This window comes from Formivibrio citricus, from assembly GCF_900115065.1.
In the GTDB taxonomy this organism is placed as follows: Bacteria; Pseudomonadota; Gammaproteobacteria; order Burkholderiales; family Chitinibacteraceae; genus Formivibrio; species Formivibrio citricus.
Genome location: NZ_FOVE01000008.1, coordinates 56,560 through 113,471, shown reverse-complemented (window position 1 = coordinate 113,471; position 56,912 = coordinate 56,560). Strand labels below are relative to the sequence as shown.

48 protein-coding genes and 1 riboswitch (2 of these 49 only partly in view) are annotated in these 56,912 nt (G+C 60.1%); of the genes, 20 read left to right on the top strand and 28 right to left on the bottom strand.

Going from position 1 to position 56,912, the window contains the following annotated elements; genetic code table 11:
• From BMZ36_RS07035 to BMZ36_RS07020, 4 genes are all read right to left on the bottom strand, one after another.
• A protein-coding gene (locus BMZ36_RS07035; protein WP_143085995.1) for a substrate-binding periplasmic protein crosses the window boundary here: on the bottom strand, nt 1-432 show its 5' portion. Its footprint begins 426 nt before the window's first position; only the first 432 of its 858 coding nucleotides appear in the window; it begins with the start codon at nt 430-432; the stop codon falls past the left edge of the window.
• 54 nt (nt 433-486) lie between these two features.
• A complete protein-coding gene (locus BMZ36_RS07030; RefSeq protein WP_091193516.1) occupies nt 487-1,995 on the bottom strand; it encodes a fumarate hydratase in 1,509 nt (502 codons plus the stop codon).
• A 153-nt stretch (nt 1,996-2,148) separates the two neighbouring features.
• On the bottom strand, nt 2,149-3,231 hold the full coding sequence (locus tag BMZ36_RS07025; RefSeq protein ID WP_091193439.1) for a type II asparaginase: 1,083 nt from the start codon (nt 3,229-3,231) through the stop codon (nt 2,149-2,151).
• Nucleotides 3,232-3,360: 129 nt separating this feature from the next.
• Nucleotides 3,361-4,320 (bottom strand): LysR family transcriptional regulator, encoded by a 960-nt coding sequence (locus BMZ36_RS07020; protein WP_091193435.1) that lies wholly within the window; start codon nt 4,318-4,320, stop codon nt 3,361-3,363.
• 449 nt (nt 4,321-4,769) lie between these two features.
• On the opposite strand from BMZ36_RS07020, the gene aspA reads away from it, so the two are divergent.
• Complete coding sequence (gene aspA / locus BMZ36_RS07015) at nt 4,770-6,206, top strand: aspartate ammonia-lyase (RefSeq protein WP_091193432.1); 1,437 nt, start codon at nt 4,770-4,772, stop codon at nt 6,204-6,206.
• 113 nt (nt 6,207-6,319) lie between these two features.
• Nucleotides 6,320-7,591 carry a dicarboxylate/amino acid:cation symporter gene (locus tag BMZ36_RS07010; RefSeq protein WP_091193428.1) on the top strand — a complete coding sequence of 424 codons (1,272 nt, stop codon included), beginning with the start codon at nt 6,320-6,322 and terminating at the stop codon, nt 7,589-7,591.
• Nucleotides 7,592-7,775: 184 nt separating this feature from the next.
• Here BMZ36_RS07010 and BMZ36_RS07005 read toward each other — a convergent pair whose 3' ends face one another.
• Together BMZ36_RS07005 and cuyB are read right to left on the bottom strand one after the other, a co-directional pair.
• Nucleotides 7,776-7,940 carry an HP1242/YdcH family protein gene (locus tag BMZ36_RS07005; RefSeq protein WP_308417364.1) on the bottom strand — a complete coding sequence of 55 codons (165 nt, stop codon included), beginning with the start codon at nt 7,938-7,940 and terminating at the stop codon, nt 7,776-7,778.
• A gap of 207 nt (nt 7,941-8,147) precedes the next feature.
• Nucleotides 8,148-9,608: a cysteate racemase gene (gene cuyB / locus BMZ36_RS07000; RefSeq protein ID WP_091193420.1), complete on the bottom strand. Its 1,461-nt coding sequence runs from the start codon at nt 9,606-9,608 to the stop codon at nt 8,148-8,150.
• 204 nt (nt 9,609-9,812) lie between these two features.
• Here cuyB and BMZ36_RS06995 point away from each other — a divergent pair, with 204 nt between their 5' ends.
• Nucleotides 9,813-10,724, top strand: coding sequence for a LysR substrate-binding domain-containing protein (locus BMZ36_RS06995; protein ID WP_091193417.1), 912 nt, complete (start codon nt 9,813-9,815; stop codon nt 10,722-10,724).
• A 645-nt stretch (nt 10,725-11,369) separates the two neighbouring features.
• Here BMZ36_RS06995 and BMZ36_RS06990 read toward each other — a convergent pair.
• Complete coding sequence (locus BMZ36_RS06990) at nt 11,370-12,266, bottom strand: LysR family transcriptional regulator ArgP (RefSeq protein WP_091193412.1); 897 nt, start codon at nt 12,264-12,266, stop codon at nt 11,370-11,372.
• A gap of 100 nt (nt 12,267-12,366) precedes the next feature.
• Between BMZ36_RS06990 and BMZ36_RS06985 the strand changes: the two genes are divergently transcribed.
• Entirely contained in the window at nt 12,367-12,990 is a 624-nt protein-coding gene (locus BMZ36_RS06985; RefSeq protein ID WP_218142653.1) for a LysE/ArgO family amino acid transporter, read from the top strand.
• Between the two features lie 424 nt (nt 12,991-13,414).
• Here the strand turns inward: BMZ36_RS06985 and corA are convergent, their stop codons facing one another.
• From corA to BMZ36_RS06955, 6 genes are all read right to left on the bottom strand, one after another.
• A complete protein-coding gene (corA, locus tag BMZ36_RS06980) occupies nt 13,415-14,524 on the bottom strand; it encodes a magnesium/cobalt transporter CorA (protein WP_091193512.1) in 1,110 nt (369 codons plus the stop codon).
• Nucleotides 14,473-15,969, bottom strand: a complete 1,497-nt coding sequence (gene ppx / locus BMZ36_RS06975; protein WP_091193405.1) for an exopolyphosphatase — start codon at nt 15,967-15,969, stop codon at nt 14,473-14,475. Before ppx ends, corA begins: the two co-directional genes overlap by 52 nt.
• Before the next feature lie 301 nt (nt 15,970-16,270).
• The gene (gene rpiA, locus BMZ36_RS06970; RefSeq protein WP_091193398.1) at nt 16,271-16,927 is read right to left on the bottom strand and encodes a ribose-5-phosphate isomerase RpiA; all 657 of its coding nucleotides are present in this window, start codon (nt 16,925-16,927) and stop codon (nt 16,271-16,273) included.
• A 73-nt stretch (nt 16,928-17,000) separates the two neighbouring features.
• A complete protein-coding gene (gene pabC, locus BMZ36_RS06965) occupies nt 17,001-17,837 on the bottom strand; it encodes an aminodeoxychorismate lyase (RefSeq protein WP_091193394.1) in 837 nt (278 codons plus the stop codon).
• Nucleotides 17,834-19,129, bottom strand: coding sequence for an aminodeoxychorismate synthase component I (locus BMZ36_RS06960; protein WP_177187814.1), 1,296 nt, complete (start codon nt 19,127-19,129; stop codon nt 17,834-17,836). The genes pabC and BMZ36_RS06960 overlap by 4 nt, the downstream gene beginning before the upstream one ends.
• A gap of 165 nt (nt 19,130-19,294) precedes the next feature.
• Nucleotides 19,295-21,184 (bottom strand): potassium transporter Kup, encoded by a 1,890-nt coding sequence (locus tag BMZ36_RS06955; protein WP_091193389.1) that lies wholly within the window; start codon nt 21,182-21,184, stop codon nt 19,295-19,297.
• Nucleotides 21,185-21,356: 172 nt separating this feature from the next.
• Here BMZ36_RS06955 and hisC point away from each other — a divergent pair, with 172 nt between their 5' ends.
• Nucleotides 21,357-22,418: a histidinol-phosphate transaminase gene (gene hisC, locus BMZ36_RS06950; protein WP_091193504.1), complete on the top strand. Its 1,062-nt coding sequence runs from the start codon at nt 21,357-21,359 to the stop codon at nt 22,416-22,418.
• Nucleotides 22,419-22,428: 10 nt separating this feature from the next.
• Here the strand turns inward: hisC and BMZ36_RS06945 are convergent, their stop codons facing one another.
• On the bottom strand, nt 22,429-23,526 hold the full coding sequence (locus BMZ36_RS06945; protein WP_091193384.1) for a 3-deoxy-7-phosphoheptulonate synthase: 1,098 nt from the start codon (nt 23,524-23,526) through the stop codon (nt 22,429-22,431).
• Between the two features lie 374 nt (nt 23,527-23,900).
• On the opposite strand from BMZ36_RS06945, the gene BMZ36_RS06940 reads away from it, so the two are divergent.
• Nucleotides 23,901-25,883, top strand: a complete 1,983-nt coding sequence (locus BMZ36_RS06940) for a methyl-accepting chemotaxis protein (RefSeq protein ID WP_177187813.1) — start codon at nt 23,901-23,903, stop codon at nt 25,881-25,883.
• A 142-nt stretch (nt 25,884-26,025) separates the two neighbouring features.
• The gene (locus BMZ36_RS06935; protein ID WP_091193377.1) at nt 26,026-26,895 is read left to right on the top strand and encodes a DMT family transporter; all 870 of its coding nucleotides are present in this window, start codon (nt 26,026-26,028) and stop codon (nt 26,893-26,895) included.
• Between the two features lie 106 nt (nt 26,896-27,001).
• Here the strand turns inward: BMZ36_RS06935 and waaA are convergent, their stop codons facing one another.
• On the bottom strand, nt 27,002-28,273 hold the full coding sequence (gene waaA / locus BMZ36_RS06930; RefSeq protein WP_091193374.1) for a lipid IV(A) 3-deoxy-D-manno-octulosonic acid transferase: 1,272 nt from the start codon (nt 28,271-28,273) through the stop codon (nt 27,002-27,004).
• Complete coding sequence (gene waaC / locus BMZ36_RS06925; protein WP_091193369.1) at nt 28,270-29,229, bottom strand: lipopolysaccharide heptosyltransferase I; 960 nt, start codon at nt 29,227-29,229, stop codon at nt 28,270-28,272. Before waaC ends, waaA begins: the two co-directional genes overlap by 4 nt.
• Before the next feature lie 124 nt (nt 29,230-29,353).
• Here waaC and BMZ36_RS06920 point away from each other — a divergent pair, with 124 nt between their 5' ends.
• The gene (locus tag BMZ36_RS06920; protein ID WP_177187812.1) at nt 29,354-29,986 is read left to right on the top strand and encodes a GGDEF domain-containing protein; all 633 of its coding nucleotides are present in this window, start codon (nt 29,354-29,356) and stop codon (nt 29,984-29,986) included.
• A 72-nt stretch (nt 29,987-30,058) separates the two neighbouring features.
• On the opposite strand, the gene recQ is transcribed toward BMZ36_RS06920, so the two are convergent.
• Entirely contained in the window at nt 30,059-31,852 is a 1,794-nt protein-coding gene (gene recQ / locus BMZ36_RS06915; protein WP_091193361.1) for a DNA helicase RecQ, read from the bottom strand.
• A 153-nt stretch (nt 31,853-32,005) separates the two neighbouring features.
• Between recQ and BMZ36_RS06910 the strand changes: the two genes are divergently transcribed.
• Together BMZ36_RS06910 and BMZ36_RS14520 are read left to right on the top strand one after the other, a co-directional pair.
• Nucleotides 32,006-33,361, top strand: coding sequence for a TrpB-like pyridoxal phosphate-dependent enzyme (locus BMZ36_RS06910; protein WP_091193357.1), 1,356 nt, complete (start codon nt 32,006-32,008; stop codon nt 33,359-33,361).
• Nucleotides 33,362-33,541: 180 nt separating this feature from the next.
• Nucleotides 33,542-33,967: a NifB/NifX family molybdenum-iron cluster-binding protein gene (locus BMZ36_RS14520; protein WP_091193500.1), complete on the top strand. Its 426-nt coding sequence runs from the start codon at nt 33,542-33,544 to the stop codon at nt 33,965-33,967.
• 63 nt (nt 33,968-34,030) lie between these two features.
• Here BMZ36_RS14520 and purD read toward each other — a convergent pair whose 3' ends face one another.
• The 4 genes from purD to dusB form a co-directional block, all read right to left on the bottom strand.
• Nucleotides 34,031-35,305: a phosphoribosylamine--glycine ligase gene (gene purD, locus BMZ36_RS06900; RefSeq protein ID WP_091193353.1), complete on the bottom strand. Its 1,275-nt coding sequence runs from the start codon at nt 35,303-35,305 to the stop codon at nt 34,031-34,033.
• A 135-nt stretch (nt 35,306-35,440) separates the two neighbouring features.
• Nucleotides 35,441-37,003: a bifunctional phosphoribosylaminoimidazolecarboxamide formyltransferase/IMP cyclohydrolase gene (gene purH, locus BMZ36_RS06895; protein ID WP_091193349.1), complete on the bottom strand. Its 1,563-nt coding sequence runs from the start codon at nt 37,001-37,003 to the stop codon at nt 35,441-35,443.
• 32 nt (nt 37,004-37,035) lie between these two features.
• Nucleotides 37,036-37,275, bottom strand: a complete 240-nt coding sequence (locus BMZ36_RS06890) for a helix-turn-helix domain-containing protein (protein WP_091193346.1) — start codon at nt 37,273-37,275, stop codon at nt 37,036-37,038.
• 76 nt (nt 37,276-37,351) lie between these two features.
• A complete protein-coding gene (dusB, locus tag BMZ36_RS06885; RefSeq protein WP_091193343.1) occupies nt 37,352-38,323 on the bottom strand; it encodes a tRNA dihydrouridine synthase DusB in 972 nt (323 codons plus the stop codon).
• Between the two features lie 171 nt (nt 38,324-38,494).
• Nucleotides 38,495-38,591: riboswitch (TPP riboswitch) on the top strand.
• Nucleotides 38,592-38,623: 32 nt separating this feature from the next.
• On the opposite strand from dusB, the gene thiC reads away from it, so the two are divergent.
• Complete coding sequence (gene thiC, locus BMZ36_RS06880) at nt 38,624-40,537, top strand: phosphomethylpyrimidine synthase ThiC (protein ID WP_091193338.1); 1,914 nt, start codon at nt 38,624-38,626, stop codon at nt 40,535-40,537.
• 306 nt (nt 40,538-40,843) lie between these two features.
• Here thiC and BMZ36_RS06875 read toward each other — a convergent pair whose 3' ends face one another.
• Nucleotides 40,844-41,620 carry a sulfite exporter TauE/SafE family protein gene (locus BMZ36_RS06875; protein WP_091193332.1) on the bottom strand — a complete coding sequence of 259 codons (777 nt, stop codon included), beginning with the start codon at nt 41,618-41,620 and terminating at the stop codon, nt 40,844-40,846.
• Between the two features lie 106 nt (nt 41,621-41,726).
• Between BMZ36_RS06875 and cysB the strand changes: the two genes are divergently transcribed.
• The 3 genes from cysB to miaA are packed head-to-tail and all read left to right on the top strand — an operon-like array spanning nt 41,727 to nt 45,431.
• The gene (cysB, locus tag BMZ36_RS06870) at nt 41,727-42,662 is read left to right on the top strand and encodes an HTH-type transcriptional regulator CysB (protein WP_091193327.1); all 936 of its coding nucleotides are present in this window, start codon (nt 41,727-41,729) and stop codon (nt 42,660-42,662) included.
• Nucleotides 42,663-42,669: 7 nt separating this feature from the next.
• Nucleotides 42,670-44,490: a DNA mismatch repair endonuclease MutL gene (gene mutL / locus BMZ36_RS06865; protein WP_091193320.1), complete on the top strand. Its 1,821-nt coding sequence runs from the start codon at nt 42,670-42,672 to the stop codon at nt 44,488-44,490.
• The gene (miaA, locus tag BMZ36_RS06860; protein WP_091193314.1) at nt 44,490-45,431 is read left to right on the top strand and encodes a tRNA (adenosine(37)-N6)-dimethylallyltransferase MiaA; all 942 of its coding nucleotides are present in this window, start codon (nt 44,490-44,492) and stop codon (nt 45,429-45,431) included. Before mutL ends, miaA begins: the two co-directional genes overlap by 1 nt.
• A gap of 143 nt (nt 45,432-45,574) precedes the next feature.
• On the opposite strand, the gene BMZ36_RS06855 is transcribed toward miaA, so the two are convergent.
• Nucleotides 45,575-46,495 (bottom strand): LysR family transcriptional regulator, encoded by a 921-nt coding sequence (locus BMZ36_RS06855; RefSeq protein ID WP_091193310.1) that lies wholly within the window; start codon nt 46,493-46,495, stop codon nt 45,575-45,577.
• Between the two features lie 97 nt (nt 46,496-46,592).
• Between BMZ36_RS06855 and metE the strand changes: the two genes are divergently transcribed.
• On the top strand, nt 46,593-48,872 hold the full coding sequence (metE, locus tag BMZ36_RS06850) for a 5-methyltetrahydropteroyltriglutamate--homocysteine S-methyltransferase (RefSeq protein WP_091193306.1): 2,280 nt from the start codon (nt 46,593-46,595) through the stop codon (nt 48,870-48,872).
• A 460-nt stretch (nt 48,873-49,332) separates the two neighbouring features.
• On the opposite strand, the gene BMZ36_RS06845 is transcribed toward metE, so the two are convergent.
• Nucleotides 49,333-50,100, bottom strand: a complete 768-nt coding sequence (locus BMZ36_RS06845; protein ID WP_218142652.1) for a YebB family permuted papain-like enzyme — start codon at nt 50,098-50,100, stop codon at nt 49,333-49,335.
• 137 nt (nt 50,101-50,237) lie between these two features.
• On the opposite strand from BMZ36_RS06845, the gene BMZ36_RS06840 reads away from it, so the two are divergent.
• Nucleotides 50,238-50,993: a helix-turn-helix domain-containing protein gene (locus BMZ36_RS06840; RefSeq protein WP_091193297.1), complete on the top strand. Its 756-nt coding sequence runs from the start codon at nt 50,238-50,240 to the stop codon at nt 50,991-50,993.
• Here the strand turns inward: BMZ36_RS06840 and BMZ36_RS06835 are convergent.
• Genes BMZ36_RS06835 through BMZ36_RS06825 form a run of 3 tightly spaced genes read right to left on the bottom strand, consistent with a single transcriptional unit; the run spans nt 50,950 to nt 52,853 of the window.
• A complete protein-coding gene (locus BMZ36_RS06835) occupies nt 50,950-51,714 on the bottom strand; it encodes a UDP-2,3-diacylglucosamine diphosphatase (RefSeq protein ID WP_091193294.1) in 765 nt (254 codons plus the stop codon). The genes BMZ36_RS06840 and BMZ36_RS06835 overlap by 44 nt on opposite strands.
• Nucleotides 51,715-51,755: 41 nt before the next feature.
• Complete coding sequence (locus tag BMZ36_RS06830) at nt 51,756-52,253, bottom strand: peptidylprolyl isomerase (RefSeq protein ID WP_091193290.1); 498 nt, start codon at nt 52,251-52,253, stop codon at nt 51,756-51,758.
• A gap of 33 nt (nt 52,254-52,286) precedes the next feature.
• The gene (locus tag BMZ36_RS06825) at nt 52,287-52,853 is read right to left on the bottom strand and encodes a peptidylprolyl isomerase (protein ID WP_091193286.1); all 567 of its coding nucleotides are present in this window, start codon (nt 52,851-52,853) and stop codon (nt 52,287-52,289) included.
• 69 nt (nt 52,854-52,922) lie between these two features.
• Here BMZ36_RS06825 and coq7 point away from each other — a divergent pair, with 69 nt between their 5' ends.
• The 3 genes from coq7 to BMZ36_RS06810 all read left to right on the top strand — a co-directional run bounded on the left by coq7 (nt 52,923) and on the right by BMZ36_RS06810 (nt 56,061).
• Complete coding sequence (gene coq7 / locus BMZ36_RS06820; protein WP_091193279.1) at nt 52,923-53,558, top strand: 2-polyprenyl-3-methyl-6-methoxy-1,4-benzoquinone monooxygenase; 636 nt, start codon at nt 52,923-52,925, stop codon at nt 53,556-53,558.
• A 227-nt stretch (nt 53,559-53,785) separates the two neighbouring features.
• Complete coding sequence (locus tag BMZ36_RS06815) at nt 53,786-55,099, top strand: L-lactate MFS transporter (protein ID WP_091193274.1); 1,314 nt, start codon at nt 53,786-53,788, stop codon at nt 55,097-55,099.
• Nucleotides 55,100-55,233: 134 nt separating this feature from the next.
• On the top strand, nt 55,234-56,061 hold the full coding sequence (locus BMZ36_RS06810; RefSeq protein ID WP_091193270.1) for a formate/nitrite transporter family protein: 828 nt from the start codon (nt 55,234-55,236) through the stop codon (nt 56,059-56,061).
• Nucleotides 56,062-56,125: 64 nt separating this feature from the next.
• On the opposite strand, the gene BMZ36_RS06805 is transcribed toward BMZ36_RS06810, so the two are convergent.
• Complete coding sequence (locus BMZ36_RS06805) at nt 56,126-56,545, bottom strand: OsmC family protein (RefSeq protein WP_091193266.1); 420 nt, start codon at nt 56,543-56,545, stop codon at nt 56,126-56,128.
• 327 nt (nt 56,546-56,872) lie between these two features.
• On the opposite strand from BMZ36_RS06805, the gene rplM reads away from it, so the two are divergent.
• A protein-coding gene (rplM, locus tag BMZ36_RS06800) for a 50S ribosomal protein L13 (RefSeq protein ID WP_091193261.1) crosses the window boundary here: on the top strand, nt 56,873-56,912 show its 5' portion. The gene runs 389 nt beyond the window's last position; only the first 40 of its 429 coding nucleotides appear in the window; its start codon is at nt 56,873-56,875; the stop codon falls past the right edge of the window.

Sequence of the window (56,912 nt, the reverse complement as noted above, 5' to 3'; positions counted from 1 at the left end):
GAATCTGGTCGAATCAAGAGCGAAAAACGAATAGGCTGTCTCCAAAATGGGATCGGACAGAAAAAATGACTTTTCTCGTTCAGGTGTTTTTGCAACGCCAAACAAGCCGCTCGCTTGACCTTCTTCGGCCATATACAAAGCGCGCCGCCAAGGCATGATTTCCATCGTGCATTCGACTTTGAGCCTGTCACATGCTGCCTGGACTATTTCTGCAAAAGGCCCGGCGACTTTGCTGTTTTCTTTGTAGCTGTATGGATGGAATGGCTCGGTGACCCACAACATGGGCTCAGCCACCGCGCTCGCGTAAAAAAGCAGGCCAAACAACAAACCCGTCAGATATTGTGTTTTCACAAGGCAAATACCTATCAAAATCCAGCGGTTGTTGTATGGATCGAACGATCCTGAAAACTTCAGATGAAAACGAATAATCAATTCCGTTCAAAACCCGGTAGAGGGTGATGAACGGAATCGACTTTCGGTTTTGTCTCAGCGTGCCATCTGCACGATCTTTGCCTGCCATTCCCTGGGGCCGGTTTCATGCACCGAGGTGCCCTGCGAATCGACAGCGACGGTCACCGGCATGTCCTTGACCTCGAACTCGTAGACGGCTTCCATGCCGAGATCGGCGAAGGCGACGACGCGGGCCTGGCGGATGGCTTTCGAGACGAGATAAGCCGCACCGCCCACGGCCATGAGGTAAACGGCCTGGTGCCGCTTGATGGCCTCGATGGCGACCGGGCCGCGCTCGGCCTTGCCGATCATGCCGAAGAGCCCCGCTTGGGAGAGCATCTGTTCGGTGAACTTGTCCATGCGCGTCGAGGTGGTGGGGCCGGCCGGGCCGACGACTTCGTCGCGGACCGGATCGACCGGGCCGACGTAGTAGATGAACTTGCCGGCCAGATCGACCGGCAGGGGCTCGCCCTTGTTGAGCATGTCGGTGATGCGCTTGTGCGCCGCATCGCGCCCGGTGAGGATCTTGCCGTTGATCAACAGGGTTTCGCCGGGCTTCCAGGTGGCGATTTCTTCCTTGGTGATCTGGTCGAGATTGACCCGTTTGCCGGACGAGGCATCGTAGGTCAGTTTCGGCCAGTGTTCGAGCGAAGGCGGCTCAAGGTAAGCCGGGCCGGAACCGTCGAGCACGAAATGCCCGTGGCGCGTGGCTGCGCAGTTGGGGATCAGGGCGACCGGCAGGCCCACGGCATGGGTCGGATAATCGAGAATCTTGACGTCGAGCACCGTGGTCAGCCCGCCCAATCCTTGGGCGCCGATGCCGAGCGCATTGATCTTTTCGTACAGTTCGAGGCGCAATTCCTCCAGGCGGTTTTGCGGGCCGCGCGCGATCAGCTCGTGGATATCGACCGGCTCCATCAGCGCTTCCTTGGCCAGGACCATGGCCTTGTCCGCCGTGCCGCCGATGCCCAGGCCGATGATGCCGGGCGGGCACCAGCCTGCGCCCAGCGTGGGAACCGTCTTCAGCACCCAGTCGACAATCGAATCGGACGGGTTGAGCATGGCGAGGCGGGATTTGGCTTCGGAGCCCCCGCCCTTGGCCGCGACGGTGACTTCGACCGTGTCGCCCGGCACGATGCGCGTGTAGATCACGGCTGGCGAGTTGTCGCGCGTGTTCTTGCGTTCGCCGGCCGGGTCGCGCAATACCGAGGCGCGCAGCGGGTTGTCCGGATGGGTGTAGGCACGGCGCACGCCTTCGTTGACCGCATCTTCCAGCGAGCCGGTAAAGCCTTCCCAGCGCACGTTCATCCCGACGTCGAGGAAGACGGTGACGATGCCGGTGTCCTGGCACAAGGGGCGCCGGCCTTCCGCGCACATACGGGAATTGATCAGGATCTGCGCAATGGCATCGCGCGCGCCCGGGCTCTGCTCGCGTTCGTAGGCTTGGGTCAGCCCCTGTATGAAGTCGACCGGATGGTAGTAGCTGATGTACTGAAGCGCGGCGGCCACGCTTTCTGTCAGATCTTCCTGGCGGATAACGCTCATGATTTTTCCTTGCTGGGACAACGTAGTTTCTGTGTTTTTATATCGATGCAATCTGATGCACCGGCGTGGCAGCAGGGCTTGCGCCACGCCGGTTTCGTGCAATTCCTGTCCGGCAGGTGTCAACCACTTGCCGGAACAGGTTCCTGGAGGTTCTTAGTAGGTGTAGAACATGCGCTGAATCTGCTTCGTATCCTTGGTCTTGGTCAGCGCCAGTTGCAGCAGGATACGGGCCTTCTGCGGATTCAGGTTGTCGGCGACCACGAAGTCCAGCTTGTCGTCGTCAGCCTCGCCGTTGCGCGCCACCGGGCCGTTGCCGGCGTGGCTGGAGCGAACGATGTAGGTGCCTTGCTTGCGCAGTTCGGCCATGCCCGGATTCACGATCTTGGACATGCTGCCGTCGCCCGGGCCTGCATACACGATGCCCTTGACGCCGGACTTCACGAGCGCGTTGGCGGCCATCATGTTGGCGTTGGCGCTACCGTAAACCACTTCGACGCTGGGCAGCTTGTCCAGGTTGGAAACGTCAAACTCGGTATCGGCGGTGTGCTTGCGGGTCGATGCGTTGTAGAAGAAAACGTTGCCGCCGGCGATCAGTCCCAGGTAGCCCTGATCGAAAGACTTGAAGGTATCGAGCGAAACGGTGTTGGTCTTGGTGACCGAGCGTGCGCCGCCGATCTGGTCGTTCAGCGAAATCAGCACGCCCTTGCCGTGGGCATCCTTGCTGCTGGCAACGGTAACAGCGTTGTAGATGTTCATCGGGCCGTCCGCGCTCATCGCGGTCGAGGGACGCATCGCGCCGGTCAGAACCACCGGCTTCTTGCTCTTGACGACGAGGTTGAGGAAGTAGGCGGTTTCTTCCATGGTGTCGGTGCCGTGGGTGATCACGATGCCGTCCACGTCATCCTTGGCCAGCAGGGCGTTCACGCGCTTGGCAAGCTTCAGCCAGTGATCGTCGGTAATGCTTTCGCTGGCAACCTGGAAGATTTGCTCGCCCTTTACGTTGGCGATCTTCTTGAGTTCCGGCACGGCCTCGATCAGGCGATCCACGCCGACCTTGGCTGCGGTATAGCCGACTGTCTGGGTGGCGCTCGCAGCAGTGCCAGCAATGGTGCCGCCCGTGGCGACGATCACGATGTTGGCCTTGCCGCCTTCACCGGCGAAAGCCGCGCCGCTGAGAGCGAGCGAGAGGGTGACACCGAGTGCAGCCAACGGCTTGATGCAGTTTTTGACTTCCATGGTACAAACTCCTCCATTCTAATAAAAGATGACACTTCGATGAGAGGGGGATGGCATGCCCCCTTATTGCCTGGAACCTGCTCGCTTGCGGCAAGACCGATGTTCTTGCGCCTGATCGCGAACAGGCTCTTACTGCAATTCTTTTTTCTGCAGACCGCCGGTTGTTGCCGGGCGCGATGCAGTGTCGGTGGATTGCTTCGAGAAGTAATCCCATATCTTGTTGACCATCGGGCTGTCGCTGTCTGCTGCGCGGTAGAGGCGAATCTCGACTTCCGTTGTCCAGCTGGCGTCGCCGGCTATGGCCAGCCGTCCTGATGTCAGCTCGCGGCGAGCGCAGTTTTCCGGTAGCCAGCCGATGCCGTGCCCCTCGACGACCATGGCCTTCAGCGCTTCCGACATGTGGGTTTCAGAAGTGCGTTCCAGGAAACATGGCTTTCCGGCCCCCAATAAAATACGTTCCACGACCAGCGCGAGGTAAGCCCCGGAACCGTAGGCCATGAAGGGGAGCGGCTTCTCGAAGCTTCCGGGCAATTTGAAAATCGGGCTGCCGTCGGGTTTGACCCCGGAGCACGGGACGACCCTGTCTTTTCCAAGCGTCAGGTATGGAAAGCTGAGCGAGGTCTTCATCACGGGCAGTTGCGGGTGGTGATAAACCATCACGAAATCGGTTTTGCCATCCATGAGCGCGGTCGCGGCCTCATGTACGTTGACTGCAGTAACGTGGGCCTGCAGCAAGGGGAAAGTTTCTTTCAGCTTCTTGAGCCAGGCGGGGAAGCTCGTGATCGACAGCGTGTGTGCGACCGAGAAGCGCACCTGTTCGGCATGGGTGGGGCCGTGCCCTTTCAGGACGGCGCGCATTTCGTTGATCTTGTGCAGGATTTCTACGGAGAACGCATGGAATATCCGCCCGTCAGAAGTCAGGCGGACGCCCTGAGCGCTGCGGTCGATCAGCTCGGTTCCCAGCCACTCCTCCAGCGCCTGAATCCTGCGGCTGAATGTGGGCTGCGATACACCGCGCCGCTGCGCGGCCTGGGAGAAGCCTCGAGCCTCTACCAGGCATACGAAATCTTCAAACCAACTGATGTCCATGTTGTGTTGTCCCCGTTTTTTTATGAAGGGCGCCATTATCCAAGAATGGCGTTTGTAGTTTTTGATTATGGACTACATGTGCTTAAGGAGGCTCTGGTTCATTCCCCTGATCGTTCAGCCATGACACCGAGCGGTCAAGTGTTCAGGTTGATCCCGTTTCGGATCGAGGAGTTATCCTGTTGCCTGTTAAGCGATTGTTCCCAAAAGCCTTTTGCCGTAGATGGTGCAGTCATCCAGGGCAAGGGCAACCTGGAATCAACCTGTCCAGAGCCTCCGCAGCGAGGCCAGAATAGGGCGGTTTATTTTCAGGAGCAACGCGTTGTCTTTATTTGCATAACCCTATGCATTTCTCGTATGACGGTACGAAACGGGGAGAAACCCGCTCTAAAGTGGCGCCATCTGCAAAAGGAAGTAGTCGCAGGTCTTGAAACTACACATTGGAGCGAGTCATGAAAAAAAACGAACGTCTTGAGCACGATCTTCTCGGAGATCGCATGGTGCCGGCGGATGCCTACTATGGCGTACATACCCTGCGTGCGCTGGAAAACTTCCCCATTACCGGCACGCCGATTTCGATTTATCCGGAGCAAGTGCGCGCGCTGGCCGAGATCAAGATGGCCGCAGCGCGTGCCAATAACGAACTCGGCTTTCTGGACCAGAACAAAGCCGATGCCATCGTCAAGGCTTGTGAAGAAGTGATTGCCGGCAAGCTGCACGACCAGTTCGTGATCGACGTGATCCAGGGCGGAGCGGGCACCTCGACCAACATGAACGCCAACGAAGTGATTGCCAACCGCGCGCTGGAAATCATGGGCTTTGAGAAGGGCGAGTACAGCAAGCTGCACCCGAACGAAGACGTCAACATGAGCCAGTCGACCAACGACGTCTACCCGACCGCACTGCGTCTCTCGACCTACGTCAGCCTGATGGGCCTGATCGAATCGATGGATTACCTGCGCGAAGCTTTCGAAGCCAAGGCCGAAGATTTCAAGCATGTCCTGAAGATGGGCCGCACCCAGTTGCAGGATGCCGTGCCGATGACGCTGGGCCAGGAGTTTTCCACCTACGCCGTCATGCTCGGAGAAGACATCGAACGCGTGCGCGAAGCCTCCCGCCTGCTGTGCGAGATCAACCTTGGCGCGACCGCCATCGGCACCGGCATCACCACGCATCCGCAGTATGCCGAGCGCGTACGCCACCACCTCGCCAGAATCAGCAGCATTCCTCTGATCACCGCCCCCAACCTGATCGAAGCCACGCAGGATTGCGGCAGCTTCGTGCAGCTCTCCGGCGTGTTGAAGCGCGTCGCGGTCAAGCTCTCCAAGGTCTGCAACGATTTGCGCCTGCTCTCCAGCGGTCCGCGTGCCGGCTTGGGCGAAATCAACCTGCCGGCCCGCCAGGCTGGTTCCAGCATCATGCCGGGCAAGGTCAACCCGGTGATTCCGGAAGTGGTGAACCAAATTGCCTTCGAAGTGATTGGCAACGACATGACCGTGACCATGGCCGCCGAAGCCGGCCAGCTCCAGCTCAACGCCTTCGAGCCGATCATCGCGCACAGCCTGGGCAAGAGCATCACTCACCTCTCTCGCGGTTGCCGTGTGCTGGCCGATCTCTGCGTCTCCGGCATCACCGCCAACGAAGAACGGCTGCGCAAGAGCGTGGCGGATTCGATTGGCGTGGTCACCGCGCTGAATCCGTACATCGGCTACGCCCATGCGACCGAAGTGGCGCAGGAAGCGCTGATCTCGGGCCGCGGCGTATCCGAGCTGGTGCTGGAGAAAGGGCTGCTGAGCGCTGAGGATCTCGCCGAAATTCTGCGGCCTGAAGTGCTGACGCGGCCGTGTGTTCCGCTGGCGAAACAAAAGGTCGCCAATACCGCTCGTTAAGTCCTGCGACCCGGAGCCGAGGGCAATCCGGAACCGGATTGCCTCGGTTCGCACGGGGGCAGGCTTGTATGAGAAACAATAAATTTAATACCGAGGATTGAAGGAGAGTTGAAGTGAATGCAAACAAACTTACCATCAGGATCATGATCGGCATGGTCCTGGGCATCATCGCCGGCTGGGCCGTCAACACCATGGCCCCCAGCCCCGCTGCGCTCAAGGAAATCGCCAGCTATTTCACCCTGTTGAGCGACATCTTCCTGCGCCTGATCAAGATGATCATCGCCCCGCTGGTGTTCAGCACCGTTGTCGCCGGCATCGCCAACATGGGCGACAGCAAGTCCGTGGGCCGCGTCGGCGGCAAGGCCTTGCTGTGGTTCATCACCGCTTCGATCGTGTCCTTGCTGCTGGGTTGCCTCATGGCTAACCTGCTGCAACCGGGCTCCGGTCTGGGCATGCCGTTGCCGGCCGCCAATGCTGCCACCAATCTTGCCACGGCCAACCTCACCTTCAACAAGTTCCTGTTGAACGTGTTCCCGACCAGCGTGTTCTCGGCATTTGCCACCAACCAGATCCTGCAGATCCTCGTATTCTCGATCTTCTTCGGTCTGGCCATCGCTTCGCTGCCCAAGGGTCATGCCTCCACCATCACCAAGTACACCGATGAACTGGTGCACGTCATGATCAAGGTGACCGACTTCGTGATGAGCTTTGCTCCGATTGGCGTGTTCGCCGCCATGGCCGCCGCGATCGCCACGCAAGGTCTGGGCGTCCTGGCCACCTACGGCAAGCTGATCGGTTCCTTCTACATCGCGCTGGTACTGTTGTTCGTGTTCCTGATCTTCGCTGGCTGGCTGTTCCTCGGTCGCCGCGTCATGACCTTGATGCAGATGATGCGCAGCGTGTTCCTGCTGGCCTTCTCCACCGCCAGCAGCGAAGCGGCCTACCCGAAGACCATGGAGCAACTGGAAAAGTTCGGCGCCAGCAACCGCGTGACCAGCTTCGTGCTGCCGCTCGGTTACTCGTTCAACCTCGATGGCTCGATGCTGTACCAGTCCTTCGCCATCCTGTTCATCGCCCAAGCCTACGGCATCGACATGCCGATCTCGCAACAGCTGATGATGCTGGGCGTGCTGATGGTCTCCAGCAAGGGCATGGCCGGCGTGGCGCGTGCTTCGCTGGTGGTCGTGGCTGCCGTACTGCCGATGTTCAACCTGCCGGAATCCGGTCTGTTGCTGATCATGGCCATCGACCAGTTCCTCGACATGGGCCGTACCGCGATCAATGTGGTGGGCAACAGCATCGCCTGCGCCGTTGTCGCCAAGTGGGAAGGGCAGCTCGGCGAAACCATTCCGGAAGACAAGGATCTGGAAGAAAAGGTGTGCTGAAAGCAGCCTAGCTGAAGGTGTTTTCCTCTCAGTAAACAAACAAGGCCGCGAATTTCGCGGCCTTGTTTGCTTTGTCGGCAGAATTATTCGTTTCTGCCGGTTCTTGGCCTCTTGTTTCTCCGCAACAAAAAACCCGGCGAGTGCCGGGCCGGGAAATGGCTTTAAACCAACAAACTGCAAAAAGTCATGCTTGCGCCTCGGCATTTTTCAGAATGCCGTAGATCTGATCTTTAAGTGCCAGCTTCATCTTTTTGAGCGTTTCAATCTCTTCATGAGTCGCTATTTCAATCCGGGCTTCCATGTTTTTGATCTTTTGATCCAGTTGGTTGTGCTGATCGAAAAGGCTCATGAAATGCCGGTCTGCGTTGCGAAGTTGGGCGATCAGGTCGCGGTGCTCATGAAACATAATCTCTCCTTACAAGGGTTGCTCACATTTTCACCGTAGACCGACATGCCGCAGCCATGCAAATCACAGTCTGACAAACGGCGCTATTTGCAAACCACCAAACCGGGCAAGTACGTCTATGTTCATAAGTTGACGAATGAAAAAGCCGGTTCATGGCCTCGGCCGAGAAATCTGCTCCGTGCCATTGGCCAGCCGCACGCATTTTTGCGCTAGAACTTCTGTAGGGTCGATCAACGCCACGACCTTGTCGCCAACGGGGAAACGATTCGTTTGCTGCAACAGCAATGGCAGCTCTGTACATCCCAAAATCATGATTTCTGCGCTGGATTCGGCGAGGTGCGCGATGGCTTCGACCAGCTCCGTCTTGCATTGGCCATCGGTAAAACCGGCCTTCACGCCGTGTTCGCTGTAAATCGCATCCATCACTTTCTGCTGGAATTCCGGTGCGGGCGCGATGAGGTGGACCCCTGCCGCTTCGGCTACTGCATGGTATACCTTGCTGGCGATGGTGCCGCTGGTTGCCAGCAAGCCGACGGTTTTGCCCTGGCCATGCTGATCCACGATATAAGCGATGGTTTCGTGCAGCATGTTGATGATCGGAATTTCAAGCGATGGCTGGATTGCGCCGACAAAAGCGTGTGCGGTATTGCAGGGGATCGCAATGGCTTGCGCGCCCGCGGCTTCGAGTCGCCGGCAGGCGGCCAGCAGCGCAACGGTTGGATCGGTTTTGTGATGGACAAGACAGGCTGTCCGGTCAGGAATCTGGGGGTTCTGTTCCACCACGATCTTGATATGGTCCTGATCGCAACCTGCGGGCGTGTTGCGAATGATCTTGTTCATGAAATCCACCGTAGCAGCCGGGCCTACGCCGCCCACGATCCCGAGCCTGAACGGGGCCGGCATGGCTGAAGCGGAAAAATGCTGCGCGAATTCGGCGTAAATCTCGTTGCAGTTCGGCAGGTCGATGCCCTGCTGCTGCAGGCCGGAAGCCAGTAGCGAGAGCTCGGTAAAGCCCGGTACCAGCAGGTCGGCGCCCTGTTCCAGTAGATGCCGGCATACCTGCCTGGCCTGGTCCATTGCCCGGCCTTCGGTTTGGCCGGACTGAACGCCTTGATCGCCATAGATGCAATCCATGAGGACCGCCTGCTGTTCGGGGGCGGGGTAGACCAGCGAATACCGTGCGCCGAAATACTTTTCGAACAGACCGGATTGGCGAACGCAATCCGAAGTCAGGATTCCCAGCGTGCTTCCGGGCATGACCCGTTTGGCAATATGGCGTTCCAGCGCTTCCATCATGTCGAGCAATGGCACCTCAAGCTCCGTCTGGATTTCATCCCGGAAGGTGTGGCTGGCAAAACAAGGCAGAAGGATCGCGTCGACATGGCGCTCGGCAAACGATTGGCAAACCTGGAACACATACAGCTTGCGCGAGGTCAGGGAGCAGTCGTTTCTTAGCGCCGAACCGGCGTTGCGGAACGGGTGTTGTTCAAGCAGAAAGTCCTGAAACCCCGACGCAGCAACGTGCGGGCGCGATTTCAGCAGCCTGGTGAAAATGTCGGCGGCAGCCAAATCGCCCAGCCCGCCGATAATGCCCAAAGTTCTGGTGTGCATGATGAGTGTCCTGGATACGCTGGAGGTATCGAAAATGAAAAGGAGAAATCAAATTCTAGAGGCGTATCGTTGGCGGGTTGATGAGGATGGCTCATGTGCATATGCGATAATGGAATAGTTTCCATGTGCTTTTAACCACATGATTTTTATATAATTGTTTTACGTGTTCCTGCAGCGGTTTGCAAAATTCAGGGAAGAATGCATATGAATTTGATATGGATCGGCGATTTGTTGGCTCTGGCGGATACGCGAAGCTTTTCCCGCGCGGCGGAATTGCGCCATATCACCCAGTCGGCTTTGTCGCGGCGCATCCGTTCGCTGGAAGACTGGGTCGGTGCCGAGCTGGTCCATCGCGGCACCTACCCGCTGGAGCTGACGCAAGCCGGGCTGTTTTTTTGCGAAGAAGGGCGCGAGGCCTTGAAAACCCTGCTGGATGCCCGTGCCGATATTCGCCAGGAAACCCGCATGCCGGGCAGGGCAATCCAGATACGGGCCGGGCATTCGCTATCGATGACCTTTCTGCCGAAGTGGATGAAACAGTTCCAGCAATGGCACGGGCATTTCAACGCGCGCGTGGTCGCCGAAAACGTGCTGGACGCCGTCATGGCCCTGACCGAAGGCAGTTGCGACCTGATGTTCTGTTACCACCACCCCAGCGCACCCATTCTGCTTGACCGGGACAAGTTCGATTGCCTGATCCTGGGGCGCGAGGCGTTCATACCGGTTTCTGCGCCCTTGGCCTCCGGCATGCCGGCATTCGATCTCACCGGGCGGAAAAAACAGCCCGTACCTTATCTGGCCTACACCGCAACCTCTTTCCTCGGGCGCGTGGTCGAATTCATCCACAAGCAATCTTCCCGGCAGGTGGCGCTTGAGCGCTGCTACGAAGCGGATATGGCCATGCTGCTGATGAACATGGCCAAGGAGGGCTACGGTGTGGCATGGCTGCCGGAAAGCGTTGCGGCAGATGCCTTGCGGTCAGGCCTCTTGGCCAAGGTCGGGGGAGAGGAGTGGCAGACCCAACTGGAGATTCGCGCCTATCGCGCCAAGCACAATGCCAATCCCACCTTGCAGGAGCTTTGGAGTTCGCTTGTGGGTGATGGTAGCCGCGGCTAACCATACTCAGTTATGGGGGTAATGCCGTTCACTTAAGAAAAGTGAGCGGCATTTTTCTTGAACAGCGCTGCATGCAGCACGCTCCGCCCTGGAAGGCGCCGAGAAGCACAGCAAGGCGCGGGAATTCGGCGAGCACTGTTTGAGGCCGCAGGCCGAGTTGCGCAGCCGCCGCGTCTTGCGAGCATCGCAGGGAACCCCGCAGGGGCGCCGGAGTGGGCTTGCCTAGGCTCTGTTGACGTTGGTTGCAAATCTGCGCTGGGCCGGAAAATGGCCAGTCACAAGGCATGCGACGCAGACAATAACCGGTTATTTTCAAGGCGCATAACGCAGTGAATGGCGTTTTTCCGGCCCAGCCCTTCGGGTTTGGGATATTTCGAGCGGCTTTCTGCGTTGCAAACCGCTTGCAATACCCGTATTGCGGCGCGCTTTGCGCCTTGAAATCCATCTCGAACTACCCCAAACGCAGATTTGTAACCAACGTCAACAGAGCCTAGGGGTGAAGGGGATTGTGCGAGACAAATCCCTTTCCCGTATGCCGGGCGGAACCGGCTGTAAACCCTGCGCCGCAGGCGCATAAAAATCCTTAAGTGAACAACATTGCAGTTATGAGGGGATTTACGTCGAACCTGATGCCGCAATCTTGAGTCAGCACGCGATCAGCGCGGAATGTGCGGCGGCCAGAATCTGGCGGGTCAGGCCGTCGAGCAGGGCCGATGCGGCCCGCGCGTGCTGCCAGTACAACGGCACGTCCAGCGGGGTGCCCGGAACCAGTTCAACGAGCGAGCCGTCCTCAAGGTGCGGGGCAATCAACGCTTCGGGGTGCATCCCCCAACCCATGCCGGCCAGTGTTGCGGTCACGAACGCTTGCGACGACGGCAGCGAGTGGCGGGGCAATTCCACATGCCGATGACACAAGCGATGCGCCCAGCGCGTCTGCAACTCGTCCTTGGTGTTGAAGAGCAGGCTGGGTGCGCGAGTCAGGTTGCCGGCGCCGACCCCGTTTCCGAAGTAACGCGTCATGAAGGCCGGGCTGGCGGCGGCCATGTAACGCATCGCGCCCAGGGGCTGGCTGTTGCAGCCGGCGGTCGGGCGGGCCGAGGCGGTCACGGCGGCCAGCACTTTGCCGCTGCGCAACCATTCCGAAGTATGGTCCTGGTCGTCCACGGCGACCTCCATCAGCACGGGGGCTTCGGCGGCGAATCCGGCCAGCGCGGGCGCGAACCAGGTGGCGAGGCTGTCGGCGTTCACCGCAACGGGCAAGGTCACCCTGACGAGCCCCTCCGGCGCGAGCGTCGGCAGCGCTTCTTGCAGTTCCTGTTCGAGCAGGCGCACACGGTCGACATGCTGGCACAGGCGTCGCCCCATTTCCGTGGCGCGGCAAGGCTGTTCGCGCACCACCAGCGCGCATCCGACGCGTTCCTCCAGCAGCCGAATGCGCTGTGAAATGGCCGATGGCGTCACGTTGAGTGCGCGGGCCGCGCGCTCGAAGCTGCCTTCACGGATGACGGCAGCCATTGCGAAAAGGGATGCATAGTCCAGCATTGGTTCAGTTTTTCTAAAGTTGATTTAGTAACGATAGTTTGTCTTCATTTGAGAGGGCAGGCAATCTTGGCGTTCCCTTCGTTTCCTGGAGCGCATGTCAATGTATTTCCCTGTTTTTGTTCAGGGTCTGGTTCTGAGCTTCAGCCTTATCATTGCGATTGGCGCGCAGAATGCGTTCGTGCTGCGCCAGGGGCTGCGCCGCGAGCATGTGGGGAGCATCGTGCTGTTCTGTGCCATGACTGATGCCGTGCTGATCATGGCTGGGGTCATGGGCATGGCGCAGGCGCTGGGAAATAACCCCGGCCTGGCGCGCGTATTGGCGCTGGCCGGTGCCGCGTTCCTGGCTTTCTACGGGTTGCAGGCGCTACGCCGGGCGCGATATTCTCAGCAATTGCAGGCCGCCAAAGGCGAGGCAGGCCTTAGCCGTGGCGCGGCGATGGCCCAAGCAGTGGCCTTTACGCTGCTCAATCCGCATGTTTACCTGGATACCGTGCTTTTGATCGGCAGCATCGGTGCCCAACAGCCCGCACAACTGCGCGGATGGTTCGTGCTGGGGGGCAGCACGGCCAGCCTGTGCTGGTTCGGGATTCTTGGATTTGGCGCGCGCTGGCTGGCACCTTTCTTTGCCAAACCCAAGGCCTGGCAGATTCTGGACGGGCTGATCGGCCTGACCATGTGGGTATTGGCAGCTGTGCTGGTGCGCCATGTCGTCAATGGTTTTTAAGCCAAGCAAACGGCATTTTCTTGATCAGCGCTGTTTGCAGCACGTCCTGCCCTGGAAGGCGCTGAGAAGCACAGCAAGGCGCGGGAATTCGGCGAGCACTGTCTGAGGCCGCAGGCCGAGTTGCGCAGCCGCCGCGTCTTGCGAGCATCGCAGGGAACCCTGTAGGGGCGCCGGAGTGGGCTCGCCTAGGGGTGAAGGGGATTTGGCGAGACAAATCCCTTTCCCGCCTGCCGGTCGGAACCGGCTGTAAATCCCGCGCCGCAGGCGCATAAATCCTTCAGTAACGGCATTAGCCCTACATCGGGCTTTCTTCGCAGGGGGTATCTGGTGGCAATGAGTCCGTGCCAGACTTACGTCCCTCGTCTCGGCCCACGCGCAACGGCCAGGCTTCTTGCTCTACTCCATTCCCCGCGGTGAGAGAGGATCAGAACCACTTCCGCCTGCGGAAATACAGCCCCAGCGAACTACCGATCACGAGCATTGCGCCCAGCACCGCATAAAATCCCCAGTGCCATTCCAGTTCCGGGATGAACTTGAAGTTCATGCCATAGATGCCGGCGATCAGCGTCAGCGGCATGAACACGGTGGTGATCGCGGTCAGCATGCGCATCTGCATGTTGGTGTGGTGCGTCTGCAATGACAGGTAGGTGTCCTGCAGTCCGCTTACCAGATCGCGCAGGGTTTCCACGCTTTCGATCAACTGGATGGTGTGGTCGTAGACGTCGCGCAGGTAGAGCTGGGTCTCGGGGTGGAAGCGGTCGGCTTCGTCGCGTTGCAGGGTGTTGATAACTTCACGCAATGGCCAGAGCCCGCGCTTGAGGTAATGCAGCGTGCGGCGCAGGTTCTGGATGCGGTGCAGGTGTTCGGGTTTCGGGCCGGTGGAAATTTCTTCTTCCAGCGTTTCGATGCATTCGCCCAGCACTTCCAGCACGCTGAAATAGCGGTCGACCAGCTTGTCGAGCAGCGCATAGACGAGGTAATCGGCGCCCAGCTTGCGGATCTGCGCCTGGGTGCTTTTCAGGCTGTCGCGGATGCTATTGAAGGTTCCGGTCGGCTTTTCCTGGATGGTCAGTACGTAATGCGCGCCCAGGATGATGCAGATCTGCTCGCTGCCGATCTCGCCCTCGGGGCTGACGTGCACGAGGCGCGTCGTGATGAAGAGGTAGCGCGGATAGACGTCGACCTTGGGCCGTTGCCCGGTATTGAGGATGTCTTCCAGGACCAGTGGGTGCAGGTGGAAACGCTCGCCCACAAGCTGGAGCAGGTCGACGTTGCCCAAGCCGTGCAGGTTGAGCCATTGCGTCTGGTAGAGCGGTTCGAACGTGCGCCCTTTTTCCAGCGAGGCGAAGGTGGTTTCGCGGTAGTCGTTCTCGCCCTCGCCGTATTCGATGAGGGTGGCGAGCGTTTCGCTGGCTTCGTTCTCGCCGACATAGACCAACGTTCCCGGCGCGCAGCCGGCCTTGGCGGCGCTGGGCCAGACTTTCAGGCCAGCGGGGCGGGGATGACGTTGAGTGTTACTCCGACTTCTTGCCATATCCTGATTTCCTCGGCGACCACGTGAGAGGTGAGCGGGTGCGCTTCGAGCCAGCCCGGTTCCAGCTCCAGCGTGTATTCCTGTCCGTTGCGCCGAAAGCCGATGACGGCGGGCAGATCATCCTGGCGGGCGCGGCAGAACAGTACCGCCAGGCGCAGGCAGGCCAGCGCACCGCGCTCTTCGCGGCTGAATTCGCCCAGATTGACTTTGGTGAGCCGGCCCCGGTGAGCAATCACCAGGCGCGCCATCAGTTCCTGCTCGCGGCGCGAGAAGCCGGGGATGTCGGCATTCTGGATGATGTACGCGGAATGGCGCCGGTAGCCGGAATGGGCGATGGAAATGCCCACCTCGTGCAAGCGGGAAGCCATGACCAGATGGCGGGCGAGCTCGGAAATTTCCGCAGAGCTTTCCGTCATCAGGTGTTCGAAAAGCTCCTGTACGAGGCGCGATACGCGCGCGACCTGGGCCTGGTCGACATGGTAGCGGCGCAGGAATTGCAGCACCGATTGCTCGCGCACGTCCTTGTCGGTTTGCCGCCCCAAGAGGTCGTAGAGCACGCCTTCGCGCAGGGCACCGTCGGTGACGCCCATTTGCCGGATGTTCAGCATGTCGAAAATGGCAGCCATGATTGCAAAACCTCCCGGTAGCACGGGGCGGCGGTCAGCGCGCAAGCCGTTGAGTTCGATCTTGTTGACGCTCCTGGCCGAAAGCAGCGCACGGCGCAGCCTGTCCAGCCCTTCCGGGGTGATTCCCTGGGGGGAGTAATCGTTGAGTTCCAGCAATTCGTACAACGAGGAGGCGGTGCCCGAGGTGCCGATGGCACGGTCCCAGTGGCCGCTGTGGAATTCGTTGACGAGGTTCTGCAGGCTGCCGCGCGCGGCCAGTTCGGCTGCGGCCATGCGCTCCGGCGTGATCTTGCCGTCCGGGAAGAAGCGCTGGCTCCAGGTCACGCAGCCCAGTTGCTTGCTTTCGGCGCGCAGCGGCTTGGTGCGGTTGCCGATGATGAATTCGGTCGAACCGCCGCCGATGTCGACGACCAACCGGGTTTCCTTGGTCATCGGCAGGCTGTGCGCGGCGCCGATGAAAATCAGGCGCGCCTCTTCCTGTCCGGCCACGATTTCGATGGGAAAGCCCAGCGCGGCCTCGGCTTCAGGCAGAAACTCCTGGGCATTGCTTGCGACGCGGAAGGTGTGGGTGGCGACCGCACGCACCGATTCCGGAGGCAGGCCCCGCAGGCGTTCGGCAAAGCGCGACAGTGCGTCGAGTGCCCGGTTCTGCGCTTCGATGCCGAGGAACTTGTTTTCGTCGAGCCCCGCGCCCAGACGCACGGTTTCCTTGATCGTATCGAGCGGCAGCAGCCCGCCACCGGGCGTGACGCGAGCGATCTGCAGGCGGAAGCTGTTGGAGCCGAGGTCTACTGCGGCAATAACGGGCAAGTCGGTCATTTCGGGCTTTTCGTGTCTATGGCAAGTCAAACGTCAACAGAGTTTGGCGAGTCGGCCAGCAAATAGCGGGGTTTATTGCATCCATCCGTTCGCTCCCGGATCAGGGGCGGGCATGGGGGCTAGGGGGGATTTTGCGGCGCAGGCATGAACAGCACTGCTGAAATCCCCCTCAATCCCCCTTTGGTAAAGGGGGAAGCAAGTGCGTCCCGCGCACTGTTTCTTGCCCACGCTTTGCCACGAACGGCGCTTGATGGCCGAATCAATAACGCAATTTCGCCGGCAAAGCCGGCGAAGTCACTGGTTAACGGAATTCCTTCACGCCTGCGGGCGTGCCCAGCAGCAGCCGGTCGGCACGACGCTGCGCGAACAGGCCGTTGGTGACCACGCCGACGATCTGGTTGATTGCGGTTTCCAGTTTCACCGGCTCGGCGATAGCCATGCCGTGCACGTCGAGAATCCAGTTGCCGTTGTCGGTGACGACGCCCTCGCGCCAAGCCGGACGACCTCCGAGTTTGACGAGCTCGCGCGCCACATGGCTGCGCGCCATCGGGATCACTTCCACCGGCAGCGGGAACTTGCCCAGCACCTGAACGTATTTGCTTTCATCGGCAATGCAGATGAATTCGTCGGATACGGCTGCGATGATCTTCTCGCGCGTCAGCGCCGCGCCGCCACCCTTGATCATCTGCAGTTGGTGGTTGATCTCGTCGGCGCCATCGACGTAGACGGGGATGCGGTCCACTGCGTTCAGGTCGAATACGCGGATGCCGTGCTGCTTCAGGCGCGCCGAGCTGGCTTCCGAGGCCGATACTGCGCCGTCGATGCGGCCCTTGATCTTCGCCAGGGCGTCGATGAAGCAGTTGACGGTGGAACCGGAGCCCACGCCCACGATGCAGTTGTCCGGGATGAAGGCGATGACGGCTTCGGCGGTGGCTTTCTTGAGTTCGTCCTGGGTCATGGTTTTTCCTCGAATGATTGGCGCGATTATACCTGCCTCGTGTATGCAGGGGGCCGCCAGAGCATGACTTCGACTATAGCAGCCAAGTCATCTCGTTGTTTTCAAAATGAATCATTTCATGATGCAGTGCGCAATGGGTGTCGATGTTCCAGCGCTGTGCATCGAGGACTGAGACGGGCACCAGCCCGATCAGGCTGTTGCTCAGCCACACCCGCTCGGCGCGTAGCAGCTCGTCCAGCGTCAGGGCGCGTTCGGCAACCGGCCAGCCCAGACGTCGCGCCGCCTCCAGCGCGACTTCGCGCATCACGCCAGCCACGCCGCCGCCATCCAGTAGCGGTGTAACGAGTTGGCCGTCGAGCTTGACCAGCACATTGCTCATGACGCCTTCAAGCACATGGCCGTCGCGGTCGAGCAGCAGCCCTTCCTGGATGGCCGGATCGGACCATTCCTGCCGCGCCAGCACGTTTTCCAGCCGGTTGAGGTGTTTCACGCCGGCCAGCGCCGGCTGCCAGCCGGCGCGAACATTGCAAAGCCGCACGCGGGCGCCATCGCGGTACAGGCTGCTCGGGTAGGCTGGCAGCGGGGCGATCTGGGCGATGCGGTTGGGGTGAATGTCCGGCGGGATGGCGTAGCCGCGTGCCGATTCGCCGCGCGTGACGATGAGCTTGACGGTGGCCGAGCGCCAGCCGCTGCGGTTCAGCAGCGTACGGATATCGGCGAGCACGTCGGTCTCTTCCGGCGGGACGATTCCCAGTGCGACGCAATCTGCGCAGAGTTTTGTGTAATGCCGTTTCCAGAAAGCCAGCCCGCCATCGACGAGCTTGATCGTCCTGAATACGCCGTCGCCGAACTGGATCGCGCGGTCCGCGAGCGGCAGCGAATCGGCCGGGAGTCCGTTGACGAGCCTCATCCGGCGACTCCCAGCGCCCGCAGCAGGCCGCGTGCCTTGTGGCGCGTTTCCATGAGTTCGCGTTCGGGATCGGAATCGGCCACGATGCCGGCGCCGGCGCGGAAATACAGGTGGTTGCCGGTCTGCATGAAGGTGCGGATCAGGATGTTGAGATCGAGCGAGCCATCGCGGTTGATGTAGCCGAGGCTTCCGGTATAGGCGAGCCGCGGGCGGTCTTCGAGTTCGCGGATGATCTGCATGCAGCGTACCTTGGGGCAGCCGGTGATCGTGCCGCCGGGGAACAGCGCGCGCAGGATGTCGGCGGCGTTGATGTCGGGGCGCAGGCGGGCGCGGATGTTGGATTCGATATGGTGGACGAAGGCGTAGGTTGCTACGGCCATGAGCTCGTTGACCTCTACGCTGCCGGGAACGGCCAGCCGGCCCAGATCGTTGCGCTCCAGGTCGACCAGCATGATGTGCTCGGCGCGCTCCTTGGGGGTGTCGATCAGTTGCTGTTTCAGCGCGGCATCCTCGGCGGGATCGGTCGAACGCGGATGGGTGCCGGCAATCGGGCGGGTCTGGATCAGGTCGCCGCGCACTTCCACGAGTCGTTCCGGCGAAGAACTGACGACCTGCATCTCGCCCAAGTCGAGCAGCGCGGAAAACGGTGCCGGGTTGGCGCGGCGCAGGCAGGCGTAAACGTCTGCCGCCTTGCCGCCGGCGAGTTTCACATCCCAGCCGCGCGAAAGGTTGACCTGGAATACGTCCCCTTCGTAGATGTAGCGCTTGCAGGCAAGAACACCGTCGAGGAAGGCTTGCGGCACGTCTTCACCGATCTCTTCGACGGTCACGGCGTTCGGTGTCCAGGACGGGGCTTCGCGCAGTGCGGATTCCAGTTCTTCGAGCAGCGTCAGCGTTTCCGCGACCAGCGTGGCCTTGCCGTTGCCACGTTCGACCAGCACCGCTGCCGGGCAGCGGATCAGCGCCGCGACCGGGAACGCGGGGTCGGGCCAGGCCGGTACGCTGGGTTCGAATCTTTCCAGCAGCTCGTAGCCGGCGTAGACCAGCCAGCCGCCGGAAAAGGGCAGGGTAGTGTCGATGGCGGGGCTGCGTGACAGGGCGGCCAGATCGTCGAGAAAGCGGGCGGCTTCGTCGTGGCGGTAAATTCGCATCGTTTCGGGCAGCGCAAACAGGATGTCCCAGCCTTCCGTGTTGCTGGATTGCAGCAGGGCCGGAAACAGGTCGCGCCGTGTAGCGTGCAGCGCCAGCAGATCGGGCGCGGCGGAGAGCGATTGGGTGTGGATTTGCGTCATGGCGGGATTATAAGCAACAACGCGGCGCAGGGCCGCGTTGTTGTTGGGGCAACCCGGAGGTTATTCCAGTTCCAGATAGAAACGAGACGAGGAAGAGGCGCGCAGACAGTGCAGGTAGCACGGCAAGCGCCGATGACAAAGTATCGTTTCTTTCTGGAGTTGGAATTACATCTCGATCTGCATGCCCATCTCTACCACGCGGTTGGGTGGAATGCCGAAATAGGCGGTGGCGCGCATCGCATTGCGCGACATAACCGAGAACAGGTGGCGCTGCCACCAGGACAGGGCCGGACGCGTTGCCTCGACGATGGTTTCACGGGACAGGAAATACGATGTGTTCATCGGATCGAATTCCAGTTCCGGATACTGCTGGGTAATCAGTTCCTGAACCTCGGATACGCTCACGTCGTCCTTGAAGCCATAGGTGGCAACAGCCTGGTAGAACGTCTTGCCCAGTTTCTTGACCGCGACCTGTTCTTCACGTGCCACATAAGGTACGTCTGCAGTCTGCACGGTCAGGAAAACCACCTGCTCGTGCAATACCTTGTTGTGTTTGAGGTTGTGCAACAAGGCGTGCGGCACGGAATCGGAGCTGCCGGTCATGAAGATGGCAATGCCTTCAACCCGCTGCGGGGGGGCCATTTCCAGGCTTTCGACAAAGCCCTTGAGAGGCAGCTCGCCTTCGCGAAGCTTGTCGGAGAGCAGGGAGCGACCGCGTTTCCAGGTGGTCATCAGAGCGAATATGACCAAGCCGATCAGCAGCGGGAACCAGCCGCCGTCGAGCAGTTTGAACATGTTGGCAGAAAGAAAGGCCACATCGACCAGCAGGAAGGTGGCGAGCGCACCGTAGACCAGCCAGCGCAAGGAACCGGCAACGCCTCGACCCAGCACGGTCAGGGCAATCGCGGTTTCGATCACCATGGTGGCACAAACCGAGAAGCCATAAGCCGAAGCCAGATTGCTCGACGATTTGAACGATATGACGAGCAAGACGACGGCGACGAGCAGGAACCAGTTGATCTGCGGAACGTAGATCTGGCCCATTTCATGCTCGGAGGTGTGGTGCACGCCCATGCGCGGGCAATAGCCGAGGTGAACGGCCTGGTTGGTGACCGAGAATGCACCGGAAATGACCGCTTGCGACGCGATTACGGTCGCAGCTGCAGCCAGGATCACCATCGGGATCATGGCCCATTCGGGAGCCAGCAGAAAGAAAGGATTCTTGATTGCCGCAGCATCGCGCAGCAGGAGCGCGCCCTGGCCGAAATAATTGAGTGAAAGCGCTGGCAGGGCGACAAGGAACCAGGCCTTGCGGATCGGGCTTTTCCCGAAGTGACCCATGTCGGCATACAGCGCCTCGCCGCCGGTCACGACCAGCACGACCGAGCCCAGTGCGGTGAAGGCCAGGAAGGGGTGTGCGGCGAAGAAGGCGACGGCGTGCCACGGGTTGAGCGCTTGCAGTACGGCAGGTGTCTGGGCGATGCTGATGATGCCCAGCGTGGCCAGCGTGGCAAACCAGAGCACCATGATCGGCCCGAACAATTTGCCAACGACCGCCGTGCCGCGCTGTTGCAGCAGGAAAAGCGCGACCAGAACGCCAATGGTCAACGGAATGATGTAGGCGTCCAGCCGGTGCGAAATGATGCTGATCCCCTCGAAGGCCGAAAGCACGGAAATCGCCGGGGTGATCATGCTGTCGCCGTAGAACAGTGCCGCGCCAAAGATGCCCATGATCATGATGAGTTTTGAGCGCTTGCTCGAGGCGGGCATCCCGCGTTGCGCCAGCGCCATCAGGGCCAGAATACCGCCTTCGCCCTTGTTGTCGGCGCGCATGATGGCGGAAAGGTATTTGAACGACACCACCATCATGATCGACCAGAACATCAGCGACAGGATGCCGAAAATCTGTCCGGGAGACGGGGTCTGGCCACCGATGTGAATCAGGCACTCTTTCAGTGCATAAAGCGGGCTGGTGCCGATATCGCCGAATACCACCCCCAAGGCAGCCAGGATCAAGCCAGATTGGGCGCTGTGTGAAGCAGACGGTGAGCTCATGAAAGGAATCCGATGATGCAGCCTTGCAAAGGAAACGAATTATAGCCGTCCGGTTCATGCCTTACGGTTTTTTCTTGAATTCATGCGGCCGGAGTGTTGGATTTTGTCTGCCGGCCACGAAGCGCTCTTTGGTAGAATGGCCGGATATGCCTATCTCGAAAAGATGCCTGTCATGAGCCAGTTCTGGAGCCCCATCGTCCGCGAGCTGACCCCTTACGTTCCGGGGGAGCAGCCGAAGATCGACAACCTGATCAAGCTGAACACCAACGAAAACCCCTACGGTCCCTCGCCCAAGGCGGTGGCTGCGATGCAGGCCGCAGTGGGCGATGCGCTGCGTCTCTATCCCAATACCGAGAGCAGCCCGGTCAAGACGGCTGTGGCCCGCTACTACGGCATCCCGGAAGAATGCGTGTTCGTCGGCAACGGTTCGGACGAGGTGCTGGGGCTGAGTTTTCCGGCGCTGCTCAAGCACGATGCGCCGCTCCTGTTTCCGGACATCACCTACAGCTTCTACCCGGTGTACTGCAAGCTGTTCGGCATCGACTACCGCACCGTGCCGCTGGCCGACGATTTTTCGATCCGCATCGAGGATTACTCCGGCGATTGTGGTGCGATCATCTTCCCCAATCCCAACGCGCCGACCGGGCGCCTGTTGCCGCTGGAGGCGGTTGAAGCCTTGCTCAGGCAACATCCGGACAAGCCCGTGGTCGTCGACGAGGCTTATGTCGATTTCGGCGGCGAAACGGCGGTGCCGCTGATCGGCAAGTATCCGAACCTGCTGGTGGTGCAGACGCTATCCAAATCGCGCTCGCTGGCCGGTTTGCGCGTGGGTCTGGCGATGGGAGCTCCGGAGCTGATCGAGGCGCTGGTGCGGGTGAAGAACAGCTTCAACTCGTATCCGCTCGACCGCGTGGCGCAGGCAGGTGCTGCTGCGGCATTCGACGATGTGGTGTATTTCGAAGGGACGCGCAACGCGGTGATTGCCAGCCGGGTAAAACTGACCAACGATCTGGCCGAGCTCGGTTTCGAAACCATTCCATCGGCGGCCAATTTCATCTTTACCCGCCATCCGCAGCGCGATGCCGCGGAGCTTGCCGGCAGACTGCGCGAGCGTGCGATCATCGTGCGCCATTTCAAGCAGCCCGAACGCATCGCGCAACATCTGCGTATTTCCATTGGCACACCGGCGGAATGCGCGGCGCTGGTGGAAGCGCTGCGGGAAATCCTGGGGTAACCGCGCATAATCAAACCGGGACGGCCGCGCGTGTAGTGCGGCCGTTTTCTGTTGATCGTCCCGTGCGCCGTTGCGCCACGGCTTCGGCCAAGTCTTCCAGTATTTCCACCGTCTCGTTCCAGCCGATGCAGGCATCGGTGATGCTCTGGCCGAAAACCGGCTTGCGGCCGGGCTGAATATCCTGCCGGCCCGCGACCAGATTCGATTCGATCATGACCCCGATGATTCGCTCGTCGCCCGCGGCGATTTGCCGACCGATCTCGGCGCAGACCGGAAGCTGGTTTTCATGCTTCTTGCCGCTGTTGGCATGACTGGCGTCGATCATCAGCCGCGCCGGCTGACCTGCTCGCATCAATGCCGCGCAGGCTGCGTCGATGCTCTGCGCATCGTAGTTCGGTGTTTTTCCTCCGCGCAGGATGAGATGCCCGTCCTCGTTGCCTGCCGTGGCGGTAACCGTGGCGCGCCCGTCCGCATCCGTCGAGAAAAAATGATGGGGGTGGGCAGCGGCCAGGATGGCATCGACGGCGATCCCGATATTGCCGTCCGTACCGTTCTTGAACCCGACAGGGCAGGGCAGGCCCGAGGCGAATTCGCGATGGACCTGCGATTCCGTCGTGCGGGCGCCGATGGCGGCCCAGGCCACCAGATCCGAGATGTAATGCGGCGCGACGAGATCCAGGTATTCCGTTGCGATCGGGAGTTCCAGTGCGGTGATTCCGAGCAGCAGCCGGCGTGCAGCTCTCAATCCATGCTGGATATCGAAACTGCCATCCATGTGTGGATCGTTGATCAGGCCCTTCCAGCCCACTGTGGTGCGTGGCTTGGCGAAATAGGCGCGCATCACGATTTCCAGTTCTCCTCCAAGTCGGGCGCGCAGCACGGCAAGGCGTTCGGCATATTCGAGCGCAGCCTGCGGATCGTGGATCGAACAGGGGCCGACGATAACGGCCAGCCGGTCGTCCGCGCCGTGCAGAATGTGGTGGAGATTCTTGCGCGCCTTGGCGACGAGGAGCTGTGTTTGCGCGGGGCAGGGGAGTTCCTGCTCCAGTTGTGCGGGCGAAATCAGGGCAGTGGTGTGACGGATTCGGCTATTTTCTGGTGCGGGCATGGCGGCTCTCCTGGTATCGGTTTTACAGGTCGGGCGGCCAATAAAAAACCGCCAGACGGGCTGACGGTTTCGGGTGTAGGGGTATTTTTTGGACTCAGCGCAACGCCTCCCGATCCGTCAAGGGCCTGATGTACCAATAAAAATAGGAAAAGGCGGTCATGGCGGAGCGGTTCATGGGCGCTGGGTCGTCAATATGTAATCTTGAGAGTCGATACTAATAGCTTCGCCCGTGGGTGACAACCTGAATTTTTGGGCACGGTGTTTGCTGCTGGGCTTTCCTGTAATTTTTGACTATCGTACAAACTATGCCGAGGGTAGATTCATTTCTTCCCGGGCGTTTCCAAAAACAAAAATCGATCCATCTGGAGTTCCCTATGAGCCTTGATCTCTTGAAGCCGGGCAGTATCAAGAAAAAGCTGTTTCTGACCTCAACCGCGCTGGTCGTGGTGCCGATACTCTGCATCATCTTGATCCTCAATTATTCGTTGGGAAAAAAGTCGGAGGCGGACTTCCTGGCTCGAGCCGCCGGCGAAATGAAACAGGTCGACAACGTCATTTCCGTGCTGCTTGATAATGCCATGACAAATATGGATTTGATGGCAGCCCATCCGGCTATGCAGCGTCTGGATAGTTCGCTGAACAACTATGTGGCTCGTACGACAGACACTGATCTGAAGACCCTGACACGCGGACCGCTCGAAACCGAGATATACAATCACTTCCGCATGATAGGTAAAGCCAATCCGAATCTTCTTGAGCTGTACATGGGTACCAAGCAAGGCGGGTTCGTGACGGATGACCAAAGCAAGGTCAAAGCCGGTTACGATCCGCGCAAACGCCCTTGGTATCAGGACGCTGTCGCACAGAAAGGCAAAGCATCCATTGCCAAGGCGTACCTATCGACGACCGGCGAGAATGTGACCGCCGTGGTCAAGTCCTTTCATGGCGCGGATGGCGAAGTCAACTATGTGCTTGGTATCGATATTTCCCTGAAGCGGCTTACTGAAATCCTTAACGCCATCAAGATCGGGGAAACCGGTTATCTGATCCTGGTCGAAGGTGACGGTACGGTACTGACCCATCCCACCAGAAAGGAACTGCTCACCAAGAACATTTCCAGTGTCAATATTCCTGAATTGACTGAGGCGGTAAAGAACAATGCTGCTTCGTTTATATACAAGGTCGATGGCGTCGAGAAAGTCGGCCGGGTGATGGCGGCTTCCCGTGGCGGCTGGAAACTGGTCAGCGTGATTGACCGCAGCGAAATCCAGGCCAGTGCCCGTTATCTCATGGGCATCGTTGTATTGGTCGGTCTCGTATTTACCGTACTAGCGGTGGTGACGGCCTATGCCATGGCGAACCGCATTACGTCCGGCATCAGCCGCATCAACGTTATCATGCAGGAAATCGCCCGCGGCGGCGGCGACCTTACGAGACGCATTGACATCGAAGGCAATGACGAAATTGCTGAAACCGCGCGCCACTTCAATACCTTCCTTGAAAGCCTGCGCGGCATGTTTGCTGATATCCGCCGCGAAGCCGTGCGCCTGACTGAAGGCGTGCACTCGGTCAACAGCGTGCTGGGTAAGCTCTCCGACGACTTCCGTGAGCTGGCCGACCAAAGCTCCAGCAATGCCGCAACGATCGAGGAAATCACGGTTAGCATCTCGCATATCGCCGGCAATGCCGGAGAGGCGGATTCTCTGGTCAAGCAAACCAGCGAGCTTTCGGTTGAATCGGCCCATACCATCGCCGAAGTCGCCGGCAAGGCCGGGCAGTCGGCGCATGAGGTCGAGAATCTCTCCGCCTTGCTGGAACAACTCAGCCAGCGCTCGCAGGAAATCAGCGGCATCACCCAGGTCATCAAGGAAATCGCCGACCAGACCAACCTGCTGGCCCTGAATGCGGCAATTGAAGCCGCACGTGCCGGCGAGCAGGGACGCGGGTTTGCCGTGGTGGCGGACGAAGTGCGCAAGCTCGCTGAACGTACCGGCGAAGCCACCCTGCAGATCACCTCCATGACCGAGGGCATGCGCAACGAAACGGCCAGCGCGGTGAGCAACATGAAGCAGACGCTGGTATCGGCACAGGGCGGCGTTGCATTCGCCGAGGCCGCTGCAAGCAAGATCGACGGTATCCGCAACAACATGGATGACGTGCGAAGCAAGATGGAAGAAATCGCCCATTCCACGCATGAGGAGCAAACCGCGACTACCCTGATGGCGCGTAGCGCAGAGGGGATCACCAACCGCATGCAGAGGTCAGAAGACGAGCTGGAGAAAGCGACGGCGACGCTGCAGGAGCTGGATCGCGTGGCACAGGGCTTGCAGGACAAATTCAGTTCTTTCAGAACCTGACAAGCAAGGCAGTACAGAGCAAAAGCGGCCCCGGTGCGGGCCGCTTTTTTGTTACCGGATTTCTGGGCAAGCCCATTTGCTGGCAGAATGACGCCATTACGGTTTCCGGGCCGGCTACAGGCGTGGCCGGTTCCTTCGCTTCATGTTCATTCATCTTGCCGGCGCGTTGTCGCTGGTCTGCATCTGGTCCACGACCGCGCTTTCGATCAAGTGGAGCGTGGTGGATTACCACTACAGCGCCGCGCTGTTTTTCCGTTTTGCCCTGGCTTTCGTGATTCTGCTGATGGTCGCTGCATATCGTGGCGTCAAAATCCGCCCCAGCCGCGAGGCATGGCGTGCCTGGATCGCCGGCGGCGGCTACACGGTGTTTGCCATGATCTGCACCTACTGGGCGGCGCAGTACGTCAACTCCGGTTTGGTGGCCGTGCTGTACGGGCTCAACCCGTTGCTGGCGGTCATCCTGGCCTCCCTGTTGCTGCGTCAGAAAATCCAGCGCAATGAGGTGGTCGGCTGCATTCTGGCTTTGGGCGGACTGGCGGCCATTTTTTCCGAACACCTGCATCTTGGTGCGGAGGGTATTCCGGCCTTTCTGGTCATCTTGCTGGCGGTGACTGTCAACAGCCTGGGGGCGGTGAGGCTGAAGGTCCACTCACAGGGGCTGGATACCTTGCTGGTCAGTACCGGCTCGATCGGGGTCTGCGTCGTAGCCAGCGCTGTCGTCTGGCTCGCTTATGGCATCCCCCTGCCAGCCGGGGTGCCGCTGCGGGCCACGGGGGCGATCGTTTATCTGGCGCTGGTGGGGTCGGTGTTCGCGATGAGCGTCTATTTCTGGCTGATCCGGGAATGTCGCCCGACGCAAGTGGCGCTGATCCCGATGATCGCGACCGTTTCTGCGCTATGGTTTGGCTACGCACTCAACAACGAGGTGCTGACCCGTGAAGTTTTGCTGGGAACCGTCCTGATCGTGGCTGGGCTGGGGGTGCATCAGATGGGCGTGCTGCGTTCCAGGTAACTTGGTGATCTGCCCCGCAAATAACGAAACATGAAAACTTGTCTTTGCGTGTCTAGTAGTCAGTCACGCAGGTTCGCGCCTAGCCAGCCGTACAAATCCGGCGTTTTCATTGTGTTCCGCCATTTACGGGGCAGACCACTAGCAAACGCTGCACGACGCCCCGGTGCGCGGCGGCGAAGTCGATCCCGGCGGTGCCCATGCGCTGCAATTCCTCCGGCTTTTGCAACAGCGACAACGCCGTTGCCGCGATGGCGTCAGCGGCGGCTTCCTGTTGCGCCGCACCGCTTTCCAGCGCTAGGCGTGCAGCCTCGGCAAAGTTGAAGACCGAAGGTCCGAGCAGGACCGGGGCGCCCACTGCGCAGGCTTCGATCAGGTTCTGGCAGCCGAAAGGCAACAGCGAGCCGCCCATGATCGTGAGATCGCTTGCCGCAAACCACGCGCTCATTTCGCCCATGCTGTCGCCGAGCAACACCCGAATATCCGTAGGGACAGAGTCCCCCAACCACTGGCTGCGGCGCAGATAGCCGAGCTTCTTTTCTTCCAGTAGCCGGGCTACCGCATCGAAACGTTGCGGGTGGCGCGGCACCAGCAGCAAAAGCATGTTCTCCGGCCAGCCTGCGGCGAGCAGCGCATCCAGCAGCAGGGTTTCCTCACCTTCGCGGCTCGAAGCGAACAACAGGGTTTTGCGTCCGGCGAATTGCGCTTTCCAGCGTTGGCCGCGCTCAACAAGTTCGGCAGGCGGCAGGTTGTCGAACTTGATATTGCCAACGATTTCCACCCGCCGCGCGCCCAGTTGGTGCAGGCGGTCCGCATCGTCGCGGCTTTGCGCCAGCACGCCGGCCAGCCTAGCCACGGCAGGGCGGATCAGGGCGGCGATCTTCAGGTAGCCCGCGAGCGATTTCTGCGAGAGCCGGGCGTTGGCCAGCGTCAACGGGATGCCGGCATCGGCGCAGGCATGGATCAGGTTGGGCCAGAGTTCGGTTTCCATCAATATGCCGGCGCGCGGCCGGAAATGCCGCAGGAAGCGTTGCACCGCGCCGGGGTAATCGTAGGGCAGGTAGGCGATTTCGACTTTGTCTCCGAAGAGCTCTTGCGCCGTGGTGCGCCCGGTCGGCGTCATGCAGGTCAGCAGGATCGGGCAGAGCGGATCGCGCTTGAGCAGGGCGTTGACGAGCGGTGCCGTGGCGCGCATCTCGCCCACCGAAACTGCATGCAGCCAGAGCGGGGCGGCACCGGCAGGGCGGGAGGGGTAAAAGCCGAGCCGCTCGCCCCAGTGGCTGCGATAGGCCGGCTGCTTGCGGCTGCGCTTGAGCAGGTAAAGAAAAATGAAGGGAAGGCCGGCCCAGAGCAGGAGGCGGTACAGCCCGCGAGCGATCATTGGCGGATTCCGGCCAGTACGGCTTGCCAGACGGTATCGATGTCGGGCGGTGCGCCGTTGGCGCCCAGATTGACCGCGCCGTATGCCGCGCGTACGCCGGTCTTGAACGGATCGGATGCGCAGAAAATGGCAACTACAGGCGTTGCCAGCGCTGCGGCCAAATGTGCGAGGCCGGTATCGACGCCGACCACGATGCGGCTGCCGGCCAGCAAGGCAGCAGCCTCGGTCAGCGACAGGCGCGGCGGGCAGATGGCGCCGGGAATGCCCGCCGCCAGGCGCTCGCTGCGTGCCCGTTCGGTTTCGTTGCCCCAGGGCAGTACAGGCGTCAGACCGAGTTCGACGAAACGTTTTCCCAATGCCTGCCAGCGTTCTTCCGGCCACTCCTTGTCGGCGCGGCTGGTGGCCGTGAGCAGCGTCACACAGGCGGATTGCGACAGCCAGGAAAGCGACAGTTGCGGGGGCAGCAGGCCGTAATCGATTGGCCCCGTTACCTCGTAACCGAGCGCCGCAGCGCTCAACAGGCGGTTGCGGTCGATCGCGTGCAACTCGCGCGAGACGGCATAACGCCGGTCATAGAAGAGGCTGGCTGCCGGTTCCCGGATGCTCTTGCTGTCGTAACCTGCGACCGGCCCCTTGGCCAGCTTGGCGACCAGCGCGCTCTTGACCAGCCCCTGGGAGTCGAGAACCAGATCATAACGTTCGCAGCGCAATTCGGCGGCAAAACGGCCGAGGTCGTCCCCGCACAGCGTGGCGACCGGTGTTTTGCGCCAGCGCCGCATGCCGACGGGAATGACCCGGCTGATAGCCGGATGCAGGCGCGGAATTTCCTGAAAACCCTCCTCAACGACCCAGTCGATCCTGGTCTGTGGGCAGGCGCGGGCCAGATCGGTGACGGCGGGCAGGTTGTGGATGACGTCGCCCATGGAAGAGAGGCGGACAAGGAGGATTTTTTGCATGGACGAATTTTAATTCCAATTCGTCCCGGGCACGATAATTTTGTCAGCTATCTACCCGGATCTGCTTTGTAATCAAGGTTAACTGGGCCTAAACTGATTGAGTTGATACCCGGTAATGCAAATCATGTTTATCCATCTTCCGACCGCGACGCTGATTACCCTGCTGGCCGCACTCAGCGTTCTGGTGATCGTGATGCTGATCGTCTGTCTGGTGCTGCTGCAGCGGACCCGAAAACTGCATCACCAGTGCGAGGTCGAGCGCGGAACCGATGCGCTGACCGGTCTGTGGAACCGGACGCGCTTCATGGAACTGGCCGAACGGCAGGTCAACTACGTACAGCGTACGGGACGTAGCGCCGCCGTGTTGTTGATCGACCTCGATGAATGCAAGAAGATCAACCACAGCTACGGCCACGTTGCCGGCGACATGGCGGTCCGCCTCATCTCGCAGGCCGCAAGGGATACCGTGCGCGACTACGATCTGCTGGGGCGCTATTCCGGCGAGGAGATCGTGGTGCTGCTGCCCGATACCACGCTTGAAGGTGCGCAGGCTGTCGCCAAGCGTTTCCGGGAGAAACTGGGTGCGCAGAAAGTGACCACGACGGAAAACAAGACCTTCGGCGTGACGGTCTCGGTCGGGATCGCAGCCTTGCGCTGCGAAACGGATACGCTGGAAGACATGCTGGTCGGCGCTGATGCTGCGCTGGTCACGGCCAAGGCGCAGGGGCGCGACCGGGTAGTGGCGCAGGGCGGTTGAGCATGTCGGAGGGCCGCCAGCAACAAGGGTTACGTGAATCTGGCGATGGCGCTCATTCAAGGCGACAGTGAATCAAAGGCTTGCTGCGTTTGCGGCTATGACCTTCAGGAACGCATCGCCGTATTTTTCCAGCTTGCGGTCGCCCACGCCGGTGATGCGGCCCATCTCGTAATGGTCGGCGGGCTTGAAGCGCACCATTTCCTTGAGCGTCGCATCGCCGAAGATCACATAGGCCGGCACGTTCTGCTCGTCGGCGAGCTGCTTGCGGCACACGCGCAGCGCCTGCCAGAGCGCGCGATCCTCGGCGGTTGAGAATTCGGCGTTCTTGTCGTGGTAGTGAAATTTCTCGATGCGCGCGCGGCGGTAGAGCGGCACCTCGCCGCGCAGGATCGGCTTGGCTGCCTCCGCAAGTTCCAGCCCCCCGTGGCCTTCTGGGCTCACTCGCAGCGCGCCGCGTGCGAGCAACTGGCGGAAGACCGCGCGCCAGCTCGCTTCGTCCAGCTCCTTGCCGATTCCGAAGGTGGAAACCTGCTGGTGCATGAATTCACGCACCTTGTCGGTGAGCTTGCCCTGCAGCACATCGACCAGATGGCCAACGCCGAAACGGTTGCCGGTGCGGTACACGCACGAGAGCGCCTTGCGTGCGGCTTCGGTCATGTCGGTGAGCTGCGGCGGGTTCAGGCAGTTGTCGCAGTTGCCGCAGGGCCGGGCTTCCTCGCCGAAATAACCGAGCAGCGTCTGGCGACGGCAAGCCGTGGTTTCGCATAACCCGAGCATGGCTTCGAGCTTGCGTCGCTCGACATCTTTCTGCTCCTCGGGCGCGCCGCTGGCCTCGATCATGTTGGTGAGCTGGATCACGTCATTCAGCCCGTAGGCGAGCCACGCATCCGCAGGCAAGCCGTCGCGGCCGGCGCGGCCGGTTTCCTGGTAGTAGTTCTCGATGCTCTTGGGCAGGTCGAGATGCGCGACGAAGCGCACGTCCGGCTTGTCGATGCCCATGCCGAAGGCAATGGTCGCGACCATGACCACGCCTTCTTCGCGCAGGAAGATGTTCTGGTTCCTGGCGCGCACGTCCGCATCCAGCCCGGCGTGGTAGGGCAGGGCGCGGATTTCCTTGCTGCGCAGCCATTCGGCCGTGGCCTCGACGCGCTTTCGGGACAGGCAATAGACGATGCCCGAGTCGCCCTCGTGCTCGCGGCGCAGGAAGGTCAGCAACTGGTCTTTCGAGGTCTTCTTCTCGACGATGGTGTAGCGCAGGTTGGGGCGGTCGAAGCTCGCGACGAACTGGCTGGCCGATTCCAGGCGCAGCTTGTCGATGATCTCGGCTTGCGTCGCATGATCCGCCGTGGCCGTAAGCGCGATGCGCGGAATGCCGGGGTAGGCGTCGGCGAGCACCGACAGCGCTAGGTATTCCGGACGGAAATCGTGGCCCCATTGCGAAACGCAGTGCGCCTCGTCGATGGCGAACAGCGCGATATTTGCTTGTTGCAACAAACGCTGGAAGCGCGGGGTGACGGCCCGTTCCGGCGCCACATAGAGAAGCTTCAACTGGCCACCGAGGAATGCCTGCTCGATTTCACGGGATTCCTCCAAACTCAGCGTGGAGTTGAGGAAGGCCGCTGCAACGCCCAGCTCCTTGAGCTGGTCGACTTGGTCCTGCATCAGCGCGATCAGCGGCGAAACCACCACGCCGCAGCCGGGCCGTGCCAGGGCGGGAATCTGGTAGCACAGCGATTTGCCCCCGCCGGTGGGCATCAGCACCAGCGCGTCGCCGCCGCCGATCAGATGATCGACAATTGCCGCCTGCTCCCCGCGAAAGGCGTGGTAGCCGAAGACGTGCTGAAGAAGGTGCAACGGGGAGGTCATGGGGGGGGCGAAGTGCAGCAAAGACGTGATTCTAACATTGGTCTGTGGCAATGCCCGCCGGCAATCAACTTGACTCGAATCAACGTCGACGGGAAGAATTGCGCACAATATTGCGGAAAACCCGAATAACAAAGCTTTTGCTGTGGAGGCTCCATGCAACAAACCAAGTACATCCTGGAAGAAAAAGACATTCCGACACATTGGTACAACGTGGTGGCCGACATGCCCAATCCCCCTGCCCCGCCGCTGGGGCCGGATGGCAAGCCGGTCGGGCCGGATGCGCTCACAGCCATCTTCCCGGACAACATCATTGAGCAGGAAGTTTCTCACGAACGCTGGATCAAGATTCCGGACGAAGTACGCCAAGCCTATACCATGTGGCGGCCCGCCCCCTTGTTCCGCGCCCATCGCTTGGAAACTGCGCTCGGTACCAAGTGCAAGATATTTTACAAATATGAGGGTGTTTCGCCCGCCGGTTCGCACAAGCTCAATTCCGCAATCGCACAGGCGTATTACAACAAACAGGCCGGTATCAAACGGTTGACTACCGAAACCGGCGCAGGCCAATGGGGTTCTTCGCTGGCGCTGGCCGGGCACATGTTCGGCATAGAAGTTCGCATCTTCATGGTCAAAGTGAGTTACCAGCAAAAGCCGTTCCGTCGCTCGATGATGCAGGCTTGGGGCGCGGAAGTGCTCGCCAGCCCGACCCCGGTCACCGAATATGGCCGCCGCCTGCTGGCGGCTGATCCTGACAATCCCGGCTCGCTGGGTATCGCCATCTCTGAAGCCGTGGAAGAAGCCGCCAGCCGCGCCGATACCAAATACTCGCTTGGTTCCGTGCTCAATCATGTGTTGCTGCATCAGACCGTGATCGGCCTCGAAGCCAAGAAGCAGCTGGAAATGATCGGGGAATATCCGGACATGGTGTTTGCTCCGTGCGGGGGCGGTTCCAATTTCGGCGGCATTGCTTTCCCGTTCCTCGCCGACAAAGCCGCCGGCAAGAATGTGCGCTTGGTGGCTGTTGAGCCAACCTCTTGTCCTAGCCTGACTCGTGGCCATTACGCTTATGACTATGGCGATACCGCAGGCATGACCCCGATGATGCTGCAATACACTTTGGGTCACGACTTCATGCCCCCGTCGATCCATGCCGGCGGTTTGCGTTATCACGGCGCATCCAGCCTTGTTTCACAGTTGTATAACGAAAAGCTGATCGAAGCTGTGGCTGTGCCGCAATTGGCTACCTTTGACGCGGGGGTCGCCTTTGCCCGTGCAGAGGGCATCATCCCCGCACCGGAATCCTGTCACGGGATCAGCGCGGTGATCGAAGAAGTGAAGCGCTGCAACGAGGCCGGAGAAGCCAAGACGCTATTGTTCAATCTGTCCGGCCACGGCCATTTCGATATGGCGTCCTACGACAAATTCTTTGCCGGGCAACTGGAAGATTATGTGTACCCGGAAGAAGAAATAGCCGCAGCCTTGCATCGACTCCCCAGCGTTCCTGTTTAAGATCCGGTTCTCGATCTTGCTGCGAAACTGACGAGGCCTGGTTCTTGCAGACATATTTTTGCGGGAGCCTCGCCTGACTCGCGACAGGGGCCTCCCCCTATATTGCTGCGATTTTGCCGGATACTTGCGGACATCCTGATCTGCTTGTACTCTCGGCCGATCTGTCCCAGAGAGAATCCCATGAAAATCTGTATCCCCGTTAGTGGCCCGGAAGGGCTGGACGCCAAATTGCATCCCGAATTCACTGAAACCGAGCACTTGCTGGTTTTCGATGCCGAGTCGGGCGAGCACAGGACTTTCTCGCATGGCGAGCCGGAAGGTTCCGCCGAGGAACCGATTGCGGTCGATGTCGTACTGTGCGCCGGCATGGCGCCCCAGCTGCTTCAGGCGTTTTCCGACCAAGGCATTCACGTTTTTGCTACGGAAGCAGAAACGGCAGGGCTGGCCTTGATGGCCTTGCAAAACGGCGATGCCGAGGAGTTGGTGCTGGAAGGTTGCGGGGGGGGCTGCGGCTGCGGTGGTCATTCGGATGATGAAGATCACGAATGTTGCGGCGGCGAAAACCATTCAGAAGGCGGTTGTGGCGGCGGTTGCGGTTGCCATTGAGCCGTACAATACAAACAACAACGCCACGGCGAAAACCGTGGCGTTGTTGTTTCAAGGGCTGGATTACTTGCGGTCAATTGCGCGCCAGCCGATGTCCTTGCGGTACTGCATGCCGTCGAAGCGGATGCCGGCGGTAATTTCGTAGGCGCGTTTCTGCGCGGCCTTGAAGTTCTCGCCGAATGCGGTCACGCACAGCACACGGCCACCGGAAGTTGCCGGCTTGCCTTCGGCGTTGAGCTCGGTTCCGGCGTGGAATACATGCCCGTCTTCGAGCTTGCCGAGCAAGCCTTCGATGACGTCGCCCTTGCGCGGGGTTTCCGGGTAGTTGGCGGCAGCCAGTACCACGCCCAGCGCCACGCGCCGATCCCATTCGGCTTCGACCTGGTCGAGCTTGCCGTCGATGCCGGCTTCCAGCAGCGCCACGAAGTCGGACTTCAGACGCAGCATGATCGGCTGGGTTTCCGGGTCGCCGAAGCGGCAGTTGAATTCGATAACCTTCGGCGCGCCGGCTTCGTCGATCATCAGGCCGGCATAGAGGAAGCCGGTGTAGACCGTGCCGTCCTTCTTCATGCCTTCCACTGTCGGCAGGATGATCTCGCGCATCACGCGGGCATGCACGTCCGGTGTCACGACCGGCGCCGGGCTGTAAGCGCCCATGCCGCCTGTGTTCGGTCCCTGGTCCGCATCAAGCAGACGCTTGTGGTCTTGCGAGGTGGCCATTGGCAGCACGTTGTTGCCGTCCACCATCACGATGAAGCTGGCTTCTTCGCCGGCGAGGAATTCCTCGATCACGACGCGCGCACCGGCATCGCCAAAGCGGTTGCCTTCGAGCATGTCGTCGATGGCGGTATGTGCCTCATCAAGGGTCATCGCCACGATCACGCCCTTGCCGGCAGCGAGGCCGTCGGCTTTGATCACGATCGGTGCGCCGTTGGCGTCGATGTAGTCATGCGCGAGTTTGGCGTCGGAGAAGGTCTGGTATTTCGCGGTCGGAATCGCGTGCTTGGCCAGGAAATCCTTGGCAAATCCCTTGGACCATTCAAGCTGGGCCGCGGCGCGTGTCGGGCCGAAAATGCGCAAGCCTGCGGCACGGAAGGCATCGACGATGCCTTGCGACAGCGGCGCTTCCGGGCCGACCACGGTGAAAGCGATGTTTTCGCGCCGGGCGAATTCGATCAGTTCGGGAATCGCCGTGATTTCCACGTTGGTGAGACCCGGCTCCAGCGCCGTGCCGGCATTGCCTGGCGCCACGAACACCTTGCCCACGCGCTCGGACTGCAAAATTTTCCAGGCCAGCGCGTGCTCGCGACCGCCGGAACCCACTACGAGAATATTCATTTTGACCCCGTGAGGTGAGAGGGGTGAGGAGTGAGGGGTAAAACCTCGCGCACTCACAGATTGGTAAATCAAAAAAGGGAAGGTTACGGTTAAAGGCTTTCACACCTCACACCTCACTCCTTCCCCCTCACTGGCTTAATGCCTAAAGTGACGAACGCCGGTCACTACCATCGCAATGCCATGCTCGTCGGCAGCCGCGATCACTTCCTCGTCGCGCATCGAACCGCCCGGCTGGATGATGGCCGATACGCCGTTTTCGGCGATCACGTCCACGCCGTCGCGGAACGGGAAGAAAGCATCCGAGGCGCAGACCGAGCCGCTCAGGCCAAGGCCGGCGTTCTTGGCCTTGATCGCAGCAATCTTGGTGGAATCGACGCGGCTCATCTGGCCGGCCCCGATACCCAGCGTCTGGCCCTTGCCGCAGAATACGATGGCGTTGGACTTCACGAACTTGGCCACATTCCAGGCGAACAGCAGATCCTTGAGTTGTTCTGCCGTGGGCTGCTTCTTGGTCACGACCTTGAGGTCTTCCAGCTTGAGAATGTGTGAATCCGGGGTCTGCACCAGCAGGCCACCGCCGACGCGCTTGACGTCGAAGCGGTTGCTGCCCAGTTCGACCGGCACTTCCAATACGCGCACGTTCTGCTTCTTGGCCAGAAGTTCCCGCGCAGCTGGGGTGTAAGCCGGAGCGATCAGCACTTCAAGGAATTGCTTGGAAACCAACTCGACGGTGTCTTCATCAACCTCGCGATTGAAGGCGATGATGCCGCCGAAAGCCGAGGTGGTATCGGTCGCAAAGGCCAGTTGGTAGGCGGTGTAGCTGTCCTTGCCCACGGCTACGCCGCAGGGGTTTGCGTGCTTGACGATCACGCAGGCCGGCTCATCGAACTGCTTCACGCATTCCCACGCCGCATCGGCATCGGCGATGTTGTTGTAGGAGAGTTCCTTGCCCTGGTATTGCTTGTAGGTGGCGAGGCTGCCGGCGGCCGGATCGAGATCGCGGTAGAACGCGGCGGACTGGTGCGGATTTTCGCCGTAGCGCATGTCCTGCACTTTTTCGAATTGCAGGTTCAGACGCTGCGGGTAGGCTTGGGTTTCACCATTGTCGGACAGCGCGGTCAGGTAGTTGGAAATCGCACCGTCGTAGGCGGCGGTATGGCTGAATGCCTTCTTCGCCAGCTGGCGACGGGTATTCAAAGTCAGCGCGCCGTCGTTGGCTTTCATTTCGTCGATCAGCGGCTGGTAGTCAGCCGCATCGGTCACGATGGCGACGTGCGCGTGGTTCTTGGCGGCGGAACGCACCATGGCTGGGCCGCCAATGTCGATATTTTCGATGGCGTCATCGAACTGGCAATCCGGCTTGGCAATGGTGGCCTCGAACGGATAGAGGTTCACGCAAACCAGATCGATGTTGCCGATGCCGTGCTCGGCCATCTTGGCGACATGGCTTGGCAGGTCGCGGCGACCGAGAATGCCCCCGTGGATTTTCGGATGCAGCGTCTTGACGCGGCCATCGAGCATTTCCGGGAAGCCGGTGTAGTCGGCGACTTCGATCACCGGGATTTTCTTTTCGGCCAGCAACTTGGCGGTGCCGCCGGTGGAAAGGATCTCGACACCGGCCTCAGCCAGTGCCTGGGCAAACTCAACGACGCCGGTCTTGTCGGATACGCTGATCAATGCTCGGGTGATTTTGCTCATGGGGGTTCCTGATTTGAAGGTAAAACGCCCGCTTACAGCAGGCCGTAGGTTTGCAATTTTTTGCGCAGTGTATTGCGGTTGATGCCCAGCATGTCCGCCGCTTTGGTCTGGTTATCGTCTACGCGCTTGAGCACGGCTTGCAGCAACGGTTTTTCTACGCGGGCCAGTACCATGTCATACACCCCGGACGGCGTTTCTCCGTCCAGATCATGGAAGTACTGTTCGAGCGCACCATTGATGGCCTCGGCAATCTGGTCGATCTGTTTGTGCATGATTTCTCCTGTCCCGCTTATTTTTGTTTGTTTTGAGATGGCTGATCCATGTGTCTGGTCGCTTGTCCGGCAGGTCTCAGCCTGCCATCAGTCCATCGAAATATTGCTTAACTGCGTCGCGCTGCCTTGCGCAATCTTCCAGTCCATACATTTGGCTGCGAAATTCGTTGCTGCCCGCCAGTCCGCATGTCGTCCAGGCGATGTGCTTGCGGGCGATCCGGCACCCGGAATACTCGCCGTAGAAGGCATGCAACTCATCGAGATGCTCGAGCAGCACTTCCCGAATTTCTTCCAGCCCCGGCGGTGGCAGCAATTCGCCCGTCGCCAGGAAATGGGCGATCTCGCGAAACAGCCACGGCCTGCCTTGCGCGGCGCGACCGATCATGATGGCATCCGCCCCTGTCGCCTCAAGCACCGTCCTGGCTTTTTGCGGGCTGTCGATGTCGCCATTGGCAATCAGCGGAATGCCGATCTGCGACTTTACTTCCCGGATCAGGTCAAAGCGCGCCTCGCCGTTGTACATGTCCTCGCGGGTTCGGCCATGTACCGCCAGCGCGGCAATTCCACATTCCTCGGCCAGCCTTGCCACGCGCAGGATGTTTTCTTCTCCGTTGCGAAACCCCAGCCGGGTTTTCAGCGTAACCGGCACGTCCACCGCGCGAACCACTGCGGTGAGAATTTCAGCCACCAGCGTTTCATTCTGCAACAGGGCCGAGCCGGCCAGCTTGTTGCACACCTTCTTGGCCGGGCAGCCCATGTTGATGTCGACAATCTGCGCGCCCTGTTCGACGTTGTAGCGCGCGGCTGCAGCCAGTTCGTGCGGATCGCTGCCGGCGATCTGCACCGCAATCGGCGACGGTTCGCCATCAAAATCGGCACGGCGCAGGGTTTTTTTCGACAGTCGCAAAGACTTGTCAGCCGTAATCATCTCCGATACCGCATAACCCGCACCAAAGCGCCGGCACAACTGGCGGAAAGGGCGATCCGTCACACCGGCCATGGGCGCCACAACGAGATTGTTGGGCAAAGAGTACGGGCCGATCTGCATGGGGCGTTTTGTGCTGAAATACGGGGAGGGAGCGGATTGTACGTCTTGCTTAAATTTTAGGCAAGTCTGGGGTGGCAGGCGGCGGATTCTGAAAATAAGGTCATAAAACATCATGCAAGGACATCAGATGAAAGTTACTTGCATTTAGTCCCCAACTGCTTTAGCTTCGTATCCCTACGCTAGGGGTTCCGTGCGGCCGCGCGGATGAGAGAGACCCTTCGAACCTGATACGGTTAATACCGGCGCAGGGAAGCGGCAAGTTCAGAGTTCTTGCGCCTCCCGAGCCCACTGGAGAGCAGCATGAAACAATCCGCCGAATTTCTGGCAAGCCAGGCCACCGTGGACGAAGCATCCGTCCAGCCTTTCCCGAACTCGCGCAAGATTTACGTGACCGGCAGCCGGCCGGACATTCGCGTGCCGATGCGCGAGATCAGCCAGACCGATACGCCGGATTCCTTCGGCGGTGAAAAGAATCCGCCGATCTTCGTCTATGACACCTCCGGCCCGTATACCGATCCGGACGTGCAGATCGACGTGCGCAAGGGGCTCGCGCCGATCCGCGCCGCGTGGATCGAGGAGCGTAACGATACCGAACTGCTGCCGGCGCTGACCAGCGAATACGGCCGCATGCGCGAAGCGGACAAGAGCCTCGATCCGCTGCGTTTCGAGCTTACCCGCAAGCCGCGCCGCGCCAAGGCCGGGGCCAACGTCACGCAGATGCACTATGCCCGAAAAGGCATCGTCACGCCGGAAATGGAATACGTGGCGATCCGCGAAAACCTGCAGCGCGAGCAGTACGTCGAATCGCTGAAGGCGCTCGGCGCCAAGGGCGAGAAGATGGCCGCGATGATGCTGCGCCAGCATCCGGGGCAGAACTACGGTGCCAATATTCCGGAAAAGATCACCCCGGAATTCGTGCGCGACGAGATCGCTGCCGGCCGCGCCATCATCCCGAACAACATCAACCACCCCGAATGCGAGCCGATGATCATCGGCCGCAATTTCCTGGTGAAGATCAACGGCAACATCGGCAACTCGGCGGTGACTTCCAGCATCAGCGAGGAAGTCGAAAAGATGACTTGGGGCATCCGCTGGGGCTCGGACACGATCATGGATTTGTCCACCGGCAAGAACATCCACGAAACCCGCGAGTGGATCATTCGTAATGCGCCTGTGCCCATCGGTACGGTGCCGATCTACCAGGCGCTGGAAAAGGTCAACGGCAAGGCTGAAGACCTGACCTGGGAAATCTTCAAGGACACGCTGATCGAACAGGCCGAGCAGGGCGTCGACTATTTCACCATCCACGCCGGCGTGCTGCTGAAATATGTGCCGCTAACTGCGAACCGCATGACCGGCATCGTCAGCCGCGGCGGCTCGATCATGGCCAAGTGGTGCTTGGCGCACCACAAGGAAAACTTCCTCTACACACACTTCGAGGAAATCTGCGAGATCATGAAGGCCTACGACGTGGGCTTCAGCCTCGGCGATGGTCTGCGCCCCGGCTCGGTCTGGGATGCCAACGATGAAGCGCAACTGGGCGAACTCAAGACGCTGGGCGAGCTCACGCAGATTGCCTGGAAGCATGACGTGCAGGTGATGATCGAAGGCCCGGGGCACGTGCCGATGCAGATGATCAAAGAAAACATGGATCTGGAGCTGGAATGGTGCCACGAGGCGCCGTTCTACACCCTAGGCCCGCTGACCACCGACATCGCCCCCGGCTACGACCACATCACCTCGGCCATCGGTGCCGCGCAGATCGGCTGGTATGGCACCGCGATGCTCTGTTACGTCACGCCCAAGGAGCATCTGGGCTTGCCGAACAAGGACGACGTCAAGGAAGGCATCATCACCTACAAGCTTGCCGCGCATGCCGCCGATCTGGCCAAGGGCCATCCGGGCGCGCAGATTCGCGACAACGCCATGAGCAAGGCGCGTTTCGAATTCCGCTGGGAAGACCAGTTCAACCTCGGCCTCGATCCGGACCGCGCGCGTGCTTTCCATGATGAAACGCTGCCGCAGCAAGGTGCCAAGATCGCCCACTTCTGTTCGATGTGTGGCCCGCATTTCTGCTCGATGAAGATCACGCAGGACGTGCGCGAATTCGCCGCGCAGCAGGGCATCAGCGAGGAAGACGCGCTGAAGAAGGGCATGGAAGTGAAGTCGATCGAGTTCGTGCAGAAGGGCGCCGAGGTTTATCACAAGGCCTGAGCTTCGCACTTCATAACTTCATGAAAACGGCCCGCAGATGCGGGCCGTTTTTGTGCGCCCGGCATGGGCGTTTCTGCGTGACTGACAACCAAGAACCAGTTCACGCTCTTGCTGCGAAGCCGTGATAGGGCTCATGTGCAGCCCGGAATCCTCATTTATCCGCATAAACTCCGGTTCCTGCGCTGCGCTTCACCCCGCTGACGGCTTCTCGCGACAGACCGTGAACAAATTCTACAAAGCAGTCCCAAAAATTGACGAACGCGAATCAGGTGGTTTCTTGGGCGGGAGCGCTTGCTCAAGCCCTGCCTACATGATCAACTTGCCCCCGACCATCGCCAGCATCACGGCCAGGCAGGGGCGCAGGATGCGATCCGGCGCATGGTGGGTGAGGTGGCTACCGAGCCAGATGCCGGGAAGCGAACCGGTCAGCAGGCTGACCAGCGTCCACCAGTCGACGTGGCCGAGTCCCGCATGGCCTAACCCGGCAATGGCTGTCAGCGGAACCGCATGGGCGATTTCCGTGCCGACCAGACGCGAGGTCGGCAGCAGCGGATAGAGCAGGAAGAGTGCCAGGGTGCCGAGGGCGCCAGCGCCGATGGACGAGAGCGTGACAATGATCCCCAGCGCGATGCCGGTCAGCACGGTGGCTTTTCCGAGTTTGGCCGCCGGCAGGTTGAGCCAATGCCCCGCGTGTTTCTGGATCAGAGCCATCAGCCGCTTTTTGAAGATGATCGCGCTGGCTGTCAGGAGCAGCGCAAAGCCCAGTGCATGCGTGATGATGGCGTTGAGAATGGCGACATCCGGTTTGAGGATGTGCAAGGCCAGTACGGTCAGCAGGGCTGCAGGCAGGCTTCCGGAGGCCAGCAGTCCCGTGACTTTCCAGTCGATATTGCGGTTGCGCTGATGCACCACCACGCCGCCGGCCTTGGTGATCGCGGCATAGAGCAGATCGGTGCCGACCGCGGTGGCCGGGTTGATTCCGAGCCAGAGCAGGATCGGCGTCATCAGCGAACCGCCGCCGACGCCGGTCAATCCCACGGTGAACCCGACCGCTAGGCCGGAGATGACATATACGAGTTCCATGCTTGATACCCGTTCTCAATATGCAGCTAATGTTAACGGGATTGCTTATGCATGCATAAGACTGTTATCTTTCGTCTAAATGCAAATGAGTTATTAGGAGTGGGGCGTGAAACTGCAACAGTTGCGTTATCTGGTCGAGGTCTACAAGCAGGGGCTGAACGTTACCGAGGCGGCGGAAAAGCTGCATACCTCGCAGCCGGGCATCTCCAAACAGATTCGCATGCTCGAAGACGAACTGGGCGTGCAGATTTTCGTACGCAACGGCAAACGCGTGGTCGATGTGACCGCGCCGGGCAAAGAGGTGCTGCGCATCGCCGAACGCATGCTGCTGCAGGCGCAGAACATGAAGCGCATCGGCGAGGAGTTCGTGAAGGTGGACGGCGGCAGCCTGACCATCGCCACGACCCACACCCAAGCGCGCTACGTGTTGCCCAAGCCGATCAAGGCGTTCCTTGCCAAATATCCCAACGTGCGGCTGTCCATCAAGCAGGGCAACCCGACCCAGATCAGCGAGATGGTGGTCGAAGGCGAGGCCGATCTCGCGATTGCCACCGAAGCGATTGCGCTCTATCCGGAGCTGGCGCATCTGGATTGCTACTCCTGGAACCGCAGTGTCGTGGTGCCCAAGGGGCATCCGCTGGCGCAAATCGATCATCCGATCACGTTGCAGGAAATCGCGGCCTGGCCGATCGTGACCTACGACTTTGCCTTCACCGGCCGCTCGCAGATCAACCAGGCGTTTGCCGCCAAAAAGCTCGAACCCACGGTGGTGCTGACCGCGCTCGATACCGACATCATCAAGACCTATGTGAACTTGGGGCTGGGTATCGGCATCATGGCCAGCATGGCCTTCGAGCCCGAGCGCGATACCGAACTGGTCGCGATCGATGCCTCGCATCTTTTCGAAGATTCCGTCACGCGCATCGGCTTCCGGCGCGATGCCTACCTGCGCGGCTACATGTACGATTTCATCGAGCTGTTCTCCCCGCACCTGACCCGCGAAAAGGTGCAGGCCGAATTGCTGTGCGATAACGACCTCTGATTTATCCATGCCACGTATCAAGATTCTTTCCGACCACCTGGTCAACCAGATCGCCGCCGGCGAAGTCGTCGAACGCCCGGCTTCCGCGCTCAAGGAACTGCTGGAAAACAGCGTCGACGCCGGCAGCCGGACCATCCAGATCGAACTGCAGGCGGGCGGTACCAAGCTCATCAAGGTGATCGACGACGGCTGCGGCATCGAGCACGACGATCTCTCGCTGGCGCTGCATCGCCATGCCACGAGCAAGATTCGCGATTTCGACGATCTGGGACGCGTGGCTACACTGGGCTTTCGCGGCGAAGGGCTGGCGAGTATTGCTTCCGTCTCGCGCCTGGCGCTGACGAGCCGCGCCGAAGGTGCGGCACATGCCTGGCGCATCGAATCCGACAACGGCCGCTTGCACGACCCCGTGCCTGCGGCGCTGGCGGCAGGCACCACGGTCGAAGTCCACGATCTCTATTACCAGACCCCGGCGCGGCGCAAGTTCCTCAAGTCCGAGTCCACCGAGTTCGCGCATTGCGACGACATGGTCAAGCGCATTGCGCTGGCGCACCCCGAAGTCCAGTTTGCGCTGACCCACAACGGCCGCGCACTGGCGCGCCTGTTGCGCGGCGATCTGGCGCGGCGCGCGGGCGCGATACTCGGCGAAGACTTCGTCGCGCATGCCCTGCCGGTCGACGAGGGCTTCGAAAGGTTGAGACTGACCGGCTTTGCCGGCTCGCCAACGCAAGGCAAGTCGAGCCGCGACGCACAGTATTTCTTTGTTAACGGCCGTTTCGTGCGCGACAAGCTGGTGCAGCATGCGCTGCGCGAAGCCTATCGCGACGTATTGCATCACGAACGCCATCCGGCCTATTGCCTGTTCCTGGAAATGGCCCCGGAAGGCGTCGATGTGAACGTGCACCCGACCAAGATCGAGGTGCGCTTCCGCGAATCGCAGGCGCTGTACCGCTTCCTGCTCACCGCCCTGAAAAAGGCGCTCTCCGGTGCCAAAGCCGGCGCAGCGGCAGAGGCGGGTATCGACCCGGAAACCGGCGAACTGCAACGCCCGCCGCAACCCGCGCCCGCACCGATGACGCCGCGCACCTACGCCGAACTGGCCGCGCGCCAGCAGAGCATGCCGCTGCCGATGGCGCAGGAATCGCTGGGCTATTACGAGCGCATGTTCGGCGATTTGCGCCAGCCCGAATCGGCTCCGGTTCCTTTCTTTGCGCCGGTCGATTCAGAGCAGCAGGCAGATACTCTGCCGCCGCTGGGCTTTGCGCTGGCACAACTGCACGGTATCTATATCCTCGCGCAGAGCGCCGAAGGGCTGATCGTCGTCGACATGCACGCCGGACATGAGCGCGTGGTTTACGAAAAGCTCAAGTCCCAGATCGAATCACAGAACCTGCCGCGCCAGGCGTTGCTGATCCCGCATGTGTTTGCCGCAGAAAAACTTGATGTGGCGACGGTGGAAGATCACCAGCCGGACCTGCTCGCGCTCGGCTTCGAGATCAGCGCGCAATCGCCCACCCAGCTTGCCATTCGCGCGGTGCCGCAGATGCTGCGCGATGCCGATCCGGTCGAACTGGCACAGGCCGTGCTGGCTGACCTGCGCGGCGTGGGCAGCAGTCAGGCCTTGCTCGCGCGCCGCAACGAAATCCTGGCGACGATGGCCTGCCACGGATCGGTGCGCGCCCACCGCAGCCTGACCCTGCCGGAAATGAACGCCCTGCTGCGCGACATGGAAGCCACCGAGCGCTCCGGCCAGTGCAACCACGGCCGCCCGACCTGGTTCCGCCTTTCGCTCGCGGAAATCGACAAGCTGTTCATGCGGGGCAAGTGATGACAAACCCACCAGCCATTTTCCTCATGGGCCCCACTGCCAGCGGCAAGACCGCCTGCGCAATCAAGTTGCTGGAAGCCGGGCTACCAGTCGAACTGATCTCGGTCGATTCCGCGCTGGTGTTCCGCGACATGAACATCGGCACTGCCAAGCCCGATGCCGAAACGCTGGCGCGCGCGCCGCACCACCTGATCGACATCATCTCGCCCGAAGATGCCTATTCCACCGCCCAGTTCCGCGACGATGCGCTGCGGCTCATGGCCGAGATCACCGCGCGCGGCAAAATCCCGGTGCTGGTCGGGGGCACGATGCTCTACTTCAATACCCTGCAGCACGGCATCCACGACCTGCCGCAGGCCGACCCCGCCTTGCGCGCGAAACTGGAAGCCGATGCCGCAGCACACGGCTGGCCGGCGCTGCATGAGCGGCTCGCCGTGCTTGATCCGGCGACCGCCGCAAGGCTCAAACCCAACGACGCCCAGCGCATCGGCCGGGCGCTGGAAGTCTGCCTGTTGGCCGGCAGGCCGATGAGCAAATTGCTCGCCGAACCGCGCAACAATGACGTGCCGTTCGCCATTACCAAGATTGCGCTCGTCCCCTCCGACCGCGCCGTACTGCACCAGCGCATCGCTCAGCGTTTCGATCAGATGCTCAAGGACGGGCTGCTCAACGAAGTACGCAGCCTGCGCGCCCGCTACGCACTGCACCCCGACATGACCTCGATGCGTTGCGTGGGCTACCGGCAGGCATGGGAATATCTCGATGGGCTGATCTCGGCTTCCGAACTGCGCGAAAAAGGCATCGCCGCCACGCGCCAGCTCGCCAAACGGCAACTGACCTGGTTGCGCGGGATGGATGATCTGGTGGAGATTGATTGCTTGCGGGATGATTTGGCCGAAACGGTCTTGGCGGAAGTCGGGAAGAAGCTTCTTAGAACCTGAAAGCCTTACCACAGAGGCACTGAGTCACAGAGAAGAGCGAGAATCGGCCTCTGCGCGTGTTGTGCCGCTCGCCAGTTCTTCGGTGTTTTTTCTCTGTGTCTCTGTGGTTCCCCACGGGTTTTCAGGCTGAAACCTGCAACGGGTTACAACAACGTCACCCCCGGCAAATTCAGCACACTCACCTCACGCATCGTCTGCACAAAATCCGCCACGTAGGCGGTCTCCTCGCGGCCCTTGTTCACGGCGACATGCAGTTCGGCGATCAGCCCGTTGGCGGTGATGGGGCGGGCGGTGACGTAACCTTTTTCCAGATAGTGCTGCACGCTCCAGCGCGGCAGGGCGGCGATGCCGCGGCGGCTGGCTACGAGTTGCAAGATGGCGACGGTCAGTTCGCTGGTGCGGCGTTGCGGCTTGATGCCGGCGGGCTTGAGCACCTTTTTCACCAGATCGAGCATTTCGTCGGCGACCGGGTAGGTGATCAGCGTCTCCGTGGCGAAATCAGCGGCTTCCAGCCGCGGTTTGGCGGTCAGCGGGTGGTCGTTGGCGAGCAGCGCGACCATGTCGAAGCTGAAGAGCGGCAGGCAGGCGATGTCCGGGTTGTCCTCGACTTCGGAGATGATCGCGAGATCGGCGCGGTCTTCGTAGAGTAGGCTGACCGGGTCGGCATGAAAGCCGGAGACGATGTCGAGCTCCACTTCCGGCCAGTGGGTGCGGAAGGTGTCCATGGCCGGCATCAGCCAGTCGAAACAGGTGTGGCATTCCACCGCAATGCGCAACTGCCCGGCTTCGCCCTCGCGCAGCTTGGCGATGGCGCGCTCGGCATGGGCCACCTGCGGCAGGATGGCATCGGCAAGCTGGGCGAGTTTGTCTCCGGCGGGGGTGAGCTTCAGCGGCGAACTCTTGCGCATGACGAGCGGCAGCGCGAAATGTTCTTCCAGCAGGCGCAGCTGGTGCGAGAGCGCAGATTGCGTCAGGAACAACCTTTCCGCCGCGCGCGTGAGGTTGCCGGTGTCGCGGATCGCGAGCAGGGTTCGCAGGTGGCGCAGTTCCAGGATGGATTGCATTGAACGATCCTCATGGCAATGCTGAAAATTATGAGTTTGAATCATAGTTTGGCGGGCGGCATCATGCAAACACTTTTCATGGATAAGGTGTTTTGTGATGACTGTTGCTCATGTCTTGGGTTTCCCGCGCATCGGCCGCCGCCGGGAATTGAAGTTTGCGCTGGAAAGTTTCTGGCGCGGGGAAATCGACGAGGCCGAGCTGCGTGCGGTGGGCGGCCAACTGCGCAAGGAGGCCTGGAGCTGGCAAAAGCAGGCCGGGCTGGATTTCGTGACCGTCGGCGATTTCGCCTGGTATGACCACCTCCTCAATTGGGCGGCGACGCTGGGTTGCCTGCCTTCGCGCTTCGGCTTCGATGCCCAGGCGCTGGGCTTGCCGCAGTATTTCGAGCTGGCACGCGGCAATGCCGCCCAGCCGGCGCTGGAAATGACCAAGTGGTTCGATACCAACTACCACTATCTGGTGCCGGAACTGGATGCTCATGCGCGTTTCGATGGCGGCGTGGACTGGCTGTTCGAGGAAATTGCCGAGGCACAGGCATTGGGCCATGCAGTTAAAGCCGTCCTGCCGGGGCCGCTGACATTCCTGTGGCGTTGCAAGGGCGAGGCAGGGCTCGACAAACTGGGCTTGCTGGGTCGTTTGGTGCCCGCGTATGTGCGTATCCTGCAACGGTTGGCTGCGCAGGGCGTCGAGTGGGTGCAGATCGACGAGCCGATTTTAGGGCTGGAGCTCCCCGCTGAATGGCTGGGCGGATTCGCTCCGGTGTATCGCGAGCTGGCCGGTTGCGGCGTGAACATCCTGCTGGGCAGCTATTTTGAGTCGGTCAGCGATCATGCTGCCCTGGTCAAGTCGCTACCGGTTGCGGGCCTGCATCTGGATCTCAAGCGCGCCCCCGAGCAACTCGCAATCTTCCTGAACGACTGGCCGCAGGACAAGGTGCTGTCGCTTGGTGTGGTGGACGGGCGCAACATCTGGGCGAGCGATCTGGACAGCACGCTGGCGACGCTGGAATCCGCTCGTGCGGTACTTGGCGAGCGCTTGTGGATTGGCAGCAGTTGCTCGCTCCTGCATGTGCCGGTCGATTTGCAGCAGGAAGAGGCGCTGGATGATGAACTCAAGCCTTGGCTTGCCTTTGCCCGCCAGAAACTTGCGGAGATCGGCACGCTGAAAACCGCGCTGGAAAAGGGGCAAGCGGCCGTTGCCGCAGAGCTGGAATCCAATCGCCGGGCAATCGCCTCCCGCCGCGCTTCGCCGCGTTGCCATGATCCGCGTGTCGCCGAGCGGCTGGCGGGCGTCGGGCCGGAGGATGCGCAACGCGATAGCGCATTTGCCGTGCGCGCAGAAAAGCAGCAGGCGCGCTTCCAATTGCCAGTACTGCCGACGACGACCATCGGCTCCTTCCCGCAAACGCAGGAAATCCGTGCAGCCCGCGCGGCGTTCAAGCGCGGCACGCTGGATGCTGCCGGCTACCGGCAGGCCATGCAGAAAGCCATCCGCTTTGCCGTCGCCAAACAGGAAGCGCTGGGGCTGGACGTGCTGGTGCATGGCGAGGCCGAGCGCAACGACATGGTGGAATACTTCGGCGAACAACTGGCCGGCTTTGCCTTCACCCGCCAGGGCTGGGTGCAAAGCTATGGCAGCCGCTGCGTGAAGCCGCCGTTGATCTACGGCGATGTTTCGCGCCCGCAACCGATGACGGTCGAATGGACGCGCCATGCACAGAGCCTGACCTCCAGGCCGATGAAGGGCATGCTGACCGGGCCGGTGACCATTCTGCAATGGTCGTTCGTGCGCGACGACCAGCCGCGCGCCGAGACCTGCCGGCAGATTGCGCTCGCCATTCGCGACGAGGTGCGCGATCTGGAAGCCGCCGGCATCGGCATCATCCAGATCGACGAGCCGGCTTTCCGCGAGGGTTTGCCGCTGAAGCGCCGCGACTGGGCGCAGTATCTGGACTGGGCAAGCCAGGCTTTCCGTTTGTCTGCCAGTGGGGTAGCGGATGACACTCAGATCCACACCCACATGTGCTATTCGGAGTTCAACGACATCCTGCCGGCGATTGCCGCGATGGATGCCGACGTGATCACCATCGAGACCTCGCGCTCGAAGATGAAACTGCTGCAAGGTTTCGGGGAATACGCCTACCCGAACGCAATCGGGCCGGGGGTCTACGACATCCACAGCCCGCGCGTGCCGCCCGTGGCGGAAATGCAGACCCTGATCGGCAAAGCGCTGGAGGTGGTTCCTGCCGAGCGCTTGTGGATCAACCCCGATTGCGGCCTGAAAACCCGTAACTGGGCAGAAACGGAAGCGGCGTTGGGCAACATGATGGAAGCGACGCGGCTGGCGCGCCTGAATTTGGCAAGCGCCCAAGAATAGCAGGATGAAGTTCCCCCTTTGACAAAGGGGGCAGGGGGATTTGCGGCACAGCCATAAACGGCATTGCAGAAATCCCCCTCAATCCCTAATGCCGTTCACTTAAGAAAAGTGAGCGGCATTTTTCTTGAACAGCGCTGCATGCAGCACGCTCCGCCCTGGAAGGCGCCGAGAAGCACAGCAAGGCGCGGGAATTCGGCGAGCACTGTTTGAGACCGCAGGCCGAGTTGCGCAGCCGCCGCGTCTTGCGAGCATCGCAGGGAACCCCGCAGGGGCGCCGGAGCGGGCTCGCCTAGGGGTGAAGGGGATTTGGCGAGACAAATCCCTTTCCCGTATGCCGGGCGGAACCGGCTGTAAACCCTGCGCCGCAGGCGCATAAAAATCCTTTAAGTGAACGACATTACCCTCAATCCCCCTTTTGCAAAGGGGGAAGTCGCCGTTGCGGCTTGTCTGGCCTGCGCGTTTAACCGTGTGGGTTCCACTCGAATTTGGCCGGGTAGGGCGGAACCGCCTTGCGGACTTCTTCGGCCGTTGGCGTATGCGCGCGGCCATCGAACACGATTTGCAGCGCCGGACTGTTGAGAATGCTAGCCGGGGTAACGGTTTCGCGCTGCCAGGGAATGCGCCCGAAATACCAGAGCTTCCAGAAACCGAGATCGGTGTCGGGGCGTTGTGCCAGCAAGGTGGCAAAATTTTCCACTTTCCCGACATGGACGCCGGTCGATTCGGCTAGCACCTCGCGGACGAAGCGCGAGCAGAACTGGCGCGAAGAGTGCAGGTTGAAACCGGTGTCGTACAGAATCCCGCTGCGTTTCTTTGCCGCTTGCCGGATGCCGGTTTGCTGCTCCGGGCTGATCTCCGTTTTGAGTCGGGCCACCGCTACCCGCCCGGATTCGGAGCGGGCCACGAATTTCGACAGCGGGGTGGTGCGCGAGAGCGGAAAAGTGCTCTCGCTGATCTGGGGCTCGCTCCCGGAGATGTCCGTGACGATGCCGACATGATTGGTCCAGCTTCCGGTCGCTGCGGCGACCTTCAGAAAGGGGCGCACCTTGATGCGCGTAAAGACCACGTCGCCTACCTGCAGTTGTTCGGCAATGTCTTCCAGTGTCGATTGTTGCAAGGGGCCGGTTGTGGCGGTTGCATCGGATGCACCCAGAAACAGTCCTGCCATGACGCCTGTACCTATTCCCAAAACTACACCCAGGACGTGTTTCAGTTTGAAGTGGATCATGATGCGCTCCTTAAATAGGGTGGGTTGATTTCAGGATGCGCTTCTGGATTGAATTGTTAAACCTTTGGCGTTGCAGGTGGCGATGATTGCGCTTTGTGGTATCGTTTTTCGATACTAATTATGGTGAAATCCATACTATGAGCGAAGCGGCCCAACTCGTTTTTACCATCAAGCGCTTGCTGAAAAGCCGAGGGCACACCTATCGGGATGTCGCGCAGGCGTTGCATCTTTCCGAGGCCAGCGTGAAGCGGCTGTTTTCTGCCCAGCGCCTGAGTGTTGACCGTCTAGCTGAACTCAGCGCTTTTCTGGGCTTGACGCTGGCAGAGTTGGTGCAGGAAACGCAATCGGATCAATTGCCGATTCGTGCGCTTTCCATGGAACAGGAAGCCGAGTTGGTCTCGGATGAGCGCATGCTCCTGGTGGCCGCCTGTGCGATCAATCAATGGCGGCTGGACGAAATACAAAGCATCTATGCCCTGACCGAGCCGGAGTGCCTGAAATATCTGTTGCGGTTGGAACGTATCGGCTTGATCCGCCTGCTGCCAGGTAACCGGATTCGCCTCACGATCGCTCGCGATTTCGCCTGGCTGCCGAATGGGCCTATTCAGTGTTATTTTCGACAGCAATGTCAGGCCGATTTTCTGGCGGGGGATGCAATCGGTTCTGAGACCGGATATTTCTTTGTACATGGCATGTTGACGCCCGCTGCGATGGCGGAAATGGAGGCGGAAGTGAGCCGGTTGCGGAGAAAATTTGCCGAGCTGCATCGTGAATGCGCCAGTCTGCCTTTACACCGCAAATACGGGATGGGTTTTTTATTGGCGTTGCGGGAATGGGAGCCTGAAAGCTTTACGCGTCTGCGCAGGACAGATCTTGCGGCGAGCAAGTCATGACCGAGCCATCAAGATGACATAAACGCCATCGGCCATCGTCGCGCAGCAGATAGCCGCCTTTTCCCTGATGCCAGTCCGGAAGAACATGGCGCAGGCCGCAGACGTGTTCATGCAATGCAGGGCGGTGGGTGTGGCCGTGGATCATGCGCGCTACGCCGGCTGCCTGCATGGCGGCTTCGATGGCGGACGGATTGACGTCGGTCCAGGACGCTGGCTTTTGTTTCGTCTGGTTTTGCGACTTTGTCCGCAGGCGACGCGCTTCGATCTTGCGCAAAAAACGCGGCAAGTGCAGCCAGAGCCATTGCACGGACGGATGGTGCACGATTTTGCGGTAGCGCTGGTAGCGCAAGTCGTCGGTGCAATAGAGGTCGCCGTGCGAAAGCAGGATCTTTTCGCTTTCGATATCGGCAACGTACGGATCGGGCAGAAGGGTCAGGCCGCAGGCGAGCGCGAATTGGCGCGCGCAGAGGAAATCCCGGTTGCCGGCCATGAAATACACAGCCACGCCGCTGGCGGCGAGCGTAACGATGCGGCGGCACTGGCGCGCGAAGAAGGGATCGTCGAGCTGGTCGTCGCCGATCCAGTATTCGAACAGGTCGCCCAGGATGTACAACGACTGTGCCTGGCGCGCCGGGCCGGCGAGGAAGATTGCAAATGCCTCCTCCGTCGCGGGGTCGGACGGGGAGAGGTGCAGGTCAGAGATGAAGTAGACGGGTTTCAAGTCGGGGGAGGGCGGCCGAAGCCGCCCGATCAGTCAATGGATCAGAGCACTTCGGCCTTGGTGATCAGCACGTCTTCCACCGGAACGTCCTGGTGGAAGCCGCGGCTGCCGGTCTTGACGCCCTTGATCTTGTCCACGACTTCGGTGCCTTCGACGACCTTGCCGAACACGGCATAGCCCCAGCCTTGGGGGGTCTTGTGCTGGAAGTTGAGGAAATCGTTGTTGGCAATGTTGATGAAGAACTGGGCAGAAGCTGAATGCGGCTCGGGCGTGCGCGCCATGGCAATGCTGTAGGCCACGTTCTTCAGACCATTGTCGGCTTCGTTCTGGATGGTTTCGCGCGTCTCTTTCTGCTTGAGCCCCGGCTCGAAGCCGCCGCCCTGGATCATGAAGCCATCGATCACGCGATGGAAGACCGTGCCGTCGTAGTGACCGTCCTTCACATACTGCACGAAGTTGGCCACGGTCAGCGGCGCTTTGGCTTCGTCGAGTTCGAGAACGATGTCGCCGAAGGTGGTGGTCAGTTTGACTTGGGTCATTGGGATTTCCTTTACGGTTCAGGATTCGGAAAGTTACTTGTTTTTGACTTCGCGGGCGGACTGGATGATAACCGGTTCAAGCGGGACATCGCTGTGCGGATAGCGGTTCCCGGTCTTAACCGTTTTGATCTTGTCGACAACCTCCTGTCCCTTCACGACTTTGCCGAAGACGGCATAACCCCAGCCTTGCGGGGTCGGCGCGCGGTGGTCGAGGAAGTCGTTATCCTTGACGTTGATAAAGAACTGGGCGCTGGCCGAGTGAGGGTCAGGCGTGCGCGCCATGGCAATCGTATAGACCTTGTTTTTCAGGCCGTTGCCAGCTTCGTTCTTGATCGGTGCGCGCGTGGCTTTTTCCTTCAAGCCGGCATCGAAACCGCCGCCCTGGATCATGAAGTTGCCGATGACGCGGTGAAAGATCGTGCCGTCATAGTGCTTGGCGCGTACATACTGCAGAAAGTTGGCTACGGTGGCAGGTGCCTTTTTCTGGTCGAGTTCCAGAACGATATTGCCCTGGTTGGTTACAAGCTCCACGCGCGGGTTGGCGGCAAAAGCGGAAACACTGAACAGGCATCCCAGTAGCAGGGGAAGAAAACGGCGCATGCAAAAACTCCGGCTCTAGTCTGATTTCGGGCAATCATAGCTTAGAATTCAGGGTAAGGAGAAACGACCATGCCCAGACTGCCCTCGTTTGATGATTTGATTGTCGGATTCGATACAGCACTGCGCACGCTCGCGGCCAAACCGGTCAGCCAGCGCCCGCACCCGGATGCCGGAATGGAAGATACGGAGCTTTCAGAAGAGGAAAAAGCGCATGCGGCCGGTTTGATGCGGGTGAATCACAGCGGCGAGGTGTGTGCCCAGGCTCTGTACCAAGGGCAGGCGCTCACCGCTCGCGACCCCGCCGCCCGCGATGCCTTGCGCCAAGCCGCCCGCGAAGAGGTCGAGCATCTGGCGTGGACCGAGCGCCGCGTTCACGAGCTGGGGGGGCGGACGAGTCTGCTCAATCCGCTGTGGTATGCCGGCAGCTTGGCGCTCGGTGTGGTTGCCGGCTTGGCTGGGGATAAGTGGAACCTTGGGTTTCTGGCGGAAACGGAAGAGCAGGTTGGCGCGCACTTGCAGTTGCACTTGCAGGGGCTTCCGGAGCACGATGCGAAAAGCCGTGCCATCGTCGAGCAGATGTATCGGGACGAGATGCAGCATGCCTGCTTGGCAAAAGAGTTGGGTGGAGCGGAACTTCCGTTTCCCTTGCAGGTTCTAATGAGGAATGCATCCAAAGTCATGACCTCAACCAGCTACCGGGTATAGCTGACGCGGGGCGACATGTTTGCTTGCAAAAAATGAGGCAAGGGCATTTTGCACAAATTTGAATGTGAATATGTCGGATTTGCTTGTGTGTTGCCCCGCAATAAATTTTGCAAATTGATTTATGTCAATTGCAGGTCCGGCGTCGGGTGTTAGCCTTCGCGGGATTTTTTAGGTTGTTATTTGTCTTTTAATTTTTTGCGTTACTTTTTAGCTCTAGGAGATGCGGGATGAAAAACCGTTGGTTGATTGCTGCTGCAGCAGTCGGTATTCACGCTTCACTTGGCTCGGTTTACGCTTGGAGCGTGTTCAAGAACCCGTTCATTCAAGCGTTTGGCTGGAGCCAGTTGCAAGCCGGTATGCCTTTTGGTCTGGCCATTTTTCTGCTCGGTACGTCCGCAGCAGTGATGGGCCACGTTGTTGAAAAACGCGGTCCGCGCTATTCCGGTACCTTGTCGACCATCTTCTGGGCGATTGGTCTGTTTGGCGCAGGTTTTGTTACTTCTGATATGGTGTCCAGCAACGAATTGCGTTACTGGGCGCTCCTTCTGTTCTGTGTGATTGCGGGTATCGGCTTGGGTACGGGTTATGTGACCCCGGTGTCCACGCTGATGAAGTGGTTCCCGGACCGTCGCGGTCTGGCCACTGGCCTGGCGATCATGGGCTTCGGCTTCGGCGCTTTCTTCGGTGCTCCGGTCATGGCCAAGATGATTCAAGGTGTAGGTATTTCCAATACCTTTTATATCTTGGGTGCCGTGTACTTCGTGATCATGATCGCCTCCGCCCAGTACCTGGAGCCGCCGCCCAAGGACTGGAAGCCGGCTGGCATGGCTGAAGCCCTGGCCTCCGGCAAGAAGAAGCCGGCCATGGACCTGATGCCGATGAACGCCAACGAAGCCGTTAAGACCAAGCCGTTCTACGGTCTGTGGATCATGATGTTCATCAACATCACCTGCGGCATCTCGGTGATCTCCGTGGCATCCCCGATGGCGCAGGAAGTAACCGGCATGACCGCACTGGCTGCCGGCGGCGTGGTGGGCATGATCGGTCTGTTCAACGGTGCTGGCCGTCTGGGCTGGGCTTCGTTCTCCGATATTCTTGGCCGTCCGAATACCTACATCACCTTCTTCGTGGTGCAAGTGGGCGCATTCTGGCTGCTGCCGAGCCTCAAGGAAGTGTTCATCTTCCAGGTTGTGCTGTACCTGATCATGACCTGCTACGGTGGCGGTTTCTCCACTCTGCCGGCCTACATCGGTGACATCTTCGGCACCAAGCAGGTGAGCGCGATTCACGGCTATGTTCTGACTGCCTGGGCGATGGCGGGTCTGGTTGGCTCCGCACTGGCTTCGTTCCTGCGTCAGGCGACCGGCAGCTATGCTGCGATGACCAAGGTTTACGCCGTGATTTTCCTGGTTGCTTTGGCTGTTTCGGTTGCCATGAAGATCTTCGTGAACCGCGAGCTGGCCAAGAAGCACCTGACCTATGGTGAAGTGGAAGGCGCTGCCATGGCTACGGCTGCTGACGAAGAAGAAAGCTATCACTGATAGCATTTCTGATGCACAACAAAAAAGGCCGGTTTTCCGGCCTTTTTTGTTGTCTATGGGGTAATTTTTACACTGTATGTCATGTGCGCAAGTGGGTATAAATGCCGCATTGAATTCAAGGTAATGGATTGAACATGGCACAGATTTTGTCCCCCTCCTATATCGTCGATTACATCAACAATGCTGCGATGAGCAAGGTGGCGTTGCGCCCGCCGCGCCTGCTTGTCATGTCGATGCTGGGTGGTGTCTACATCGCCCTTGGAGGGTTGCTTGCGCTGGTGGTGGCCGGCGGGGCTACCGGCTTGCTGGCATCCAATCCGGGGCTCGACAAGCTGTTGTTCGGCTCGCTGTTTCCGGTGGGCTTTATTGCGGTGGTTCTGACTGGCGCAGACCTGTTTACTTCCAACTGTGCCACGCAAATGGTGCCGCTGTTCCGCCGTCAGGTGAGCGCCATTGAAGTCGGCAGGGTTTGGTGCCTGTCTTACCTGGGCAACATGATCGGCGCGCTTTTTGCCGCTTGGGCATTTGCCTACATGACGGGGCTGCTTTCCATGAGCAATCCCTGGACGCCGTTCGTGTTCAAGCTGGCCGAGCATAAGCTCGACGCATCGTTCGTCGTGGTGTTCATGAAGGGTATTCTGGCCAACATGCTGGTCTGTCTGGCGGCGTGGCAGGGCTATTCCGCCAAGGATACACTGGGGCGCATGGTAGGTATCTGGGCGCCGGTGATGACCTTTGTTGCGCTGGGCATGGAGCACAGCATCGCCAACCTGTTCTTCATTCCCGCCGCCATGATGGCAGGTCTGCATGCCACGGTGGGCGAGTTTGTGGTCAATAACCTCATTCCGGCGACGCTGGGCAATATCGTGGGCGGTGCGGTGTTCATCGGCCTGCCGTATGCCTGGCTGTACAGTGAAACCGAAGGCAAGGTGGAAGAGCCTTCCGATACGCACATGCCATGATCGGCTGTTTGTGAAAAATAAAACGGCAGCTTGCGGGCTGCCGTTTTATTTTGCCGGGGCGAGGTTAATCGGCTTCGATAACTTCGTAATCGTGCGTGATCTGCGCAGTTTTCCCGAGCATGATTGATGCCGAACAGTATTTCTCCGCAGACAGTTTGACTGCGCGGGCCACCAGTTCGGGTTTCAATGCCTTGCCTGTTACCGCGAAATGCAGGTGAATGCGGGTGAAGACCTTGGGGTCTTCCGTGGCGCGCTCTGCATCCACGTTTACCACGCAGTCCCGGATGTCGGCCCTCCCTTTCTTGAGGATGTGAACCACATCGTAAGCGGAGCAGCCGGCTGTTCCCATTAGCAGCATTTCCATGGGGCGCGGTCCCAAGTTGCGGCCGCCGCCCTCTGTCGGGCCATCCATGAGGACGGCATGACCGGATTCGGATTGGGCGAGGAAGCTGGCATCTTCGACCCATTTCAGGCGTACTTTCATGATTTTGTTGTCCAGGTCGGTGGGGGATGGACGAGTTTACCAGTTGGGGCAATAAGGCGCAGAGTCCACGGAAAATTTTTGATGCGCTGCACAAATTTTCCTTGAATTAAAAAATGTTGCGGTGCATAATGAAAACAACATCGGAGCTTACGGCTTTGGTGTTGTCTCCTCCTCCTCCTTCTTTGGTGGATTGCACGCAACCCTGACCGGGTTGCGTTTTTTTTGTCGGATTCAGACAAGCCTTTCCGTTAATTGTGTTTGACATGGATTTGGTTTGTTAGCTAAAATGCCCGACTTTCTCAAATTCAGAATCTTGGAAGAGCAGTTATGAAAACCTTTTCTGCCAAGCCGCACGAGGTAAAGCGCG

Excerpts from the sequence above, each read along its gene's own strand:
- BMZ36_RS07030 (WP_091193516.1), bottom strand. The coding sequence starts at position 1,995 with ATGAGCGTTATCCGCCAGGAAGATCTGACAGAAAGCGTGGCCGCCGCG.
- BMZ36_RS07025 (WP_091193439.1), bottom strand. The coding sequence starts at position 3,231 with ATGGAAGTCAAAAACTGCATCAAGCCGTTGGCTGCACTCGGTGTCACC.
- BMZ36_RS07020 (WP_091193435.1), bottom strand. The coding sequence starts at position 4,320 with ATGGACATCAGTTGGTTTGAAGATTTCGTATGCCTGGTAGAGGCTCGA.
- aspA (WP_091193432.1), top strand. The coding sequence starts at position 4,770 with ATGAAAAAAAACGAACGTCTTGAGCACGATCTTCTCGGAGATCGCATG.
- BMZ36_RS07005 (WP_308417364.1), bottom strand. The coding sequence starts at position 7,940 with ATGAGCCTTTTCGATCAGCACAACCAACTGGATCAAAAGATCAAAAAC.
- cuyB (WP_091193420.1), bottom strand. The coding sequence starts at position 9,608 with ATGCACACCAGAACTTTGGGCATTATCGGCGGGCTGGGCGATTTGGCT.
- BMZ36_RS06995 (WP_091193417.1), top strand. The coding sequence starts at position 9,813 with ATGAATTTGATATGGATCGGCGATTTGTTGGCTCTGGCGGATACGCGA.
- BMZ36_RS06990 (WP_091193412.1), bottom strand. The coding sequence starts at position 12,266 with ATGCTGGACTATGCATCCCTTTTCGCAATGGCTGCCGTCATCCGTGAA.
- BMZ36_RS06985 (WP_218142653.1), top strand. The coding sequence starts at position 12,367 with ATGTATTTCCCTGTTTTTGTTCAGGGTCTGGTTCTGAGCTTCAGCCTT.
- corA (WP_091193512.1), bottom strand. The coding sequence starts at position 14,524 with ATGGCAAGAAGTCGGAGTAACACTCAACGTCATCCCCGCCCCGCTGGC.
- ppx (WP_091193405.1), bottom strand. The coding sequence starts at position 15,969 with ATGACCGACTTGCCCGTTATTGCCGCAGTAGACCTCGGCTCCAACAGC.
- rpiA (WP_091193398.1), bottom strand. The coding sequence starts at position 16,927 with ATGACCCAGGACGAACTCAAGAAAGCCACCGCCGAAGCCGTCATCGCC.
- pabC (WP_091193394.1), bottom strand. The coding sequence starts at position 17,837 with ATGAGGCTCGTCAACGGACTCCCGGCCGATTCGCTGCCGCTCGCGGAC.
- BMZ36_RS06960 (WP_177187814.1), bottom strand. The coding sequence starts at position 19,129 with ATGACGCAAATCCACACCCAATCGCTCTCCGCCGCGCCCGATCTGCTG.
- BMZ36_RS06955 (WP_091193389.1), bottom strand. The coding sequence starts at position 21,184 with ATGAGCTCACCGTCTGCTTCACACAGCGCCCAATCTGGCTTGATCCTG.
- hisC (WP_091193504.1), top strand. The coding sequence starts at position 21,357 with ATGAGCCAGTTCTGGAGCCCCATCGTCCGCGAGCTGACCCCTTACGTT.
- BMZ36_RS06945 (WP_091193384.1), bottom strand. The coding sequence starts at position 23,526 with ATGCCCGCACCAGAAAATAGCCGAATCCGTCACACCACTGCCCTGATT.
- BMZ36_RS06940 (WP_177187813.1), top strand. The coding sequence starts at position 23,901 with ATGAGCCTTGATCTCTTGAAGCCGGGCAGTATCAAGAAAAAGCTGTTT.
- BMZ36_RS06935 (WP_091193377.1), top strand. The coding sequence starts at position 26,026 with ATGTTCATTCATCTTGCCGGCGCGTTGTCGCTGGTCTGCATCTGGTCC.
- waaA (WP_091193374.1), bottom strand. The coding sequence starts at position 28,273 with ATGATCGCTCGCGGGCTGTACCGCCTCCTGCTCTGGGCCGGCCTTCCC.
- waaC (WP_091193369.1), bottom strand. The coding sequence starts at position 29,229 with ATGCAAAAAATCCTCCTTGTCCGCCTCTCTTCCATGGGCGACGTCATC.
- BMZ36_RS06920 (WP_177187812.1), top strand. The coding sequence starts at position 29,354 with ATGTTTATCCATCTTCCGACCGCGACGCTGATTACCCTGCTGGCCGCA.
- recQ (WP_091193361.1), bottom strand. The coding sequence starts at position 31,852 with ATGACCTCCCCGTTGCACCTTCTTCAGCACGTCTTCGGCTACCACGCC.
- BMZ36_RS06910 (WP_091193357.1), top strand. The coding sequence starts at position 32,006 with ATGCAACAAACCAAGTACATCCTGGAAGAAAAAGACATTCCGACACAT.
- BMZ36_RS14520 (WP_091193500.1), top strand. The coding sequence starts at position 33,542 with ATGAAAATCTGTATCCCCGTTAGTGGCCCGGAAGGGCTGGACGCCAAA.
- purD (WP_091193353.1), bottom strand. The coding sequence starts at position 35,305 with ATGAATATTCTCGTAGTGGGTTCCGGCGGTCGCGAGCACGCGCTGGCC.
- purH (WP_091193349.1), bottom strand. The coding sequence starts at position 37,003 with ATGAGCAAAATCACCCGAGCATTGATCAGCGTATCCGACAAGACCGGC.
- BMZ36_RS06890 (WP_091193346.1), bottom strand. The coding sequence starts at position 37,275 with ATGCACAAACAGATCGACCAGATTGCCGAGGCCATCAATGGTGCGCTC.
- dusB (WP_091193343.1), bottom strand. The coding sequence starts at position 38,323 with ATGCAGATCGGCCCGTACTCTTTGCCCAACAATCTCGTTGTGGCGCCC.
- thiC (WP_091193338.1), top strand. The coding sequence starts at position 38,624 with ATGAAACAATCCGCCGAATTTCTGGCAAGCCAGGCCACCGTGGACGAA.
- BMZ36_RS06875 (WP_091193332.1), bottom strand. The coding sequence starts at position 41,620 with ATGGAACTCGTATATGTCATCTCCGGCCTAGCGGTCGGGTTCACCGTG.
- mutL (WP_091193320.1), top strand. The coding sequence starts at position 42,670 with ATGCCACGTATCAAGATTCTTTCCGACCACCTGGTCAACCAGATCGCC.
- miaA (WP_091193314.1), top strand. The coding sequence starts at position 44,490 with ATGACAAACCCACCAGCCATTTTCCTCATGGGCCCCACTGCCAGCGGC.
- BMZ36_RS06855 (WP_091193310.1), bottom strand. The coding sequence starts at position 46,495 with ATGCAATCCATCCTGGAACTGCGCCACCTGCGAACCCTGCTCGCGATC.
- metE (WP_091193306.1), top strand. The coding sequence starts at position 46,593 with ATGACTGTTGCTCATGTCTTGGGTTTCCCGCGCATCGGCCGCCGCCGG.
- BMZ36_RS06845 (WP_218142652.1), bottom strand. The coding sequence starts at position 50,100 with ATGATCCACTTCAAACTGAAACACGTCCTGGGTGTAGTTTTGGGAATA.
- BMZ36_RS06840 (WP_091193297.1), top strand. The coding sequence starts at position 50,238 with ATGAGCGAAGCGGCCCAACTCGTTTTTACCATCAAGCGCTTGCTGAAA.
- BMZ36_RS06830 (WP_091193290.1), bottom strand. The coding sequence starts at position 52,253 with ATGACCCAAGTCAAACTGACCACCACCTTCGGCGACATCGTTCTCGAA.
- BMZ36_RS06825 (WP_091193286.1), bottom strand. The coding sequence starts at position 52,853 with ATGCGCCGTTTTCTTCCCCTGCTACTGGGATGCCTGTTCAGTGTTTCC.
- coq7 (WP_091193279.1), top strand. The coding sequence starts at position 52,923 with ATGCCCAGACTGCCCTCGTTTGATGATTTGATTGTCGGATTCGATACA.
- BMZ36_RS06815 (WP_091193274.1), top strand. The coding sequence starts at position 53,786 with ATGAAAAACCGTTGGTTGATTGCTGCTGCAGCAGTCGGTATTCACGCT.
- BMZ36_RS06810 (WP_091193270.1), top strand. The coding sequence starts at position 55,234 with ATGGCACAGATTTTGTCCCCCTCCTATATCGTCGATTACATCAACAAT.
- BMZ36_RS06805 (WP_091193266.1), bottom strand. The coding sequence starts at position 56,545 with ATGAAAGTACGCCTGAAATGGGTCGAAGATGCCAGCTTCCTCGCCCAA.